This window comes from Kordia sp. (assembly GCF_022447245.1).
In the GTDB taxonomy this organism is placed as follows: domain Bacteria; phylum Bacteroidota; class Bacteroidia; order Flavobacteriales; family Flavobacteriaceae; genus Kordia.
Window position 1 is genome coordinate 57672 of record NZ_JAKVBC010000002.1, and the last position, 57671, is coordinate 115342.

The following is a 57671-nucleotide window of genomic DNA, read 5'->3' on the forward strand; positions in this document are numbered from 1 at the left end:
ATTTAAAAGACCTAAATTTTTCAATAATCAATTATCTTCCACAGGTTTCTCATAGTGAAACTTTATTTTCCAATTCTACTGCCGTAATGAAAATATTCAAAAGCATATCTAACAAAGAACTCCCGAATTTAAGAGGTAAATTTATACAATACAAAATTTCTGAAAACTACCTTGATGTACCTAAACCTATAATACTTGAAGGAAATGTAGAAGGGAATGTTGGTGAAAAATTCAGAAACACAAGTGTTATAATGTATATAGATTGGAATCTAAAAATAGAAAAAAATTAAATCACAAATAATGACAGTCTAGTTTTTATATTTTCTCAGCTCAACCTACGATAACTCTGCTGCAATAGCAGTATATAATTTACTCCGAGTAAACACAATAGTAGACACACAGCGAAAATCGGTGTTTTTGAAATTTGTACTTTCCCAAAGAACTCACTTAAAAAAGGTGCCAGGTATTTGTAAGCAACAAAACTGATACAGAGCAAACCTGCAATAGCTATCAGCATGATTTTTTGGAATGAAATGATGCGGACAGGTTTGACTTCTTCGATGGTTTCTAGTTGCTGCATAAGCATGTCTGTAAAATCATCGGAAGTAGCTACCGTACTTTTCTGTATCAAATATTTGAGTTGTTCTTCTTTCATAATAAATTGTCTATTTCGGTTCCTAATAGTTTTCTGAGTTGAAAGTTTATATTTTTTCTCCCACGACTTAAATCTACTTTTATTTTGGATATAGAAAAGCCTGTACTTTCTGTAATTTCGCTGATTTTTAATTCACACAAATAGAATAAACGCAATACCAACGCTTCATCTGGACGCAATTTTTCTAATGCCAAATTGATGTATTTTTTTTGATCTTTTGCTTTTAACTTATCAATGGGAATGTCTGCTGTATTTTGTAATTTCTCTTCCGCTTCTTGTGAAAACGGATAGCGATTTTTATCTTTTTTGATGGCATTGTAACTCGTATTAATGACGATTCGATACAACCACGTTGTGAATGCTGCATTGAATTGAAAGCTGTCTAGTTTTTTAAATACTTTGATAAATGCTTCCTGTAATACATCTTCTGCTTTGCCAGAATCTTTCACAATAGAACATGCCAATGAGAGCGATACATCTTTGTGTCGTTCTACTAAATATCGAAACACAGACCTATCGCCTTCTTTGATTTTTTTTATGAGCTCGAAATCGGTATCCAAAGCTTATTTTTCGGTTCTTTTTCGCAGAAAATGTGCACCTACAACACCCAAACCTCCAAAGATCAAAATGATGCCCCACACGATGAGTTCCATCGTTCCTTCCTCCAAATCAAGTTCAGTAAAAAATGAGGAAATAATCATTCCGACACCTAAGCCCAAAATGATACAACCAATATCTATATAGCGGGTTTTTGCGGCCGCCAATCCCTCTGTCAAACCTCTTTCTACCATTGCCTTTTTGATTAGGTAATTGTAGCGTGCCAGTATAAAAACGATGCTGACAATCCCCAGTGCAAAGCTGGTCATAACGATAATATCTCCTGTAGTTTCCATATTTTATCTGTTAAAATTGTGCTCCTAAAATGCTTTCTAATTGCTGGATAAAAGGTAGCATTTTGTCTGAATTTGTAAAAATAACCAGCCCGTATTGTTGCTTTGGGACAAACATCGTATACGCTTGAAAATCGTGATTGTTCCCAGTATGGAGATGCATCAGTCCGTTTGGTGTAGGTTTTTGCGCAAAGCCCAATCCCCAACCTGTTTGTCCAGTTTCCTTCCGCAATTCATTGTCAACCGAAAAATGATTGTGCGCCTGTAGCATTTCGTCAAAACTTGCTTCACTTAATCCTTCGCGTTTGAGCATGGCAATGATAAATTTCGCATATTCACTTGCTTCAGAATGAATACTAGAAAACGCGTTGAAGGTTTTTCCACTCCACTGCCCGTGATCATTTTTGGTTGGTTTTCCTTTGAAATGTCCATAGACTTTATTTTCGGCTAAATATGCATTCCATAAAAACGAAGTATGTTGCATTCCGAGTGGCTTTGTAACTTCTTTTTCAAAGATTTCATTGAATTTAGCCTTCCACCCTACATTGTGCAGTTTGCCAATGATCGCCGCAAGATATTGATAGCCTTCTCCCGAATAGACAAATCCTTCTCCGGGTGTAAATGGCAATTCTACTTTTTGTCCTCTGCTAAAGTTTGGAAAACCACTACTATGAGATAAAATCATTCGTGCCGTGATGAGTTTGGATTTTTCTATAGAATTTTCAGCAATTCCGGGATGTTCTAGATACGTGTGTAAAGGTTCGTCTAAATCAATAATGCCTTTGTCAACCATTTTTAATACGAAATATGCAAAGATTGGTTTGGATAAAGAAGCACCTTCAAAAATACTCGTTGTGGTAATTTTTTTTTCAGTTTCAAGGTTGGAAACACCAAAGGTTTGATGATACGCAAGTTTTGAATCATTGATAATAGCAATAGACAAACCTGGCATTTTCAAGCTATCCATGAGTTGTTCAATATGTCTATTCAAAACAGCGACTTCTACCTGTTCGCCGTTTACTTTTTGAATATAAGTTGCTTCATTTTGTCCGCTTGATGTGATACTTATTAGGCTGATACATACTATGAGAAGTATCTTTTGTAAATGTTTCATTTTTTAAAAGTTTTAATTGTTTTTTGATTTGATTTGTGAATTCACATTCATTGGACAATTTGACTTTCAAAAAGGTTACAAATTCATTTTCAACACCACATTTTACTAAGAAAAGTCGCTCTGCAACATGTACACAAGCGACTCTTCACCATTGAAATATAACCTAATAATCTGATATTTTTTTATTTGTATTATGCTCCTACACAAAAATAATAGTTGCTACTTGAGATAAAACCTCCACACTTGTCTTTCATTACAATTTCCACTGCAATAGTTTTTCCTCCCAACTTATTAAACCCATCAAGTTGTGTTAAGTCTACTGGTGCAGTACCCGTAATTTTCCCACTACATCCATTACTATAATCATGTTCGTAAGTAGCTAAAACTGTTGATTCTTCTTTGGCAATCAGAGTTACAGTATCATCTACAAAAACGTCTCCTTTTCCGTCAGGTTGACTACTTAAAATTAATGTAGCTCCTTTTGGCACCTGGATTTCATAACGTGTTGCTTTATAAAATTTTTCTCCTGTTTTTACAACTGGCTGTCCAAATTGCGCTGGTGCAATAAAATAGTTTGTAAAGTCCATAATTTTCAAATTTTAGTTTCCTACTCTCTTTAATAAAGGCTTTTCAGATTCCGCCCTGTCATGAAAAATACAATAGCTACTGGATTCATTTTTGTTGGTTAATAACACTTCAAAGATGGAGTTTTTACGAACCATTTTTTAGAAAAATACCTTAAGTGTCAAAAAATTGAAGCTAAGTGTTTAGAATTTCTGCTTAAAATCAACACTACAATTTTCAATATTAAGTTGTACCTTGGAATCTATGCAGTTTGAAATTTTAAAATCTATAGAAATATTACGGCAAACTCCTTTGACACTCAGTACGATGCTTCATGATTTGTCGAGCGAATGGCTACAACATAATGAAGGAGAAAATACGTGGAGTCCGTATGACATCATCGGACATTTGGTGCATGGTGAGAAAACAGACTGGATCGTTCGAGTCTCTATAATTATGTCTGAAAAAGCAGATAAAACCTTTGAACCTTTTGATCGCTTTGCACAACTACATGACAGTGCTGGAAAAACAATTCATGATTTACTGTAGGAATTTAAAATCCTGATAGCTAAAAACTTAACCGCATTGGAAACACTTAAAATTTCTGAACATGATTTCTCAAGAGAAGGCATTCATCCCGAATTGGGAGTTGTTACTTTAAAACAGCTTTTGGCAACCTGGGTTGTACACGATTTGGGGCATATTGCGCAAATAGCACGTGTGATGGCAAAGCAATACCGCACCGAAGTTGGCCCGTGGAATGCCTATTTGGGAATTTTGAAGAAATAGTTGATACACATGCACAATTCTACAAAAAAAGAAATCAGAAAATTAATCCTCATGGGGATTTTAGTCGTTGCTGCAGGAGAAACTGCCGAATACTTTCTGGACATTTCTCCGTACTTATTGGGAATTACCCGAGGATTTGGATTGGCCGCTCTCGGATTGATGATCATTAAGCTGATAAAGTCAAAAAATGCAGCTTAAAAGTCGTTATTGTATACGAAAATCAAGGTAGGATTGCTTATTTTGCCAGCATCTTAAATTGATCATTATGTCACAAAAAGTACGTTGGGGAATTATTGGTCTCGGAAAAATAGCGCATAATTTTGCGTTTGATCTACGAATTTCTGAAACCGCTGTTTTACAAGGAGTTGCATCGCGAAGTATAGAGAAAGCTACAAAATTTGCTAAAAAATTCAAGGCACAAAAAGCGTACGGTTCTTATGAGGCGCTTGTGAAAGATCCAGATATTGATGTGATTTATATCGCTACACCACATGTACTACATTTTGAAAATACAATGCTGTGTTTACAGTATAAAAAAGCGGTTTTGTGTGAAAAGCCACTCGGGATCAATCTCACGCAAGTGCAAACCATGATACAGGAAGCCAAATCGCAAAATGTATTTTTAATGGAAGCGATCTGGACACGTTTTATGCCGAGTTATCAAAAAGTACTGGAACTGTTGAACGATGGCGCAATTGGAGATGTGATTAGTATTCGCGCTGATTTTGGATTCCAAACGACATTTGATCCTGAAGGACGTTTGTACAATAAAAAACTCGGTGGCGGTTCTCTGCTAGATATTGGAATTTACCCAATTTTCTTAAGTCTGTTAGTATTAGGAATGCCTTCTGACATCAACGCTATGGCACGTATGACAAATACGAATGTCGATAGTTTTATCGCCATGTTATTTGAGTATAAAAATGATGCAAAAGCAGTCTTAGAATCCACTTTTGAAGTTGATACACCAACCGAAGCTTATATTTTTGGGACTAAAGGAAAGATAAAATTACACCGACGTTTTCATCATGCCAATACCATTACTTTGTATAAAAACGGAGAAGAAACTGTTTTTCAACTTCCGCATTCAGGCATTGGCTATATTCACGAAATTGAAGCTGTCAATGAAAACATTCGCAATGGAGATACAGAAAATTCAAAGCTTCCATTAGCTTTCAGTGAACAATTAATCACAATTATTGATCAAGTAAAAGCTAAAATTGGTTTGTGGTATGAGTAAATAAGAATCCTATTTTGATTATTTATACTGTTTTTAGTAGCGTATTTTTGACTACCTTGACAAGATCTAAATTATTTCTTTTGAAACAAATTTGGAGTTTAGTCGTCTACTATGCATACATAATCACCAAAACCGATTCTTACTTTGAATTCAATTTCAATACAAACATACTACAATACGTTTTCACAAAACAATTATTATGGAATTTTAATTGATGGAATTTCTTTGGAAGAACATGCTTTAAATCAAAGTCATATAGATATTACTTCTGGGTTAGTTTCCACTTTTTTAAATTGGCTAAGTGATCCTTTGCAACGAAAAATTGTATGGGAACGTGCATTACCCGAAGGATACACAAAAGTATATTTACCCATTTTAATGTGCGGAACTGATATTGATCTTTGGTCTACCGTAATTATTGCTGAAGTAGAAGCTGACGATCATCATGTATATTGGAATAAACTAGGTTTAGATGATAGTGATTTTGAATACTCACCTGAACCTATAGGAACCACTGTAAATTGGTTTTCTGGAAATACATTGGTATTTAAAAGAACCGAATATGAAACGGTTTTGAATACTTTTAAAAAATACTTGGATGGCAATTTTACAGGAAAAGTATATGACGAAAATCTAAACTAACAACAAAGACGTGCGTAAAAATCTTATTTTAAATAGTATTTTATTGGTATTGCTGATTACCATTAGTTTTGTAGCGTATACAAGTTATACCTTGGAAACTGAAAAACGTGCCTTTAAAGAGGACGCTATTGAACTTTCAGACATTAGATAGGAATGTTTAATGTTGATGCTTGGGAAGAACAGTTTGCAAAAATCATTACCAAAAAACTAGAAGAACTAGAGCTTTCTGGTGGACAACGAGAAGAAGCGCGTGTGAAAGTTGAAAAATTTCTCAATGAATCCATTGATAAGTTTGAACGTGCATATAAAGCAAAAAACGAAAAGGATAAAGACTTTTTAGGACTTTCCCTAAAGAATATTGGTGCCGATTTTTTCGAAATTTTCAGTGAATTAAAAAATCAAGTACCTACGATCACAGAAGATATTCTTAACTTTTTAGAAAGTGAAGAAAATCGTGAAGGCATCAAAGATTATATTCTAGCACAAGTTAATTCGTATACAAAAGATACTTTCCAAAAAATAGATTATACTACTTACAATAACATTCTCGCAAAATACAATGCAGAAACAGGAGAAGATTGTATCGGCTTAATTTCTGAGAAACTGGAAGTTATCAACGATACACAAAACATTTATAATATTATTTTATTAGCAGTATTTGTAACCATGCTTCTACTCTTATTCGTGTTTAAACAAACTTCCAATCTCACCATTGCATTGTATGTACTAGCTGCTGTACATTTATTAGCTTTAGGTGTCTTTCTTCCAATGATTGATATTGATGCACGTATTGCTTCTATGGAATTACAATTGATGGGTGAAGCAATTTCGTTTAAAGATCAAGTGTTGTATTACAAGAGTAAAAGCATCATGGAAGTATCGAGTATCATGCTTTCACAAGGAAAAACCAAAGTTATGTTAGTAGGTATTTTAGTATTGCTTTTTAGTGTAATTTTTCCAGTGACCAAACTCATATCGAGTCTTATTTTAATCTTTAAACGTTCCTTAAAAAAGAATAAGATTATTCGTTTTATGGTGTTTAAAAGTGGAAAATGGTCTATGGCAGATGTAATGGTTGTTGCTATTTTTATGTCATATATCGGTTTTACAGGAATTATTTCAAGTCAATTAGGACAACTGGAAAACAGTATTGAAAGTCTGGAAATTTTATCCACAAACAAGTCTGAACTACAAAACGGTTTCTTTTTCTTTATGGGATTTGTAATTATGAGTATCTTTATTTCACAACGTATTCAAACCATGATGAACGCATCAAACATTGAAGGACTTGAATCGGAAGTAAACACTCATACTGAATCACAAACATAAAATTAAGACAGGTACAGGTTTATATCTTTTTTCTATTCGTTTTTATCGCAACATCAAGCGTTGCGTGATTTGTGGATTATGAATTACTAAGCTATGATGGACTCCCGTTTTTTTACCCAACCAGACATCTTCAAATTTGTAAGCTCCTGATACAACAAAAATCTACTTTCAATAGTTTCCTCATCTGATACCTTTTTTTATTTTAATTCTTCGTGTGGAATTCCCATAACCTCATATGAATACACAAATACAAAATCAGATAATTCATCCAAAAAAACGTTAGAAACTTCCGTTTGATTTTCGTGCTTTAATGCGATATTCAATAGTTCTTGTATTTTACGGTAAGGTTTCTAGTAGAATCATTAAACATAACTTTTACAACAACTAAATCATTTACGGTAGCAACTAAATATTTTAATGGTTCGATCAATCCTAATTTCTCAAAAATCACAAGACCTAAATCCTCTGAGCTATTTCGAATTCCTAGAGTCATGATTTCCAACTTAGAATACATTATTCAACAGAAGTCCTTTCATTTTCCACAACTCCGAATACAAACTAAAAAATACTATAAAAATTTAAGACGACTCGTAAAGCTCTATGTTGACATTCGACAATATTGCTATTTTTTTAATTACTTTTTTAGAAAGAGAAAGCCTTTCTGCTGTTTTGCAGAAAGGCTTTCGGTTACTGTATACCTTCTTAGGTATGTAAGTATAGTGGATTTTTAATATCTATTTTACAAGTTGTACTTCACGCTAAAAATTACGTATCTCGGTTGAATAAAGTATTCGCTAGTGCTTGTTAAGAAGTTATTGGAATTATCTTGATTCAATGATTTTGTGTTTAATAAATTGGTTCCTTGCACAGAATATTCCCATTGACTGTCTTTCTTTTGATACGAAAGCTCTGCTCTTAAGAAGCTGTAATCATTAATTGTACGTTCTTCGTTTTTATAGTTGAAATATGAGTAATCTGCCGTGAAGATGAAACTTTTTAAGAAATACGCATCTATATTTACAAATGGACTGTTGGTAATGAAACGATTTGAATTTTGTCCTTGATCGTAATTGTTGATCGATAGATTATATCCAACTTCAATATTCGGAGCGTTTCTAAAGTTTGTACTAATTCGTGTTTGATACGATTGCGTAAACGATTCATTCACGCTTCGTGCTCCATTTATTTCCTGATTGAATTTTGAAAGTGATAAAGTTCCGCCTAACGAAGTTTTTACTTTTCCAAACATACGCTCAAAACGTCCATTTGCCGTAAATGTTTCATCTGCAAAGTTTGAATTGAAAGGTGTAGAAACACTGTTGGTACTCAAAATATCTGGATTTCCTGAACCATCTGGAATTGTTAAGAATTGTGAACGATTTCGAATTGGATCAATACGCTTGTTGTAATTTAAAAAGGCAAAAATGTTTGTATAATTAAACAGATTGAAACTAAAGTAACTCAAATTCAAATTGTGAGATAAGGCATTTTCTAGTGTTCTGTTTCCTCTAAAGATTGAATTGTAATTGTTGAATACCAAACCTTCTGCCAAATTGTTCACGTCAGTAAAATCGGTTTGCATTTGGTAGGCTAAATTCAAATTCTCAGAATCTTTAAACTGCACTCTAATATTTGCATCTGGAAGAAAACGCGTAAACGTATCTTTAAATTCCGATCCAGATTGTGTATTATTTACATTATAGGCATGTGCTGTAACTCCTGGTGTAAACGTGAATATTCCAGATTTTATTTTATAGTGCATTCCGATATACGTATCTGAAAAATTATATTTCACATCATTTTTTACATCTTGTTGCGCACTGAATAAGGTCAACTTACTTCCACTGTCTAATAACTGGAAAATTTCAGAATCAAATTGTTGCGAACTCAAAGTTGTACCTGCCGTAATGTTGATATTACTTTTTTGATTTAATACATACCAATAATCCAAGCGGGCATCCAATTTGTTGGTTTTTACACGTCTATCTTGTGCAATATCTAAAAATGTTTGCGATGTGTTTAATCCTAATAAATCTGTAAAACGGAATTGTTCGCTTTGTGCCAAGCGTGCATTGTAAAACGGATCTTCATCTTGGTATAAATGCTGTGCCTCTAAAGCAAAAATATGATTATCATTTAAAGTATAATAATAGTTTAAGTTTTGATTAAAACTAAATGGGTTTTGCGATTGACGTTCATCAATATCTCCTAATAAAGATGAAAAGAAATCTTGTGTTTCTATTTGCCGCGACACTTTTCCAAATACATCATAATCGAGCTGATTTTTACTATTTGGCTTATAAATTGAACTCAATTTAAACAATCCTAAATCGCTTTTTTGACGTGTCGTTGTTGAAGTAATTTCATCAGGTGTAGTCGCATCAATATAATCATTGATACTATTTTCCTGCAGTTCTATTCGTGAACCTGAATAAATAGCAAATCCACTAATATCCCAAGTTTTCTTTGGAGCATAACTGAAGTTTGCTGCTCCAAATTTAGAGTCTATAGCTTTTGCTCGATTGTTTCGCAATGTCAAGAAACCAATGTCGCTGGAGGCCACATTAAAATTAGTTCCTGTATTTCTTCCCACATTTTTAAATCCTCCTGTAAAATTAAAATAGTCACGTTGGGTGAACGGAATGGAGCCAATATTATTGAGGTCAGTAATAATATTTACGCTATATTTTGGACTGTAATAAAATAATCTCGGATTCGCAAGATAGCGTTCTTCAGGACCAAGTCCACCAGTTATTTCTCCAAACCAAAAGTTCTTCTTTCCTTCTTTTAGCTTGATATTAATTGCGACATTATCTTCATCATTCCCAAGTCCACGCATTTGCGATACATCATTGTGATTTTTTAAAACCTCAACCTTATCAATTGCGTCTGCTGGAATATTTTTCGTGGCTAATTTACTATCACCATCAAAGAAATCTTTTCCTTCCACCATCACTTTACTTACTGCCTTTCCTTCTACTTCTATTTCACCTTCATCAGTGACTTCAACACCGGGCAGTTTTTTTAGGACATCGCCTAGCTTCTTTTCCGAACCATTTTTAAAAGAATCTGCATTGTAAACAATGGTATCTCCTTTGATAGTTACGGGCATTTCATAGGTTAGTTCTACCGCTTTCAGTTCATTATCGGGCTTCATCACAAAATCCTTTGTAATATCTGTTTCTTTCGTTGTAATAGAATCATTGATTGTTGCCAAACCAATAAAACTTACTTTTATAGCATACGTTGTATTTTTTTTTAATGCCAATCGAAAACGCCCTTCATTATTGGTAATTCCATAAGATTCTAAGGTGTTTGTAGCTTTGTTGAGCGCTATAACATTAGCGAGTTCTAAAGGCTTGCCCACGCTATCTTTTACAATACCTTCTAGTTTAATTTGGGCAATAGTAGCCTGTGCTATGAAACATAGCAGAATAAACAGTATATTTTTCATTGGTGTTTTTTCTTCTGATTAGTAAGTTTGTTCAACAGATGTTATCTTCTGCCTTTACCCCTTCCGCCGCGACCGCGACCACGATACATATCGCGCATTTCTTTCATTTTATTTTTTACAATTTCATTATATTCTTTACGCGTAACTTCTTCGCCTTTTGTGGGTTCTTCTATGATTTCTTTTTCTCCTGGATTCATTACAATCTTAGAACATAAAATTGTTGTTCTGTATGAATTTACTTCTAAAATCAATCCTGGTAATCCCCAAAATTCTCCTGGCCCTTGATTGATTGGAATGTCGAGTGTATACCAAGCTGTTACTAAAATTTCTTTTGGAATATCTACTTGGCTAAATGGATCATCTAATGCTTTTACAGAGTCCTTTTTACGTTCTTCAGCAGTTTTCTCTTTATCATCTTTTCGTTTCTTAGGACGCATAGAATTAAAATCGAGTTCATCAACCTTTTTTAGAGCTGTAGCTTTGAAACAAAGGTATTTTCCAATTTGTTTGGTTTCACCTTCCATTTTCCATTCTAGTTTTTGCAAACTGTCTTTGATTAAGAATTTTTTACCAAAGAATTCTTTGGATTCCATAATTACACCTTTCTTTACATCTTTATATTGTTTTCCTTGTGTAAAACTTCCCATCATCATTCGACCAAATCCGCCACCTTTTCCTGGCGCTTCAATTTTTTCTTCCTCTTTATAGGTTGATGCTGTTTGTGTGAAATCAAGAATGTAAACTTTTTCCAAATAATCCTTCATCATTTCTTGTACACGCTTTTTTTGTCCGGCAGACATCTGTCTTCCTTTTCCGCCCCAACTATCCATATCTACAGTTGTTTTAGATTGATAGTAGGCTTTTCCTTGAAAATTCTGAGCAAATACGGCGGTTGTGCATAAAACTAAGCTCCAAAGTAATAGTCTTTTCATTTGTAAGGTTTTTATGTTTTTCATCTTTATTTCTATTGTTAGTATAGAATAGCGATAAAAGTTACACTTTTAACTTTAATAAGACACAAATTTTTAACTAGAGTTTAATTTTCTTCCGTTAAATTTTTATTAAAAAATCAAATAAGGCGCTTTAACAGAATGGTCACTGTTTTTATTTCTCCTTTTTTAGTTTTTAGTTTCAACTTGACTGTTTTATCTTTTTGGCGTAAAATTTCTCTACACTTTCGTACACTTTTTACATCTACATCATTAATTTCAAGCAATTGGTCTCCTTCACGAATTCCTTTTTCATACGCTTCTGCTGCCGTAATTACATTAGAAACTTTAATCATGTCAGCTTCTCTAGCTAACGAGATACCACTACGTGGAAATCGAAAAGTTTTTTTGAACGAGTCACTCGGTTTTAAATAGATTTTTTTCTGCTTGTAATCAAGAATCGTATTAAATCTACTGATGATTTTTATACCTAAAATCCCTGTGTATTCTGCAGAAGCCATGACGCCTGCTTTACTATTTGACAAATCGATTGGCATTTCTCCAAAGGTAAAATCACCAAATTGCAAACCTGCCACTTTTCCAATCTTAAAGTTAGATGACGTTGTTAATCCTTCTGCTTTATTTTCAATCGTTTTTTCCATCAGACTTTCCATGTTTTTTTCTTTCACAAAAGGTGTATTGAGTAAAAACGTCATATTGGCTCCAGAATCAAACAGAAAGTTTCCTTTAAACTTTTGATTGTTAGTTAGTGTAAATTCAAGATTTACTTGCGGAATTTGACTGTAATCAAACGTTGCTTCTACTGTTTTGTAAGCGTCTTTTCCTTGAATTTCCTCAGCATCATTATAGAGTTTTATCACATTGTTATCATAATCAATTTGCGTCACATATTGTTGCATGATATTGTTTCCGATAATGCCGTCTATTTGTTGATTGCTTCTTTTAGACAAACGTTCCAAATCAACTAAAACAGTGTGTGCATTGTGCACGCTTATACTTCCAATATGATATTTTTGCGATAGGGCAATATTATACATTTCTGTTCCTGCTGCTCCTTCTGTTGGCTGCTGATAATCTGCTTTTATGCCAATTTTCTTTGCCACATTTTCATCCAATACAGCTGTCGAAGCTCCTGTATCAAACACGAAATTTAAAGGTTCGTCATGATCATTTATTTTGACTTTGATGAACATCAATTCATCATTTTCAAACGGAATTGTAGCTACTTGTGCTTGTGTTACAGGTATAAAACTTATCAGGAAAAATGCACAAATTGCAATATATTGTAAACGTATTTTCATGGGGTTATCCTCCTATTTCAATTCTAATTTCATTACCATCACCTCTTCCATTTCCACGGTAACGCTCTGTCATTTCTTTGGTTTTCTTACGCATAATTTCTTCAAACTTTTCTGCATTTACCTTTTTCCCTTTTGTTGGCTCCTTAATGCTTACTCTGTTTTTTGGGTTCAATACAATTTTACTGCATACAATTGTTTGCGTACCATCATTTACTTCTAAAATCAAACCAGGCAATCCCCAATACATTCCTGGTCCAGCATTTACAGGAATTTCCGGCGCATACCAAGCTGTTACGGTTACTTTTTCTTTGGTTACTTCTGATTTTTTTTCATCAGTATTAAACGACATAGAACTTACTCGTTCCATTTCAATAGTACGTGTGGCTTTGTAGCAAGTATATTGCCCGATAAACTTGGTTTCATTTTCAAGTTTCCATTCATTATCTTTTAATTCATCTTGTACCAAGAATTTTTTTCCTAGAATTTCTTGTTCGTTTGCGTATCGTTTTTCTTTTGTGTTTTTATATAAGGTTGAAGATTGTCCATCGCCCACAACCATAATTTGAAAACCATTGCTTTGAGGTGAAGGTGCTGCTAGTTTTTCTTCTTGTTTGTAGACAGACTCATACGGTGTGACTGTTAATTTGTATTCTTTTTGAAACTGCTTTTGCAACATTGCATTCAGTTTTTCTTGCATATCCTTATTGATTCCTTGCCCTTGTGCAACACTGTCAATTTCAAAATTCATTTTCATACTAGTTTTATAGGTAGCGACTCCTTGAAAGTCTTGTGCATATAACAATGCATTGACAAGCATAAAGACAAATGCGATAATTGATTTCGTATAATTTTTCATAATTACTTTATGTTTTTAGTTTTTTGATGGTACAAATATGAAACAGTTTCTTTTTGATTTTGGTTAATGAACGTTAACGAGTGTTAACCAATGCTGTACTATGTCAAATAACTTCTTACTTTTGGATTGTTAATTACATTAAAATGAAGCAACAACGCTCTTCTTCTTGGATTTTATATGCAATCATTGCAACCATTGCTATCACAATTGCTGTACAGATTTATTGGAATTATAAAAACTACACTGTTAATAAACAACAATTTATGAATCAGGTACAGATTAGTTTGGATAATGCTGTTGAAGCATATTATGCAGATTTTGCCAAGCAAGAAAAGATGATGTTTGTTACTATGGATGCTTCTAATCTTGGTAATGTACCAACATTTGAGCAGCTCAAAAATATGGATATTGATTCTATATTACGAATATTTAGTCATGAGTGATATAAACATCTTGACAATATAGTTATTGATGCTAGAGTAGAAGGGCTTGAGTATCCCAAAGAATCCATTGATTCCTTATTAAAATCTACACAATCAACTATGAGAGCTCAATTTGCAAAATTCAAAAATGAAACAAAACAATATAATGATAGTATACGCTTGTTTAATGAAATATCATCTTTATATATTTCTATTTCCGAAGATTCTTTGAACTTTAAGAAGCTAAGAACTTTTTTGGACACAGAATTGGATCGAAAGAAAATTGAAATTCCATATCGTTTGCAACTTTCTGTTAACAAAAAAGTGATTGGAGAAATTGGAGATGATACACTTCCAGAAGAAACTTTGCAAACGTATTCAAAATCTGCCTACCAAAAGCCTGGAGAAAAATTGGGTCTTCGCTTTGCAAACATTTCTAAAGCCGTTTGGAAAAAGAGCATGTTTGGCATTTTGTTATCTACATTGCTTTCGTTAGCAATTATTAGTTCTCTATTGTATTTATTGCGAATTATCCGTCGTCAGAAACAATTGGCTGAGATCAAAAATGATTTGATCAGTAATATTACACACGAATTTAAAACACCGATTACTACCATCTCTACAGCATTGGAAGCCATTCAACATTTTGAAGCTATCAAAGATCCTGAAAAGACACAGAAATATTTATCCATCTCAGATAAACAATTGAAAAAATTGCATGTAATGGTGGAAAAATTATTGGAGACAGCTACCCTTGACAGTGAAAAATTATTGTTGAAGAAAGAAAGTGTTGACGTCATTGATTTTGTTCAAAAAGTAACCGAAAAACAACGTACACTTTCAAACGAGAAAACACTTTCGTTTCGAAGTAATGTAGAAAGTCTATTAACAGATATTGATCCTTTCCATTTTGAAAATGCTATTACAAATTTGATTGATAATGCACTTAAATATGGTGGCGACACTGTGGAAGTGAATGTAACCAAAGTATTGGAAACTATTGAAATTACCGTTTCCGACAATGGGAACGCTATTGACAAATCGCAACGAGAAAAGATTTTTGATAAGTTTTATAGAATTCCGAAAGGAAATACACACGACGTCAAAGGTTTTGGAATTGGATTGTATTACACCAAAAAGATTATTGAAAAACACAACGGAACGATTCAATTGGTTCCAAACGCCAATCATACTATTTTTAAAATTACGCTGTTATCATGACAAGAAATACGATAAAATTACTTTTGGCAGAAGACGAACCTGCTTTAGGACAGATTGTGAAAGAAACCTTAGAATCACGTGATTTTGAAGTGTTTTTGTGTGAAAATGGAGAAGAGGCGTATAAAGTATATCAGGAAGTACAACCAGAAATTTTGGTTTTGGATGTTATGATGCCAAAGAAAGATGGTTTTACATTAGCGCGAGAAATTCGCCAAGAAAATTCAACAATTCCTATTATATTTTTAACAGCTAAATCGCAAGTAAAAGATGTGGTAGAAGGTTTTCAATACGGCGGAAACGACTATTTGAAAAAACCGTTTAGCATGGAAGAATTGATTGTGCGTATACATGCGTTATTAAATCGAATTCATTTAAAACAAGATCATACACAAATTCCGATTGGAAATTACACCTTCAATCATACACAACAGCAACTTATTTGGGAAGATACTTCTCTACAATTGACACATCGGGAATCTGCTTTGCTATTTCATTTATCTGAAAAACGAAATGCAGTTTTAGACAGAACATTTATTCTCAACAAACTTTGGGGCGATGATGACTTTTTTAATGCTCGTAGTATGGATGTTTTTATCACCAAACTTCGTAAAAAACTAAAAAACGATCCTGAAATTCAGATTGTGAATGTACGTGGTTTTGGATATAAGTTGATTTGCTAATTTTTAGATTTTTAAACCTGTTAGACTTGTCTTGTAAGAATAATACAGCAAAATACCAAAAAAACAAAACTTACTATCAGTATCTCGAAAAAATGAGCCCCTTAATCAAGATATATTCTAGTTAATTGAAATACTGAAAGTCCCTAAAAGCACATAAAATAAGGGTTCAATTTTCTTTTCTCAGAGTAAATTGATACTTGATATATTTGTAATTATGAATTAAAAAAAGCATTAACGTAGACATTTTACACATACTACTAATATGATTAAATTCAAAAAAGGGTAATACATAAAATCATAGAGTATTTCTGAAAGACCAAATTGATATAAATGCTGAGACCATCAGTGATACCTAGATAAGCATATACCATGGAAAACGGATGTTAAAAACACAACACAAATATATTCAACAAAGAAAAAGAAAAGCTTTTCCAAATTATATCAAGCCAACATGAACCTTAAGCAGGGTTCAGAGATGTGCATCATCTTGTAAATGATTTACAACATTATTTGGATGAATGTTGTTATCGCTTTAAAAAGAAACTCTGTTAAAGAAAGTATTTTTGACAACTTCTTGAATAAAATGTTCAATACGGCACTATGTCTTGTCAAAAATATTGGTAACCAAACACATAAGTTAAAAAGAGAATTAGCCATTTTATCAATTTTTATAAAACAGCATTTGAAAAAAGTAATCATTGTCGAGGATATACTTTTAATAGAAAAAGTACCCAAAACAAAAAGCTAGAGTATTAAGTTTGTTGCAAATGATGGTTTTCCAACTTATGAAAGTGATTTAGGATTGACTATGCAAATTGATGCATTTTGGAACGGAAGTGTGGAAGATTTCGAAGAAGATAATATTAATATGCCCTACGGGAAATAAAAGAGCCAAAAGATTAGCTAAAAGATAGTGATTTGGGTGGGTAAACTCAAGGACTTCAAGACTACATCAAAAATTTGAGAAAAAATAATCCAAATACTTAAATTTTCATAATTTAAGAAGATAATTAAGACAAAAATAAGAACTAATGAAATATTTAATATTAATACTTTTTTCAACAGTAGTAACAGCTCAAAATATAACTATTGAAACTTATGTAAATAATTTTTTTTACTGGGGTATTTCAAATCCGATAACAGTTAGTGTAGATGGTTATGATCATAATAGTTTTCAGCTTAAAACTGATAATGGATCAGTAGAAAGAATTGAGGGCAACAATTTTTCTATTAGTCCAAAAAAAACAGGAAATTTAAAAATTTCTGTTTATGATGAATCAAATACTAAAATCGCAGAAAAGACAATGCATGTTTTAGATTTGAGATTCAAAGCGATTTTACGTATGTCTTATGATGAAAAAGATAATCCAATTTTAAAGAGATCTAGAGGGATTAAAATAGTAGTTGATCACCCAACAATAACTTTAAGTATAAATCCAACCATAAAATATCAGATTTTGATTTTACGCGGGGAGAGTATTATTTTTGACATATATCATGAAAGTTCTTTATTTAATGATGAAATAAAGAAAAAGTTACTCAACTGTCAATCTGGTGATATTTTAATAATACGTGATATTACTATGTCTTCAAAAAATGACGAGGAAATAAGATTATCTGATCTAAGTTTTAAAATTTAAGTAACTCTAACACTACAAATTAATTCCTAGTAAGATAGGACTACTGTAAAAGTAAATAACAGAGCTGTTTTTTGGTGTAGCTTTTTTGCATAATAAAATTTGCGTTGAAAACACGAATTTCATAATAAGAAAGGATCATATTTAGTAAGTTTTACTGCTATAAAGTAAAAGGTTCCTTGGACTCTCGTTGTACTTTCCAAATCGTTTTTAAGGCTTTACTAATATACATCGAAATGGGTATTTATAAAATGATAGTCAAATCTGAGTGTTTGCTTTTTTTAAGAAAAAGCGAGCTTTTACAGCTCGCTTTTTTTTTGATCCTATCCTGCAGATTCACATTCAGATGGAACACCACCAGTAAAGCTTCTACTTGTGTATGGCTCGTATGGCTCGGCTGGTGGACCAGAAGGACAATCTCTTGAACAATCACAACGACTTCCTGAAATTCCTCCAACTAGGTCATTTCTCAATTGTACTGCATCAAAACTAGAGATAGCTCTCTTATTTAGTTGCAGACTTTTTAAGTTTCTTTTTTTCATAATAAAAAAATTTATGGTTTATGCATGTAAGTTCACATAGTGAATATTTGTTACCCAATCCAACCCTTTTTTTTTAAACACATTATCTAATAGCTAAAAATAACAAAAACTCACCCAAGATTATAAGCTCAACACTCATAAAGAATACTAGATAATAAATAGTACAATACATATGTGTAAAGTACTTACTGGCGCGCGCATCCTTTGTGAAAAAAATTAGAACTATATCATATGAAAACACTAAAAAACAGCTCAAAAGCCAGACAAGCTATCCAAAAGTTATAAATATTCAGATTTTAAGAAACCATCAATAATAGAAGATATTTCTCATCAATTGGCTGAAAGCATTCAAATCTTCTATCAAAAAAAACGACTTCAAAACTTTGAGGCTAATTTTTTGTCATTTTTTAAGTAATAAATTTTTATGTGGAAATAATACTAATCTTGAATTCTTACATAAAAATAGTTCAGAAGCAATCGTAGTAACAGAAGAAATCAATACATTTTCAAATTGACAGATAGTTTCTACAACTATGGCGCATTTTTTTGTAATTTGCCATTTATGAAGCGTTTGATTCTTTTTTCTCTTTTGTTTTGTTCGATGTTTGTTTTCGGTCAAAAATCTATCACAGCAACGTTACAACATCAAGATAGTTTGGTTGTGGATCGTTTTGTAGCCATGGATAATTTTGGTGCTTTATATGTGATTCAGAATAATATTTTAATCAAAAGAAAAGATGGAAAAGAATGGCAATACAATAATTTACAGTTAGGAAAAATTACATCTGTTGACATTCTAAATCCGCTAAAAATCACCTTGTTTTATGAAGATTTTAATACCGTTATTGTGTTAGATAATACGCTGAATGAAATCAAACGTATTGACTTTAATATTACAGGCGAGTTCAAAAATCTTGCGGCAGCAACTACGGCAAACGATCGAAATTTTTGGATTTTTGATACCAATACTCAACAATTGGAAGTGTTTAATTATGTTCAAGAAAAAACACCTGTTCAAAATTTACCAATTCCAGAAAAATTCATCACACTAAAAAGTAATTACAATTTTTGTCGCGTATTGACAGAAACCACCTTGTATCTATATAATATCTACGGAAGTTTACTATCGCAAAAACTATTAGCTGGTGTAACAGATTTTGACATGACGAATGAGGAAGTCATTTTTTTAAAAGACAAACAGCTATATTTTACTAGCAATGACGACATTTATCTTATAAATTTGCCGTCTGAAAGAATTGCTATAAAACAGTTTTCGCTTCACGATGATATCTTGTATATTTACGACGGAGTTATCTTGTATCAATTCCAATTCAAAAAACCAACTAAAGAATAAATAGAACGAATATTTTTTAGAATCGATTATAAAATCCAATAGTCTGATTTTAAAGCAAACACCTAATCACAGAATCACATGCATGTTGCAATTGCAGGAAACATAGGCGCAGGAAAAACAACGCTCACAAAATTATTAGCAAAACATTATAATTGGGAACCACATTTTGAAGATGTAGTTGACAATCCATATTTGGATGATTTTTACACACAAATGGAACGTTGGAGTTTTAACCTTCAAATTTATTTCTTAAATAGTCGTTTTAGGCAGGTTTTACAAATCCGAGAAAGCGGAAAAAAGATCATTCAAGATCGTACTATTTATGAAGATGCTCATATTTTCGCTCCAAATTTACACGCGATGGGATTAATGACGAATCGCGATTATGAAAACTATCAATCTCTTTTTGAATTGATGCAAAAGTTGGTTGATGCGCCTGATTTATTGATTTATTTGCGCGCAGATATTTCAACATTAGTAGCACAAATTCACAAACGCGGACGCGATTATGAAAATTCAATTAGTATTGACTACTTAAGCCGATTGAATGAACGCTATGAGGCTTGGATTTCACAGTATACGCAAGGAAAATTATTGATAATTGACGTGGACGACTTGGATTTTGTAGACAATCCAGAAGATTTAGGGAGTGTTATTAATAAGATTGACGCAGAAATTCACGGGTTGTTCTAAACACAAAATTTCTAAAAATACAAAAGCCATTCTCAACAGAATGGCTTTCTTTTTTACTGCGCTTTTAGCAACCTGTATGACACGTTCTACAGTGTAATGGATCAGAAAGCGGATGTGCATTGGTAATGCAATTTCCACAGGTTTGTCCACTACAATTGTTGGTATACGTTCCGCCGCTTCCGCTTCCGCCACCAGTATCACAGTTTACATCTTCCGTTTCGAATGGAGGAAATTTTCCTCCGCGGATGTTTGACAAATTAGATACATTCATTTTTCCTAATGACAATTTGCTTTCAAACTTCTTTTTTTTCATGGTGTAATATTTTGTGGTTAATAAATACACATAAGGTATATATTTTAAAAGCTGCTTATTTTGGGTTTCACCATAAGATTTATACGTATATACTTGAAAAAAGAGGTGTTTTGCCCAAAATTGTTTAATTTTCTAAAAAATCACTTGTCATCTCTATGTTCAACTTTCTTAAAGGATTTACGGATCATCATAAAAAAGCGATTGCCAAGCTATATGTAGCATCTAATTTTTCAGTGTATGATTTGGAAACTGAATTGCAGTCTTTTTATAAAAAAACTTCCCAAAATGAATTGACATTTAAAAGAATTACGAATGGTTTTACTGTAGATGTTGACATTCAAAATATTACTAAAAAGGAAATTATTACAACGACACGTTTACAGTTGTTGCAAAATGAAACCATTATTTATGTAGTTGCAGAACACATTGAAATTGATCTTTCTTCGTATCAAGAGACCAAAAAAGAGGCTAATTTTGACATGCGCAAACAAACTTTTTTTAAACATCTTCAACACTATTTGCTAAGACTACAAGACGATCATTTGTACGCACTAAAAAATCTGGAACAACTTCCTTTTGTTACTTCCATAGATTTGGAGATACAAAATTTCATTTTTCACGTACTACAAGAAGAAGAATATATTCTCAGTATTTTGGGCGTAAGTGAAGTGAATATTGATACCGAAAAGTATCCCAAACTGGCAACATGGCATTTCGTATTGACTTCTGATCGTGTTTTTTTACTAGTAAAAGATGCAGAACGTAATTTCTTTGTCGTGAATGTTTCTAGCAAAAACTTTTCTATTCAAGAAAGAACAGGGAAAGATTTGATTAGCTCAGAAAAGATATCGTTCTATACCGAATTTATGAACGATACTGTATATACACAATTGCTCCCTGTAGTAACCGCCAAAGGAAATCGTTTAGGTGTTTTTGGTGATGTTTTGGCTAACAAATACCATAAAAAAGAACAGCATTTACAATTAGCTTCTCACCTATTTCAATTGCAAAGTATAACTTCAGATTTGCTCATAAATGAACTCAAAGCAGATTTGATTCCGTACTTAAAACGCTTGAAAGTTGTACATGAACAAAAAGAAGCTATTTTAAAAGTATTTGCTAAACATATTCCTATTCATAAAAGTTTTGGTTTCAATCTCGTTCAAGTTGTAACGGATTGGCAACTTCCACTCTCTGAACAACGAAAGTTATTGGCTATTTTACAACCGTTTCAAGCAAAAGGATTTACCACACATACGATTTCTTTTCATGAACATGTACATACATTGTTTATTGAAACGGAGAAGAACGCAGAACGTATATTTGAGTTCAATTTGAACTTTGCAAAACATTTGAAAAATGCGAAACGATTTTCGGATGCAATTTCTATATACAGAATGATTTATGCATCGCTTCCAGATGATAGTATTACCGATTTGTTACCAACAAAAACCACAAATATTTTTAATGGTGAAGGCGGTCGCCAATTGAAAGTTACCATTTTAGAAGCGATTTTGGAGATGCAACAAGAATTAAACGAAGATATTTCTGAAGCTATTCATGCATTGGCAGAATTGCAGCCGTTGGTTATGACAAGAATAGAAGCATTAATTATACATGAAAGTCAGCAGCACAAAGCAGTCATCATTAAAGAAATATTGCAAGCACAAACATTGACTATTGAAAATAATATTCCTGAAAATTCGTATCAACCCATAGAAAAAAAGGAAATTCTACAAGAAGTCGTACCAAGTTGTTTTAAAGAAGCAAAAGGTTTTTTTGACGCTATGAACAATTTTATTGCCGCTTTAAATCCTCCAGATTATGAAGCTGTTATTTCTTTTTCTGATCGTTTAAACACAGAAAATCATCCTGAAATTTTGCAACGTATTACTGCAATTTGCAATGCCTTACAAATGGAGATTCCAGAATGCTATATTGGACGAGGGACGTATGCCAATGCTGTAATTGGTGTAGAAGGGAAACCTTCCTTTTTGATTATTGGCAACGATTTTTTAAATCCAAAAAGTATTCGGTATTTAGAACCAAATGCTTTGGTATTTTTGATTACGATAGAGTTGGCGCACATGTATTTTGAACACTCAAAAATTACCGCCACCGATGTTTGGCGTGGCGCAGCTGATAAAGGATTTAGTTTGGTAAATATGTTGTTAACCGTACTGCCTTTTGCAGGAAATATTGGAACTATTTTTGGAAATGTTTCGGATATTGAAAAGTATGGAAATATCCTGCAACGTGTAGAGCAAGTAGCCAATGTTGCTGAAAAAGGAAAAGAAGTAAAGGAGTTAAGCGAAAAATACAATTTGAATCCTTTTAGCAAAAAAGCAGCAACTGCAGATAGTTCTCAAAACCTTTTGATTACTTCCCGTTTGATGGAGATTGTTGCCGATAAAGTTGCCTTACTTTTTTGTAATGATTTAAAAGCTGCCGCGAAAGGCTTATTAGTTGGCACCAAATTTTATGAAGACTACCATCCGTTAATCCATCAACATGGAATACAAACTTTTCTATCACAAACGAATGCCAAAGATGAGTTCATGCATCAGGAGTTAATCATTCGTTTGAAGAGTCTGTGTAGTTTCTATTTGTCAGATACCTTTGAAGCTTTAAAACAACAATTACATTCCTCTTAAAACTGTATACATTTGAAAGATTCCTCAACACAATTAGACGAACCGTATTTGCTAACTATTGAAGAAGTAGTTCATGAAAAATTAAAACTTTTAGGTCTTAAAGATGGAGACACATTAATTGATTTAGGTTGTGGTGATGCCAGAACATTAATTGCTGCAACTAGGCTTGCAGACATTCGTTGTATTGGCTATGAAATTTTACCAAAAGCCTTAGCAACTGCCAAAAGCAACATAGAAGCCTCTGGACTTACAGAGCGTATTGAAATTATTGAAAAAGATTTTTTGGAAGCGGATGTTTCTAAAGCCACAGCATTGATTTTATACCTAACACGAAACTCTTTAGGACAACTATCCCTAAAACTCGAAAATGAGCTTCCAAAAGGCACTAGAGTCATTACTCATGATTTTGATATTCCTGCATGGAAAGCTGAAAAAGTCATTAAATTTAAGTCTAAAGAAGCATTTTGGTTTACCTTTTATGTGTATTGCGTTAAATAATATTAACGCGCATTTTTCTTTAAACCATTTTTGTTCAGAAGAATTAAAAACATTCCGATACCAAATCCGCTGAAAAGTCCTCCAAAATGCCCAGCATTGTCAGTTCCTGCTGAAAATATTCCTAGCAAGAGACTTATTCCTCCAAACAAACCAAGCAACATCCAAAAATGAGAGCGATCGTATTTTGGAATTATTTTAAAAATTAAAAACGCTAACAACAAACCATACAATCCAAAAATAGCTCCTGAAGCTCCTACACTTACTGTATTTTCATGCCAATAAATGCTCGCTAAACTTGCCAAAATCCCACAAACAATATAGATAAATACTAGTTTTACAGGACCAAGTATCTTTTCTAAAGAAACACCTCCTAAACCTATCCCAAATATATTTAAAAGCAAATGCATTAATCCTGCATGAATAAGCGTTGATGTAAACAATCGCCAATACTCACCATGTAAGACTTCGGGCCTTCTGTTTCCTCCTATTTCTAACAATTCTTGAGGTGTTGGAGAGATAATATTTAATCCTGCAAAAATCATCCCTAGAAAAACAATCATATTTGCTAAAATTAATATTGCGGTTCCTTTGTATTCTCCTCTAGGATTTAAAAACACTAACAAATCTTTTAGATCATCTTCTTTTAAAGGCTTCTTCTGTCTATATCTTACCAATTCTTTTTTATCAATTTTCGGAATTACAATCATGATAAATATGATAAAAGAACCAATAGCTAATGATCCAAAAACCCAAGGAAGAGACGTTTTAAATCGTTCTTCGAAAGCTTTTTTATGTGGAATTAGGATGATTTGTTCATTAAGTATTTTTACTGGATAATTTTCTTTGATTGCATTTAAAAAACCATCTTTATCATCAGAATATCCTAATTTTTCAAAATAGTTGACATCATGAAAATCGTATGAATTGAATTGCTTTCTAGAAACTTTTATAAAACTTCTGTACGCTTTATTTTTCCTACTTTCATTGCTTCTATTACTAATGTTTATGGAATATTTTATACCATACCAAATATTCTCTGCAGATTGAAAAGGAGTTGCAAAGTATAAGTAAAAGTCTAAATGTTCATTATGGCGACCTGAAACCCTTGCTGTTACATAAGAAGAACTTTCATATTCATCAACTTAAAAGTTTTCTATTTTAAAGTATTTTTCATTTTTTAAATTTTTGATTTCTGAAATGTCAGCTACTTTTTTTAAGTCATAGGCGCTTCTAATAAGGTAATCTTGACTTGTGCATAATGGAATAACTATAGCGATAGCCATTGCGAATTGATATGCAAAATATCCACTACCTCTTTCACCTCGAATATTTAGAATTCTAACTCTTTTACGAAGGAAAACAATGATTACAATAATAGTAAGTGCAATTGGTACCCAAAAGGTAAGAAGTTTTTCTTTTAAGGGAAGTATTCCGAGTTCTACATCAAACAACCAACGAAAAATTCCATAAAATAAAATGGTTCCTATAGCTACTAGCAAAAAAGGAAGAAATACTTCTCTAATTTTTATGTTGAGATCTTTCATCTATATAAATAATGGGGAATTAAATGTGGGATGTTTTTCTTATGATCAACATAAGTTTAGTGGTTTTTACACATCTAATGTTACAGCAAACTATGATTAACTAGGAGTTTTATACTATTTTGAATTGTTAAAATTTATTTTCACTAAAAAAAGCCGCAATCTTTCGATTACGGCTTCTAGTAAAAAAATATGTCGGTTTTTTATAGATTTTCTTCTTTCATTGTAACTACATTCAATGCAACCTCAGCTTCATTGGCTTCTTGTACATTTACTTGAATTACATTTTTATCAACTTCTTCAGACATTGCATGATCTTCTCCTGTATGTCCTCCTAAGATTGGAGCAATTACCAATCCAATTAAACATGTTAATTTGATTAAGATGTTCATTGATGGACCAGAAGTATCTTTGAATGGATCTCCAACAGTATCACCTGTTACAGCTGCTTTGTGTGCGTCAGAACCTTTATATGTCATTTCTCCGTTGATTTCAACTCCAGCTTCAAATGATTTTTTAGCGTTATCCCAAGCTCCACCAGCGTTGTTTTGGAAGATTGCCCAAAGTACACCACTTACTGTAACTCCTGCCATATATCCACCTAGCATTTCTGCGATAGCTTTGTTTTCCATTCCGAATGCTAATGGTACAAACGCAATTGCTAATGGGAATCCGATAGTTAACAATCCAGGTAACATCATTTCTTTTAAAGATGCTTTTGTAGAAATTGCTACACATTTGTCATATTCTGGTTTCCCAGTACCTTCCATAATTCCAGCTATTTCTTTGAACTGACGACGTACTTCGTATACCATTTCCATTGCTGCTTTACCTACTGCATTCATTGCTAACGCTGAAAATACTACAGGAACCATTCCTCCGACAAATAACATTGCTAATACTGGCGCTTTAAAGATGTTAATTCCGTCAATTTCAGTAAAGGTTACATAAGCTGCAAATAATGCTAACGATGTTAAGGCTGCAGACGCAATAGCGAATCCTTTTCCTGTTGCTGCTGTTGTATTACCAACTGAGTCTAAGATATCTGTACGCTCACGTACAATTGGATCTTGCTCACTCATTTCAGCAATTCCTCCTGCGTTATCTGCAATTGGACCAAATGCATCAATTGCCAACTGCATAGCAGTCGTTGCCATCATAGCCGAAGCTGCCATAGCAACTCCATAGAATCCTGCAAATGCATACGATGCCCAAATTGCTCCAGCAAATAATAATACAGAAGCAAATGTAGAAATCATTCCTGTTGCTAAACCAGCAATAATGTTGGTTCCTGCTCCAGTACTTGATTTTTGTACAATTTCTAAGATTGGTTTTTTACCTAATCCTGTATAATATTCAGTTACAGCAGAAATAACTCCACCTACAAATAGTCCAACTAAGGTAGCATAGAATACACGCATTGCAGAAATATCAACTTTTCCTTCTCCAAAGAACTCCATTTTCATAGTTTCTGGAAGCATATATGTACATAATGCAAAACAAGCAACTGCTACCAATACAATTGACGTCCAGTTCCCGACATTCAACGCACCCATAACTTGTGCTTCTTTAGCATCGTTATTTTTAATTTTCACTAACATCGTTCCGATCACAGAAATGATGATTCCTGCACCAGCGATTGCTACTGGCAATAATACAGGTCCAATTCCACCAAATCCTTCGTTTGCGATATTTCCTCCCATATCCTTAATGATATAGTTTCCTAATACCATTGCTGCTAATACCGTAGCAACGTAGGAACCAAATAAATCGGCTCCCATTCCGGCAACGTCTCCTACATTATCTCCTACGTTATCTGCAATTGTAGCTGGATTACGTGGATCATCTTCTGGAATCCCTGCTTCTACTTTTCCTACTAAATCGGCACCAACATCAGCTGCTTTTGTGTAGATTCCTCCACCAACACGTGCAAATAATGCGATAGATTCAGCTCCGAGTGAGAATCCTGCTAATGTTTCTAGTACAACAGTCATGTCACCTGTATTCGTCCAAGTTCCTCCCATAAAGTAGTGGAAGAATATTAGGAAGAAGGCTGTTAAACCTAAAACAGCTAAACCAGCTACTCCAAGTCCCATTACGGTTCCTCCTCCAAATGATATTTTTAAAGCATTCGGTAAACTTGTACGTGCTGCTTGTGTTGTTCTAACGTTCGTTTTAGTAGCGATTTTCATTCCTATATTTCCTGCATACGCTGAAAATACGGCTCCGAAAATAAATGCGATTACGATCATCCAATGCGTTGTTGGGACAATAAATGAAACTCCTGCTAGTGCTGCACTTACTACAAGTACAAATATTCCTAACAGACGATATTCAGCATTTAAGAAAGCCAATGCTCCTTCGTAGATATGATCCGAGATCTCTTTCATTGTTCCATCGCCTGCATCTTGTTTCATTACCCAAGATTTCTTGACAAGCATGTAGATTAAGCCTAGTGCTGCTGCAGCTAGTGGCATGTAAATCATCATTGATTCCATATTGTATTTTGTTTGGTTTGTTAATTTGAGGCATAAATGTAACAAAATCAAGCAGAAAAAAAAACCTTCTAAATCGCTTTAGAAGGTTTTTTATGAATTATTTATTTTGCACGAAACTTTTAAATAGTAAAGTCGCCATTTGTTTTGTGTTCACTAGCTTCATAACGCGCAATACATTTATCTACAATTTCATACGCTTCTTCGGCATTTCCCCAACCACCAACATCAACTTTTTTCTTTTCTAAATCTTTATATACTTGGAAAAAGTGTGTAATTTCTTTGATTCTGTGCGGATTTAAGTCTTCAATATCTTTATAGTTATTCCAAATTGGATCACTTACAGGAACACAAACGATTTTTTCATCTGGTCCTTTTTCATCTGCCATGTGGAATACACCAATTGGTTTTACTTCCATTACACACATTGGAAACGTAGGTTCTGTTCCTAAAACTAATACATCTAATGGATCGCCATCTAATGCTAATGTTTCTGGAATAAACCCATAATCACCTGGATACATCATAGAAGAGAACAACATTCTATCGAATCGAATCTTCTTTAAATCAAAGTCATATTCATATTTATTTCTACTTCCTTTTGGAATTTCTATCAGTGCATCAAAAGTTACTCTTTCTTTCGCTGTCATATCGTCAATTATTATGCATTTTTCTTAAAACGGCTGCAAATTTATGCAAAACACTTTGACTGACCAATGAAGTAGCTTTAATATTTTATTAGATTTTCATCATTATTATGTAACAATACATTATTTCTCCGTACAATTAAGATATACGTGTTTAAATTCGATCTAAATCAGATATCAAAAAAAGTATAAATTACAGTAACTAACTCTGAATAAACTATTAAACAAGGCTATTACTTGCATAAATTTTCCACTTTTTTTAATAGAATTTTTGTAGTATTTTTAGACTATCATTTAAGTTTTCATAAATGAATCTACTCCTTTTTATATTTTAGCAAAAAAAGCTTTAGAGTATTTTAGTATTAAAACGCGTTTTTGTTTGATCATTTACTAAATGAATGTGTTCGTTCGTTTCGATTTTTTTTAATTTTACACTAAACCTAAAAACCATTATTCATAAAATTTATGTTGATTTCCCCTATGATGAGAATGTACTGTTTGGTCGTTTTCTTGCTGACAGGATTTTGTTTGTCTGCGCAAGAGAACACTTTTAAAATTCCAGATTCTTTGAAAACAAAATCCTTTGAAGAACTCAAGAAACAGTTTTATAATTATGAGTATAAAGATTTGGTCATTACACAAACATATGCGCAGGCAATGCTTGAGTTAGCATTACGAAACAATAATGCATCTCAAATTCATCAAGCAGAACATTATACCGCAAGAATTTCTACTTCATTAGGGAAAAAAGAGAAAGCGTTAAAATTTATAGAGAAAGCTCTTTTACATAGCCAAGAGGACAATGACAGCGTATATATCATAAAAAACTTATACTTAAACGGTAAGATTTATGCTGATTATGGTGAGTATGAAAAAGCGATTGATTATTATGTAACCGTTTGTGATTTACTAAAAAATGATCCAGATCAGACAAAGTATCACATGATTTCACATAATATCGCATTGATAAAAAATCAAATTGGTGATGTTAGAAATGCTGTAGAACGTTCTAAAAAAAACTTACACTATTTTCAGTCACAAGGAGCAACTGCTTCCCATAAAAATATAATCAACAGTTATTTACTTTTAGTGAGTGCTTACAGTAAACTTGCGATAAAAAATCAAATCAAGCCATTACGTAAAAAAGTATATTTAGATTCTTCCATGATTTATATTAATGAAAGTATCGATAAAACGATTCAATATAATGACAAGGAAGCTTATATAATTTTGCTAGTAAGTAAAGGCATTAATTATTATGAACTTGAGCAATACGATCGTTCGTTAAAAAATTTAAACGAGGCAGAACAGCTAAGTAATAGGTACAATATTTTTGTAAAACTTCCTATGATTCATTTGTTTCAAGGAAAAGTCTACTATAATTTAGGTCAATTCGACAATGCTATTTTATATTCAGAAAAAGCAACCGCAGCCTCTAAAACTTATAAAATAGATTTGCCATATTTTCAAGAAATTTTAATACTGTTGGCAAAATCATACGAGCAAGTTGGTGATACAGCAAATGCTATTAAATACTATAAACTCTTTTCAAAAAAGCATGAGCAAAATGATTTATTAAAAAATCAAAATAACAAATCACTTTATGAAAAATATGATATTCCTTCACTAGAAAATAAAATTAAGAGCCTTGAAAATAAAACAGATGAAATAGGCACCAAATACAAGTATGTTAAGTATATAGCTTGGTCATTGATATGTTTATTATTAGCCTTTGTTTTCTTTTACACCAAAAGACAATATCAATATAAAAGACGATTTGAAAAATTATTAGTTCAAATTGACACTTTAGAAAAGAAGCAGCAAGAAAGCTTACAAAAAGAAGATTCAAAATCAGAAGTTGACACAAAAGTAACCACTAAAAAACAACCAAAAATTGCAGATGAAAAAGTGGTTGAAATTTTGAATCGTTTGAAAAGATTTGAAGAAAAAGAGCAATTTCTCAGCAACAAATGCACTCTTAACTATGTTGCCAAAAAAGTAAAAACCAATAGCACTTATTTTTCTATTGTTTTACAAAAACACAAAAAGAAAAAATTTGTACAATACATATCAGATTTACGGATAGAATACGCTTTACAACGATTAAAAAATGACTCTATATTTCGTTCATTTGACGTAAAATCAATAGCGAAAGAAGTAGGTTTTAATACTTCCGAATCATTTTCAAAAGCTTTTAAAAAACGAACTGGCATCTACCCTTCCTTCTTCATAAAAAACCTTGAAAAACTGAAAGTTAACTCATAAAAACACACGTCTATTTTTTAAAAAACAGACTTATTATCTTTGGGTAAAACCATACTTTTAATGTATTTTGGAGACATAACTTAAGAAATTTATTAATTTGTATTAGTATGAAAAAACAAAGAAAATTGTCATTAAAAAAAGTAAACATAGCCCATATTAATTATGCCCAACTTTTAAAAGGAGGAGGTGGACACACAAATAATTCGTTCAATTGTGCTTCTGAACCAACAGATCCTCTAATTACTTGTGTTGCTTCTGGAGATATGGCAGAAACTTGTAAGGTTTGTAAAACAGATAATACCAGAGGAAACGGTTCTATATAATTTCATAATTATTATTAATCATAGATTATGAAGAAAAGAAAGAAACTATCATTAAAAAAAGTAAATATCGCTCCTATTAATTACTCAAAGATCATTAGAGGAGGCATAGATCAAGTAGCTCTGGACCCCAATGATTTATATATTGTGTCTCAGTCTACTGACCCACGTACTGATTGCGAAGCAACTGTTACAAATACAAGTTGTCCTTTAACGCTACCAGAAACATGCACTCCTACTACTGTTAAAAGAGGAAATGGTTCTATCTGAGTTAGAAATTTCAAAAAAACCCAATTAGTTACAGTATACGCGAGTCTGAAATTTTATGATCTTATTCGTTGTATACTGTAATTCTTTTTTAGACTCTTTCCTAAGCCTCTCAGCGATTTCTCATTCGTCATCATAACTGTAATTCAAACAGTTTACTCACATTCCACATAGTTTTAATTTTAGGAACCATATTCACTGTTATTTTATTAAATTGGCACTATTATTGATAAATCTTTATTATATTCCCTACCACTAAATACAAAGATTTATTTATATTACAATCGATATTATATATTTCATATTCTAAGCTTTATGCAGTTTTCTTTATCCCCTAAATTCATTCACCAGTTTATCTTATTATGTATATTTACTTTTTCTAGTATTGTTTTTTCCCAGGCACAGGAGAAGGATTCGTTGGATCAATATTCTTTTGGCGAACTTAGATTAAAATTCAATACAACGCAATTTAAAAATCATAAACTTGCTAGGCTTTATGCAAATAAACTTTTAGCTATTTCTACTAGCAACAACGATTCTTTAGGTACTATCACAGCATACAATAAACTTTCATCACTTGAAAGTCAGTTAGGAAATACCACAAAAGCGCTAAGGTATGTTGATAAAGCTATTTCTATCGCTAAGCAAAACCCAAAGTATATAGTTTCAGAGATCTATTCATATTACACAAAAGCCATACTACTTCATTACTTGGGGCAATATAAAAAATCATTTAAATATTATATAACTGTATATGATTATTATAAAAAAATAGGTGAAGATATAACAATGAATAGTATTTCCTTAAGCATTGCTTTAATTAAGAGTAACCTAGGTGATTACGAAACTTCTGTAGAGCTACTATCTAAGTGTTTAGATTCTTATGAAAACACTCCTGAAATTGATAGAAACAAAAAATTTTCAGAGGACTATAAAGTTTCTGTCTTGTTAGGTTTAAGTAGCGCTTATGTGAAATATGCCATAAAAAATACGAATAAAAAAGATTCATTGATAAACATCGCTTCTGAATACAATGTAAAAGGTCTTAAAAGCTCAATACAGCAAAAGAACAAATACTACGAAATTGATTTTATTATAAATACGGGAATCATAGAGGAAGAACGTGGTAATTATCAAAAAGCAGTTGATGAACTAAACAAAGCCTCCAATCAAATGTTTGACTATAAAGAGCTAAGCTCACTAACTGCTCTTTATTACCACAAAGGAAAATGCTATAAAGGATTAAATCAAATTGATGATGCTATCGTGTATTTCAAAAAAGCAGATTCTATTTCTGCAAAAAACAGTAGTAATTTCCGAATGCTGCAAGGTGCTTATTATTCTCTAATAGAAATATATAAAGAACGAAAAGACACAAAAAACGAAATAAAATACTTAAACCTTTATATTGAGAATGAACGAATTAATAAGCAAATTTCCCAAGAAGTACGTGATGACATTCATACACTTTACGATATAGATCGCTTTAAAGAAAAAATAGCATCTATAAACAATTCACGCACAAGAGCGATCGTTATAATTGGTATACTATTAACTATATTAATTCTATTATTTATCTTTTACAACAGACAGCAAAAGAAAAATAAACTTGCCTTTAAAAAATTACTACAAGATTTAGAGGACAAGCAAAAAGAACCCATACTCAATGATCAAAAAAGTGCAAAGAAAATCGCTATCGATGATGAAAAAGTAGTACAAGTTATAAAAGCTTTGGATAAGTTTGAAGAAAAAGAATGGTTTCGAAATAAAAATTGTGATTTGGCTTTTGTTGCTAAAAAAGCAAAAACGAACAAGACCTATTTATCCAAAATAATTCATGAACACAAACAACTAAAATTTATTGACTATATCCGGAACTTACGTATTAATTATGCCTTAGAAAGACTAAAGGACGATTCTGTATTTCGCTCTTATGATATCAAATCTATTGCGGAAGAATCAGGATTTAAGTCTTCCGACATGTTCTCAAGAGCCTTTGTAAAAAACACCGGCATTTATCCGTCCTATTATATCAAAAACATCAATAAAATCAATACTTAAGAAGATATTGAAACACTCTACAATTGTCGTATTCTAGCCATATTTTCTTTGTAATATATACTTCAATATGTATTTTTACAGTCTAAATTTTAAAACTATATCGCAATGAAAAAACAAAAAAAATTAAATCTTAAAAAGATAAAAATCGCAAGTATCAATACTACGAACAGAATCAAAGGTGGGCTTACAATGGGTTGTAATACCAATAATACATGTCCAAAATCTGATTCATGTATTGATGAGTTAACAGAGGAATGTACTTCTAATGTAGATACAGATTGTGTTACTTTAACCACAAAACCTCCTACACATCATTGTAATGGAATTCCATCAGATGACTGTAATGGGATAACAGCAGCATGTGGTGACTAATTTTTTGATTTTAAAATAAAATTTACAGCCTGTATCGCCCAATGCAGGCTTTATTTTGTATGTTTATTTTTGAAAAAAACAATCATTGATAGAACATTCACATGTTGTAATTTAGTAAGAAATAATTCTTTTGAAGAAAGTTATGACTACACTCAAGTTCTAACTAAGTGTTATACAGAATCAATACCTGTGACTATCTCCGAGACAACTCAGCACGCATAAGCTGAATGCAATCACTGTAATGCCAATCCAAGGTAAAACGGTGAATTCTGTTATAAAGGAATCTCTTAAATTTTAAAAAAAAGCAGCAATCAAAAATTGTGGCTTTCATCTATATCCTACATACCTTTAGAAATGGAATCCAAATGCACCTGTGACTCCAAATTGACGTGCATCAATATTATTCTTGTAGTTTCCTCTAAAGTTAAAATCGATTCTAAAGACTTTAAAGATGTTTCCAATTCCTAATGAATATTCCCAATATATTTCTTTGTTTGGCGCAATTCCATTAGGCGTAATGCTTCTGAATGGTAAACTTTGAAAAGCTGGAACATTAATTGCTACATTGTCATCTGATATTTGTCCCCAAACTCCGCGAATTCCAACAATCTCACGCAAGTTTAGTTTACGCAACAACGGGATTCTAGAAAAAATACGTCCGTTAAAATTGTGTTCTATATGCAAAGAAGCGTAAGTATCTGTCACAAACTCATAAAAGTTCAACTGAGAAAAGGTGTTATGAATGGAGAAATACGCTTGGTTTCCTGGCACTACATTTAATAAACTTAATGGAACAGTCCCAAAGGTTTTCCCAGCTTCAAACGTGGTGAATGTACGTCCAAAACCTCCAACTTGGAAAGGTTGTCTATAAAACAACTGTACTCTTGAATAGTTGAAATCACTATTCAATAAACCTTCTACTCCACGACTATAGTTCAAATAAATTCTTGGAAAATCATCATTTACCACTTTACGCTCTACACCATGACGAATGGTTTTTCTCCCAGGTGTCATATCAATGGAGAAATTCACCTCCGATTGTACTAAACGATCATTAATTCCTGTTGATGATTGCGGGTCAATATATGAAAGACTAAAGGTTTCTGGAGAAGCAGATCGCATGGTTTTATAGGAACTTCCCAAGCGCATGGTGATATTTTTCCATGGTTCCATTTCTACCGCTAACGTAGATAAATTGATATTGGTGAGTCGATCACTATTTCCAGAAGCAAATAATGCAGATGATGCAAAACTTCTTCCCAATACATTATCATTTACGGTTAAACTCACTCCTGTTTGTTCTACATCTCGCCGATTTCCTGCGGAAACAATCAATCTATTTTTAGGATCAAGAAGCCACTTTCCAGAAATTCCGTATTTGAAACGATTGTCTTTAAAACCATAGGCTCCATAACCTTCTATACGCCATTTATCATTTGGCCCAAAGTAGGTTCGTCCTCCAGCACGTACCCTAATTCCTTCAACATCATTGAATCCAAATGTAGAAAAGATAGGTCCGTAATCAATATTATATTTATCAAATTCTACATATCCAGAAGCTAAAATCGAAGCTAAATTGTATAAACGTTTGAATTTTGGAACAGTTTTAAGCGTATCTAGCATTTTATACACGCCTTTTTCGTCCTTGTTCAGCTTTTCCATTCGATTTTCTGCCCAAAACTCATCACTGCGTTCGTAAATTTCTTCATTAAACGGATTAATTTCTTCCGCATAAAATTTGGCAGGTTTCTCTTCATCAAAAACATAATTATCATACAATGTAGTACGCTTTCCGTAAACTCCTTTTGATTTTTCTTTTTTGTTTAAAGCAAAATCAGAAAGCATATAATCACGCTTCAACAAGAACACAGAATCATTTAGCACTTCAAATTCTTGTTCAATATAAATTTCTTTTACCCAGTTGATATTAGCACTTTTACTTGCTCTTAGGTTGATTTTTTTAATAGCAAACGTGGAATCATTTACCCAAAAATCGCCTTTAAATGTCAGCTCGTTTTTTCGTCTTGGATAATAAATAATATTGTAGCAAAGTTTGTCATCAATATAAGCTGTATCTGCCAAAACGTAGTTATAGGTATTAATTCCTGTACGCGATAATGGACTTGTAAAACTCTTATCAAAAAACTTTAAATAATTATCATAAATATCATAGTCCGCATACAAATCTTTGATAAAAGACGTAATCGTTTCATTACTACTAAATCCAGAATTTTTATTTCCAATTAAATCTTCTTTTTGCTTATTTCTATCATTATCTCCATATACTTTGGAAACTGCTTCATTAATAAAAATTGGTAAATATGTTTTTCCTGTAATACTTGAAGTATCTATTTCTTTGAAGATAAATTCCATTCCACGAAATAGTCTACTTTTCATCATTGCACTGTCGATGGTATTCAAGTCAAACTCTACTTTTTCGTACTTATCATATGCATACTGTTTGAATTGACGGACTCCATTAAAGCGTTTTCGCTTCCAAATTTTACGAAGAATATCGATTGCAGGATTGTTCTTTTTGGGTTGTTTTCCAGAAACAAGTACCACTGCTTTCAACTTTTCACCTTCTTCCAAGGTGATTTCCATTTTATAAGTGACTTTTTTTGTCAATGTTACTTCTTTAGTAGCATATCCTACAAAAGAAAAGACGACTGTTTTATATGTTTTATCGGATTCGAGATAAAAGCGACCATCTTCATTACTAATAGTTCCTTCTATTGAATTCTTAAATACCACATTGGCAAAAGGTACGGGTTCTCCTGATGAATCTTTAATTACTCCGCTCACTTTTGTTTGTGCAAAACCTGTGTAACAGAATAAGATAGCTAAAAAACAATATACTGTAGTCTTCAAATCTTAATCTTTTTTAAAAACAAAAACTTCATCAACAAACATGCCGATGAAGTTTTTATAATGTTAAAAGTACATATTTACTTGTACATAACTTTTTTTACTGCATTGATAACGTCATTTTTATTAGGCAGCCATTCCTCTAATAATACTGGAGAATATGGTGCTGGTGTATCGGCTGTATTTATTTTTTGAATTGGTGCATCTAAGTAATCAAATGCCTGCGCTTGTACTTGATATACAATTTCTGTAGAAACATTTCCAAATGGCCAAGCTTCTTCTAAAATTACCAATCTATTTGTTTTCTTTACTGAGTTTAAAATGGCATCATGATCCATTGGACGCACTGTACGTAAATCAATAACTTCACTAGAAATTCCTTCTTTAGCTAACTCATCTGCAGCTTTGTACGCTTCTTTGATAATTTTCCCAAAAGAAACAATTGTTACGTCTGTACCTTCACGTTTAATGTCTGCAACACCTAATGGAATTGTGTATTCTCCTTCTGGAACTTCACCTTTATCACCATACATTTGCTCAGATTCCATAAAAATTACTGGATCGTCATCTCTGATCGCTGATTTTAATAATCCTTTAGCATCATAAGGATTTGAAGGAACAACTACTTTCAATCCAGGACAGTTAGCATACCAACTCTCAAATGCTTGTGAATGCGTTGCTGCTAATTGTCCAGCAGAAGCTGTAGGTCCACGGAAAACAATTGGAATGTTTAATTGTCCTCCAGACATTTGACGCATTTTTGCAGCATTATTTATAATTTGATCAATTCCAACTAATGAAAAGTTGAAAGTCATGAATTCGACAATTGGGCGGTTTCCGTTCATCGCTGAACCTACACCTATTCCTGCAAAACCAAGTTCTGCAATAGGAGTGTCAATCACTCTATCAGCTCCAAACTCGTCAAGCATTCCTTTAGAAGCTTTGTATGCTCCATTGTATTCGGCAACTTCTTCTCCCATTAGGTAAATGCTTTCATCTGCGCGCATTTCTTCGCTCATAGCTTCAGCTACCGCTTCTCTAAACTGTATTGTTCTCATACAATTATTATTGTTTTAAAAAAGTGAAAAACAAAAATAACAATTAATTCTAAAAATGATAATTAGAGTTGTAAACATTTCACAAAGAAGAACCTTTTTATGATTTATTTAGTAAAACCATAAAACCATTGAAAATCTTCTTGATTTTTGGCTTCCAAAAACGTTAAAATTTACGGGCTTCTATCTTTAGATGCTTTTATTGTAAAAGATACACAATCAAACTTCTATCGATTTTAAGAAAATTCTCTTAAATGCAAACACAATCAAAATTTATTAGCATAAAATTATGATGAATTCCACCTAAAAACGTCTAAAAATTATTGATAATTGAAAAAAAACGAACAAATGTAAAAAATAATTGAATTTTACTATGCGCGCATAGTATTTTTAGAGAAATATTCTGTATATTCGTAGAAAATTTAAATTTCAATTCAAAACATATAAATTTCATGAAAATATTAGTATGTATTAGTCATGTACCAGATACCACTTCAAAGATCAATTTTACGGATGGAGATACTAAATTTGATACCAATGGTGTGCAGTTTGTAATTAACCCAAATGATGAGTTTGGTTTAACACGTGCAATGTGGTTTAAAGAAAAACAAAGTGCATCTGTAGATGTAGTAAATGTAGGAGGTGCTGAAACAGAACCAACGCTACGTAAAGCCTTAGCAATTGGAGCAGATAAAGCAATTCGTGTAAATGCGGAAGCAACAGACGGATTTTTTGTTGCAAAACAATTAGCTGCCGTTGTTAAAGATGGCGGATACGATTTAGTAATCGCAGGAAGAGAATCTATTGATTATAATGGAGGAATGGTTCCAGGAATGTTAGCAGAATTAACTGGAGCTAATTTTGTAAATACTTGTATTGGTTTAGAAATTGATGGTACTGCTGCCAAAGCTGTTCGTGAAATTGATGGAGGAAAAGAAACTTCTAGCACTTCACTACCATTAGTAATTGCAGGACAAAAAGGATTGGTTGAAGAAAGTGATCTTCGTATTCCAAACATGAGAGGAATTATGATGGCTCGTAAAAAACCATTAACTGTAATTGATGCTGTTGATACTAGCAAAGAAACAACAGCTATGAAATTTGAGAAGCCTGCACCAAAAGGAGCTGTAAAGTTAGTAGATGCAGGAAACATTGTTGAATTAGTAAACTTATTGCACAACGAAGCAAAAGTGATTTAATCATCTTTTTAATGTTTCATTATTTAATCTCTTAAATTAAAAAATTATGTCAGTTTTAGTATATACAGAATCAGATCAAGGAAAATTTAAAAAAGCAGCTTTTGAAGTTGCTTCATATGCAAAAGAAGTTGCAAATCAATTAGGAACTTCAGTGACAGCTGTTGCTATTAATGCAGATGACACTAACGAGTTAGGAAAGTATGGTGTTGATAAAGTTTTGAATGTATCTACAGATACACTTAAAGACTTTAATGCAAAAGCGTATGCATCTACATTACGACAAGCTGCTGCTAGCGAAGATGCTAAAGTAGTTATCGTTAGTTCTAGTGCAGACAGCAAATCATTAGCACCAATTTTAGCGGTAAACTTAAATGCAGGATATGCTCCAAATGTAGTCGCTGCTCCAGAAAGCACAAGTCCTTTTACCGTAAAAAGAACTGCTTTTACAAACAAAGCCTTCAATATGACAGAGATCAGCTCCGATGTTAAAATTGTTGGTGTTTCTAACAATTCTTTCGGATTAGTAGAAAATTCAGGTGCTGCTGCTTCTGAAGCTTTTGCTCCAAACTTAGATGATTCTTTATTTGGTGTTAAAATAGATTCAGTAGATAAAGTAACAGGAAAAGTAACCATTGCCGATGCAGATGTAGTAGTTTCTGCTGGTAGAGGATTAAAAGGTCCTGAAAATTGGGGAATGGTTGAAGAATTAGCTGATGTTTTAGGGGCTGCTACCGCATGTTCAAAACCAGTTTCTGACTTAGGATGGAGACCTCACGGTGAGCACGTAGGTCAAACAGGAAAGCCAGTTGCATCAAACTTATACATCGCTATTGGAATCTCTGGAGCGATTCAGCATTTAGCAGGAATCAACGCTTCCAAAGTAAAAGTTGTGATCAATACAGACCCAGAAGCTCCTTTCTTCAAAGCTGCTGATTATGGAGTTGTAGGAGACGCTTTTGAAGTAGTTCCACAGCTTATTGAAAAATTGAAAGAATTTAAAGCGAATAACGCATAATTTTTGTTAAATTGTGCCCAACTAAGGGCTGTCTAAAATTGGAAATCCCTTTTTAGACAGCCTTTTTTTATGTGAATGCATTTTCAGAGACAAATGAGTTTAGTAAAACTAAATATTAAGGGAATTTCATACAGCCAAACGCAAAACGGAGCCTACGCGTTAATATTGAATGAAGTTGATGGAGACCGAAAACTACCAATCGTAATTGGTGCTTTTGAAGCACAATCAATTGCCATAGCCCTTGAAAAAGAGATCAAACCTCCAAGACCACTTACCCATGATCTTTTCAAAAATTTTGCAGATCGGTTTGATGTGGTTGTCAAGCAAGTAATTATTCATAAACTTGTAGATGGGGTATTTTATTCAAGTATTATTTGCGAACGCGACAAGATTGAAGAAATTATTGATGCACGTACCTCAGACGCTATTGCGTTGGCACTTCGCTTTGATGCTCCAATTTTTACATATAAAACTATCTTAGATAAAGCTGGCATTTTCTTAAAACTCACTTCAAAAGAGGAGGATGAAGAAAACGAGAAAGAAAGCATTGTTGTAGAGGAATTGTTTACAGATGAGGATGAAGATATGGATACTGTAGAAAGTGTTGCCGATAATACTTTAAAAACATTATCGCTTCAAGAATTATACAATATGCTAGACGGCGCTGTGGCAGATGAAGACTACGAGAAAGCAGCCAGACTTCGAGATGAAATCTCTCATAGAGAGCAAGACAAAAAATAAAACACCTAATCAAATGCAGAAATTTGTAGCAAGTATTATTACAGTATTCTGTGTGCTTTTTAATTTAAGCGCTCAAGAAACTGGAATTGATGGAACGTGGAATTTTAGTAGTATCCTAAACGCTCAAAGTGAAAGTGTTGTTCCTATCATTGATGCAGACAAACTTACTTTTCAAACAGGTTAATTTGAATATCAACTCGCAGCAAAAGACAATTTAAAGGCCAGCGGAAATTATATTCATCAAAACAACTTATTGGTTTTTTATTATAATCAACCCAAAGACACAATTCGTAAATATAAGATCAGTGAGTTGACAGATTCTACCTTAGTATTTAAGGAAAAAGGTATTTCATATCATTTTACCAAAGAAAAAGCAGAAAAAAGCACTGGTACTAACTGGCAACTTTCTAGCAATATCATATACGAAGATCCTGCTAAATATCCTGATAGCATAAAACAAATAGTTGAATTTACAAAAGGAGTAGATTTTCTATCACTCAATGATAATGGATCGTATGAAAACATTTTTGATAAAAACTACAACAAAGGATATTGGTTACGCAACAACAACTTAATTGTATTTAAGCAGAAAGCACCTCAAAACATTGATGTGTATTTTGAAATTGTTAAAGAAACAAAACAAGAACTCGACTTAAAAAAAGGAGGAAATCAAATCTATAAGTTTATCTCTTCAAACCATCCAGATTATGTTTCTATAAAAAAAGAAAAAACTGAGATTAAAGCCAGTGAAGGAATGTCATTTTCAAGCATTTGGCGTGGCGCACTCGGAATGCTTTCACTTATCTTAATAGCATTTTTATTTAGCAAAAACAGAAAAGCTATCAATTGGAAAACCGTTGGTATTGGGCTTACTGTACAGTTATTGATCGCTGTAGCTGTGTTGAAAGTTGATTTCGTAAAAACAATTTTTGAAAGTGTAGGACAAGTATTTATTAATATACTAGATTACACCAAAGCTGGAAGTGAATTTTTGTTCAGTGGCGTATTGGATGTAAGCTCTTATGGGTTCATATTTGCCTTTCAAGTGTTGCCAACTATCATCTTTTTCTCTGCACTAACTTCTGTATTATTTTACTTAGGAATTATTCAAAAAATAGTACGTGGTATGGCTATGGTATTGACTAAAATTCTTGGAATTTCTGGTGCGGAAAGTTTATCTGTTGCTGGAAATATCTTTTTAGGACAAACTGAAGCGCCTTTACTTATAAAAGCATACTTAGAAAAAATGACTCGTTCGGAAATCTTACTTGTCATGGTTGGAGGAATGGCCACAGTAGCTGGAGCTGTATTGGCAGCTTATATCGGATTTTTAGGTGGTGATGACCCTGTAGAACGCCTTTTTTATGCAAAACATTTATTGGCAGCTTCTGTAATGGCAGCACCTGGAGCAATTGTCATTTCTAAAATTCTATATCCTCAAACCGAAAAAATTAATAATGATGTAGAAGTTTCACAAGAAAAAATTGGTTCAAATATCTTAGATGCTATTTCTAACGGAACCACCGAAGGTTTAAAACTAGCCGTAAATGTGGGTGCAATGTTACTCGTATTTGTTGCATTTATTGCGATGATTAATGGAATCTTTGGATGGATTGGTGATGTAACATCCTTAAATGCTTGGATGGCTGAAAACACGGCTTACTCGCGCTTTTCACTAGAAGCAATTTTAGGAACGATATTTTCACCATTAATGTGGTTGATTGGTGTAGCAAGTGATGATATGATGCAAATGGGACAGCTATTAGGTGTAAAATTAGCCGCTAGTGAATTTATTGGATACATTCAATTATCTGGAATGATCAATCCTGAAAATGCTGGTCATTTAATCTATAATAAATCTATAATCATGGCAACCTATATGCTATGTGGTTTTGCTAACTTTGCTTCTATTGGAATCCAAATTGGAGGAATTGGATCGCTTGCTCCTGGGCAACGAAAAACACTCTCTGAATTTGGAATGAAAGCCTTAATTGGAGGTACTATAGCTTCTTTAATATCAGCAACAATAGCAGGAATGATTATTGGCTAAACATAGTTAATAACATATTGATAAAATACAAACGCTTCGGTTTAAAATCGGAGCGTTTTTTTTTATTTTTACACACTACAAAATTGTATCGCATCACTATAAAAAAGAAATCATCATGAGACAGTATTTAGATCTTGTAAAACATGTATTAGAATACGGAAATGAAAAAGGAGATCGTACAGGAACTGGAACGAAAAGTGTTTTTGGCTATCAAATGCGTTTTGACCTCAGCGAAGGTTTCCCAATTGTAACAACTAAAAAACTACATTTAAAGTCAATTATTCATGAATTGTTGTGGTTTATTAAAGGCGATACAAATGTAAAATATTTACAGGATAATGGTGTGCGTATTTGGAATGAATGGGCAGATGAAAATGGTGATTTAGGTCCCGTATATGGACATCAATGGCGCAATTGGAATAGTGAAAGTATTGATCAGTTAGCAGAAGTTATTGAGACTTTGAAAAACAATCCAAATAGCAGACGTATGTTGGTTTCAGCATGGAATCCTAGTGTGTTGCCAAATACGAAAGTTTCTTTTAGTGAAAATGTAGCCAATGGAAAAGCGGCATTACCGCCATGTCATGCTTTTTTTCAGTTTTACGTAGCTGATGGAAAATTATCTTGTCAATTATATCAACGAAGTGCCGATGTATTCTTAGGCGTTCCGTTTAATATTGCTTCGTATGCCTTATTGACCATGATGATGGCACAAGTATGTGGTTATGAAGCTGGAGATTTTGTACATACATTTGGTGATGCACATATTTACAGGAATCATTTTGAACAAGTGGAACTACAATTAACTCGTGAACCGTATCCGCTTCCAACTATGAAAATCAATCCAGAAGTAAAAAGTATTTTCGATTTTACTTTTGAAGATTTTGAATTGGTAAATTATCAGCATCATCCGCATATAAAAGGAGCTGTAGCTATTTAACTTTAGTGTTTTGTAATATTTTCATTTTTATCTATGTCTTTTTCCTTAAAAAATATGCTTAGCATATCAATATGCTTTTTTACATTATTGATAAGTGCACAAACAAAAAAGTCCAAAAAAGTTATACCAGAATCTACCGTAATAGAAGGCTGCCAATATGAAGAAGATGTATATGAATGCTCTAAAGAAAAACTACGTCGTTCTATTTTTCAATATCTAAAACCTTCAGATGCTATTTTAATTGCGAATAGTACTAAAAAAGACACCATTTTTGTAAATGTAGAGTTTGCTACTGATTCTGTTGGAAAAGTTGATAAAGAACGTTCCTCGCTAACATTTCATGAAACTGAGATGAAACCTTTCAAAGTTGAAACATCTTCATCTGCTGTAAACTTTCAAATTGAATTAGCTCCTATATCGCAAAAACAAACTTGCTATCTCAGCAATCACTTATTCCTTAAGATTGATCGAAAAAATAATGTCTTTATCCCTTTGTATGACTACAAACCCAAACGAGTTCCTTTTTCGGGACCAGAAGTTGGCGTAATTTACCCTGGATGTAAAAAAGCAAAAAACAATGAAGAGCGAAAGCGTTGTATGGCGACTAAAATCTCTGAATTTGTTGCAAAAAACTACAATACAAGATTGGGCGAAAAATTAGATTTGAAAGGTATTCAAAAAATTTATGTTGTTTTTAAAATCAACACACAAGGTAAAGTTGTTGAAATCCGATCTAGAGCACCACATCCTGATTTAGAAAAAGAAGCCATTAGAGTTGTTAGAAGACTGCCTAGAATGAAACCTGCACTTATTGAAAATACTCCAATCAGTGTACATTACACACTGCCAATCGTTTTTAATGTGGATAGTAAAAAATCAAGAAAGGAAAAAAGAAAAAAATGGTAACTCTCCTTTTATAAAGTCAATTGCTCACAAGAAAAATACCAAAAATTACGGTATTTTACCATTATGATTTGTAACTTATGTATTCACACAATTGATGTTGTATGATATTATTAGATTTCAAAAAAAAATATATTCTAGATAATGGTTTTGTGCAATTGCGTCCGTTGCATGCAGACGATTTTGGACATTTACTCCCCTACTCTTTACAGGAGCCCGAATTGTGGAAGTATTCGTTAACACCTGCTCACGGTGAAGATAATTTACGTAATTATATTGCTAAAGCTATGGAAGGGCGCGTTGAAGAAACCGCTTATCCATTTATTGTGTATGATAAACGTTTTAACACCTATGCTGGTTCAACACGATTTTACGATTTTCAGCAAAAACACCAAACAGTTTCACTTGGATATACTTGGTATGGGCAAGATTTTCAGGGAACTGGCCTCAATAAGAACTGTAAATTTTTATTGCTACAATTTGCTTTTGAACATATGAAAGTGCAACGTGTAGAGTTTAGAGCAGACAACAAGAATAAACGAAGTATAGCCGCTATGAAAAGTATAGGCTGTTCAGAAGAAGGTATTTTGCGAAGTAATTGCGCAGCTCCGAATGGGAGACGTGACAGCATTATACTTAGCATTCTTCGATACGAATGGTTTAGTCGCGTAAAGCGAGAATTATTGAAAAAATTATAAAAATAAAAAAGACCTTCTAAATACATATAGAAGGCCTTTTTAAAAGTGTCAAAATCTGATTATAAACTCAAAACTCCGTTTTCTGCAGCTGCAAAATCATTCCATTTGTATGCATCTGCTTCTTCATCGTTTTTGTAAATTCCATCTACTACATAACGGAACTCATATTCAGTATCTTTTTCCAAATCAACTGTTCCTTTAAAAGTTCCATTTTTTAACTTCTTTAAGCTCGTTGCTTCCGTATTCCACTCATTAAAATTTCCTACTACAGAAACTGTTTCTGCTTCTTTGGCAGCAACACTAAAGGTTACTTTACAAAGAGGTTTACTTTTTAAATATTGTTTTTTAATTGCCATAATTTCAAGTATTTGATAAGGTCAAATGTAAATAAGAATTTTTGGGAAACAAATGAAAGAATTCACAAAAATGTAAGAATTATCATTTTATTAAAAAAAGCCTTCTAAAATCATAAAGAATGAAAAAAACAAAGCCATAAAATAAAATATTTATAACAGTTTTTTAACAGCAATTTTGACTCATTCTCAACGATATCGATTGCGTAATTTTCTGACTGTATGTCCAGTAGTATACATTTCATTCATCTAAAAAAAATGCAATTCATGGTAAAACTTCATCTTTTCATACGAACAGAATGTAGTATTCAAAAAAGAAAAGTATATTTATATCATCAAAAAAAAGTAAACATGAAAAAACTTATTATTCTTGGGTTAATGTGTTTAACCGTTCAATTTGGTTTTGCACAAAAATCCACTGATATGTCTTCTCCAAAAGTTTCTCCAAATGGAACAATGAACTATTCAGTAATGGATAATGCTCCACAATTATCAGGTTGTGAAAATGCAGGTACAGCTCAACAAAAAAATAAATGCACCTCAGACAAGATAGAAACCTTTATTCAAAATGCGATTAATAAAGATATTGCTCGTAATGTACTTGATACTACTAAGAATAACCTAGTGTATATTCGTTTTATAGTGACAAAACAAGGATCTGTAAAAAATGTAGGTGTCCGCACAAATAACCCTTCTCTCAAGAGAGAAATAATACGAATTGTTAAAACATTGCCTTCTTTTTCTAGTGGAACACATCAGGGAGTTAATGTCGATGTTTCATACGTAGTAAATCTTCAAGCAAATAAGTTACTCAAAAACGCTATTAAAAATTAGTAAACCCGTAATACATGTTCGGTAATAAAAAACAACAACCTACCACACAAATAGATCAAGAGCAATTAGCCCTTATAGAAACTGCCCAAAAGCGTATCAGACAAAAAAAACGTCTGTATTACCATTTTGTGGTGTTCGTAATTGGCTCCGCATTGCTTGTACTTATGAATGTTGTTTTAGGTTTAGGTGAAGATGTAATACTATTTGGAACTAATTGGTTTGTTTGGGCCGTATTTTTATGGCTATTTGCCTTCCTCTTTCACGCCTTTGACGTGTATATCACGAATAAGTTTATGAACAAAGAATGGGAAGCCAAGCAATTGGAGACTTTGGTTGCAAAACAAGAAGAGCGTATTGCAGAATTAAAACAAAAATTTATAGATCAAGAAACAAAGGTTGCTGAAGTACAAGCCAAAGCCGAATTAGCCAATGAGCCTGTTTCTGAAGTAATTGACCGTAGTAGTTTAACAATTATTGTGGCTGCTGCAGAAAATAATGTGATTGGAAAAGACAATCAATTGATTTGGCATTTGAGTGACGATTTGAAACGTTTTAAAAAACTTACTTCAGGACACCATATTATCATGGGGCGCAAAACTTTTGAAAGTTTCCCTAAGCCACTTCCTAATAGAACACATATTGTAATTACTCGACAAAAGAATTACAAAGCACCTAGAGGCGTTATTGTCGTTCATACCATGAAAGAAGCGGTAAGTGTTGCTACTATCGCTGACGCACATCCGTATGTGATTGGTGGTGGAGAAATCTATAAGCAAGCCATTCCGTTTGCAACAAAAATTGAGTTGACTCGTGTTCATCATGAATTTGAAGGTGATACATATTTTCCAGAAATTGATATGAAAGATTGGAAAGAGGTTTCAAACAAATTCAACAAGCAAGACGAAAAACACGACTACGAGTTCTCTTTTATTACCTATGAAAGAGTTTAAACGCTCATTCTCCGAAAATTCTTTACTTTTGCCAAACAATTAGAAATAAACACTTCTTCTTAAATACATAAGAAGGTTTTTAAAGACTTAGATAATGAAAGCATACATATTTCCAGGGCAAGGTGCTCAATTTACAGGAATGGGATTAGACCTTTATGAGAACTCTGATGTGGCGCAACATCTTTTTGAAGATGCTAATCGCATTTTAGGATTTCACATTACCGATATAATGTTTGAAGGTTCTGTGGAAGATTTAAAGCAAACGAAAGTAACGCAACCTGCTATCTTTTTACATTCTGTCATTTTAAGTAAAGTTCTTGGAGACAAATTTCAACCAGAAATGGTTGCAGGACATTCATTAGGAGAACTATCTGCCCTAGTTGCTAACGGAGTATTAACGTTTGAAGATGGCTTGAAATTAGTTTCACAACGTGCTTTAGCTATGCAAAAAGCTTGTGAAATTCAACCAAGTACTATGGCAGCCGTTTTAGGTTTAGACAATGAAGTTGTTGAAAAAGTATGCGAAGAAACTGCAGGAATTGTGGTTGCTGCTAACTATAATTGCCTAGGACAAATTGTAATTTCGGGAGAAGTTGACGCAATCAATACAGCTTGTGAAACACTAAAAGAAGCTGGCGCAAGACGTGCATTGGTATTGCCTGTTGGTGGTGCTTTCCACTCTCCATTGATGGAACCTGCTCGCGAAGAATTGGCGGCAGCTATTGAAAATACAACCTTCAATACTCCAATTTGTCCAATATATCAAAATGTAACTACGACAGCAGTAACAGACGCTAACGAAATTAAAAAGAATTTAATTTCTCAACTTACAGCACCTGTAAAATGGACACAATCTGTACAACAAATGATTGCCGATGGCGCTACTCACTTTACAGAAGTTGGTCCAGGAAAAGTATTGCAAGGATTGTTACGTAAAATTGATCGTTCTGTAACTACAGAAAGTGCGCTTTTGGAAACGGCCAAACAATAAGGATATGTCTAGGTCACTGCGAATGCTTTTTATTTTTGGATTGATTCTACTAAATGTGGGCTGCGATCAGTTTTCAAAATCTGTAGCAAGAGCACATATTGATGCAACCGAACGCATTTCAGTGATTGGAGAATACGTAGTCCTTATGAAAACTGAAAATAAAGGTGCTTTTTTAGGTTTTCTATCTTCTATGGAAAGTCCTATTTTAAAAAGTATCTTTTTAATCATTCTTCCGATTTCCGTATTAATTTTTATTCTGCGAATGATTATTGTCAATACAGATTTAGATCGCTTTATGATCGTTGGTTTGTGTTGTATTATAGGCGGCGGAATTGGAAACCTGTACGATCGTATTTTATATAGTTCAGTAACCGATTTTATGCATATTGATTTGGGAGGAATCTTTAAAACTGGTATTTTCAATATGGCAGATGTCTCTGTTATGCTCGGCACAGGATTATTGATTATCTCCTTTATTAAACGAAAAGAAATATCTTTATCATAAATTATAAAAACCTAGTGAGTGCTAGGTTTTTTTGTTATACATCAGTTCGTGATGTATAAACCATCCACATTACTTGCAATTGCGAGTTCATAGGAGGATTCCGTACAAACTTCAGCCTTTTCAAAATGGTCAGAAGCTTGTATATGTAAATAGCTCGCATTAAAATAAGTTTTGCCATTAACAATCATCTTACCGGTTCTTTTCGTAATTTGTTTCACCTTGAATGTATATTTATTTCCAACTTCTAAAGTAGTCGTAATATAATCTGCTGGCGGAATGATATCTGATACAATTTTGAGATATTTTTGATTTCCTTCAATGAAAATAAAGTGAAAATGCTCTGTACTATCTATTCTCACAACTTCCGCTTCTACAGTAAAATAACCATCTAATATGGCAAACTTATCTTCTAAGGAAATGGTTGCTTTTTGTGTTTTACAGGAGCTTAAAAATAGGAATGTGCACATTAACACAAATACTGTTCTCATGGTTTATTGCTTTTATGTGATAGCAATAAACTTGATTTTCACACAGTAGAAAAGTACTAATGAGTAAACCACGTCAATGAATTAGGTTACAGAAATACCAAAAAACATGTCAAAACACTCACATTGAACATGTTGCAATTTTAACTACGGTATTCCCATACTAAAATACAAGCTGATTTTTACAACTTAAAAGTATTCTTAACCAAAAAACTTCTGAGACATGAAAAAAAGAGATGTAAAATCATTAAAACTGCACAGGAGTTCCGTTTCAAATTTGAATACAGAAACTGTAAAAGGTGAAGTAAATTCCTTTATCAAATGTCCAACATTACAGAATCCGTCATGTACGTCATTTATTGATGCTTGTCCATCTGCTTGGGTATGCCCAACAGATATTCCTGAACTCTGTGTATTTACATAAACAATTTTATAAACCAAAAAAACCTGAAATCATGAAAAAAAATAATGTAAAATCATTGAAGCTGCATAAGAGCTAAATTTCAAATTTAAGCAATACTACAAGAAGAGGAATTGAAGTTCCTATTCGTATTACAAAAATTAATCAGTGTGGCTCACAAATTGATGCCTGTCCATCCGCACTTGCTTGTCCATTTCAAGCAAACTACCAAATAACATTTGAAGTCAATTGTCAAACATTAAACAACATGTGTCCGTCATTGAATTATCCTTGTCAATCATTGCCCGGATGTGCATAATTAATAATTAAAAAAGCGGGATTTTATTCCCGCTTTTTTAACTTGTTCTATATGCTTATTATCGTATTTTTTGCTCCCATTTCCAAGCAGAAAGCATTGCTTCATCCAATGTTGATGTTGCCTTCCAACCTAAAATTGTATTTGCTTTAGTCGTATCAGCATAGGCAGAAATTACATCACCTTCTCGCTTTCCTACAATTTTATAGTTGAGCTGTTGCTTACTTACACGTTCAAAACTCTCGATGACTTCTAATACCGAACTTCCTTTTCCCGTTCCAATATTAAAGACTTCAAACGAAGTTTTATACGCATTATCAACTAGTCTTTTTAAAGCTGTTACATGCGCTTTCGCAAGATCCACTACATGAATATAATCGCGAATGCAGGTACCATCTTCCGTTGGATAATCATTGCCAAAAACAGACAATTCGTTTCGAAGTCCAATCGCAGTTTGAGTTATAAAAGGCACTAAATTTTGTGGAACACCATCTGGCAATTCACCTATTTCAGTACTTGGATGCGCTCCTATCGGATTAAAATAACGCAAAGAAATCACTTGCAGACCTTTTGCAATTTTAGCCGTATCTTTCAATATTTCCTCTCCAATTTGTTTAGTGTTTCCATACGGAGAAAACGCTTGCTGAATAGGCGCATTTTCAGAAATCGGCATCATTTCTGCTTGACCGTAAACCGTACATGAAGAACTGAAAATAAAGGAAATATCTTTTTTATGTTGAATTTGTTGTAAGACGGTGATTAATGTTGACAAATTATTTTCATAGTACAACAACGGATTCGTCACACTTTCTCCTACAGCTTTGCTTGCTGCAAAGTGAATAATTCCACTTATATCATCATATTTTTGAAAGAATGTAATCGTAGCTTGTTTATCACGTAAATCTAATTCTTCAAATACTGGCATTATTCCAGTAATTCGCTCAATGCCTTGTAAAACATCTTTAGAAGAATTGGAAAGGTTGTCAATAATCACAACTTCGAATCCTGCCAATTGCAACTCTACCACAGTGTGTGAGCCAATATAGCCTAATCCTCCAGTTACTAGTATTTTTTTCAAATTTGAGTTTTGGTTTATGGTCGCTTTGGTTTTTGTTTATTTGTTTTGGCTCTTGGCTCTTGGCTCTTGGCTCTTAAACGATACTCTCTTTCATTATTTTAAACAAATACTCATCTATCCATTCACAAAATCTAATACCGTTTTTGTAATAAACGCTATTTGTTCATCATCTAATTCTGTGTGCATTGGTAATGAGATTACTTCCTTTACTAATTGATTCGTCACAGGAAAATCTGCTTCATTGTAACGTTCGTCTTTGTAAGCTTTTTGAGCGTGCAATGGAATTGGATAATAAACTCCGCAAGGAATTCCGTTCTCGTTCAAATGTTTTACCAGTGCATCTCTATCTACATCAATGACGCGTAGTGTATATTGATGATACACATGGCAATTGCAATCGCCTTCTGCGGGATTACCACATAATTTCGTAGTCTTTGGAGTGATAATTTTGTCATTCCCTTTGAAAGCTTCTGTATATTTATGTGCTGCCATTTGACGTGCAGCATTGTATGCATCTAAATTTGGCAGTTTTGCTCGTAATACTGCTGCTTGAATAGAATCTAATCGAGAATTTACACCAACTACATCATGATGGTAACGTTTGTACATACCGTGATTTACAATTCCTCTGATCGTATGTGCCAAATCATCATCATTGGTAAAGATTGCTCCACCATCTCCATAACAACCTAAATTTTTGGAAGGAAAGAAAGAAGTTGAAGCTACATGACCAATTCCTCCAGCTTTTTTCACACTTCCGTCAGCAAATGTATAACTAGCTCCGATGGCTTGCGCATTATCTTCAATAACATATAAATCATGCTCTTTGGCTATTTCTAAAATAGCATCCATATTGGCACATTGTCCAAATAAATGCACAGGAACGATGGCTTTTGTTTTTGGTGTAATGGCTTTACGAACTGCTTCTGGATCAATATTGAATGAATCTTTTTCAACATCAACCAACACTGGAGTTAATTGCAATAAGGCGATTACCTCAACAGTTGCTGCAAATGTAAAATCTGCTGTAATTACTTCATCACCTGGTTTCAACCCAAGTCCCATCATTGCTATTTGCAAAGCGTCTGTACCATTGGCACAAGGAATTACATGTTTTACATCTAAATATTCTTCCAATTCTTTTTGAAATGCGTGTACTTCGGGTCCGTTTATGAATGCTGAAGAAGCAATAACATCTAATACGGATTGATCAACTCGGTCTTTAATTTGTGCGTATTGACCTTTAAGATCGACCATTTGGATTTTCTTCATTCGTATCTTTCTTTTGTTCTAACAATATTACAAAATTGTACAACGATACCCAATGAATTTAAGGGAAAGAATGTATTTTAGCAGCAAACTCATTGCTTTTGTATTTTATCTACAACATATTGGTCCATGTTGCAAGTTTCTTCCTTAGAATTATTGCAAAATTTAATACCAAACTTGGACTTTTTGTACATGGCAGAAAAACTGTTTTTCAAACTTTAGCAGCTCAAATTTCTGCAACAGATAAAGTTATTTGGTTTCACACTGCTTCTTTAGGTGAGTACGAACAAGGTTTGCCTGTGCTGGAAGCGTTGAAGACAAAATATCCAAAGCATAAATTTGTATTGACGTTCTTTTCTCCTTCAGGATATGAGGTAAAAAAAAATAGCGATGTTGCTGATGTCATTACCTATTTACCCTTAGACACCAAAACAAATGCTCGTAAATTTATCAAGCTTGTTCATCCCGAACTTGTTGTGTTTGTAAAATATGAGTTTTGGCCAAATTATCTTGCTGAACTAAAAAAGCAACATATTCATACCATTTCTATTTCTACTATCTTTAGAAAATCACAAGTCTTTTTTAAGTTTTATGGTGGATGGATGCGAAAATCACTGCATGCATTTCAACATATTTTTGTACAGGATAAAACTTCTCAACAGCTTTTAAACAGTATTCATTATACTGATGTAACTATAAGTGGTGATACACGTTTTGACAGAGTTTTAGAAATTTTGGAACGTGATAATTCACTTTCTTTTATCAAAGAATTTAAAGATAATAAAACCACTATAGTTATAGGTAGTAGTTGGGCAGAGGACGAAGCTATTTTTGTCTCTTTTATCAATGTGTCTACTGAAAATTGCAAGTATATCATTGCTCCACACAACATCAAACAACCAGAAATTCAAAAACTCAAAAGTAGCATCACAAAACCAAGCATTTTATTTTCCGAAAAGGAAAAATATACTGACTTGAGTCAATTTGATGTTTTTATTGTAGATACTATTGGAATCTTAACCAAAGTGTATAGTTACGCCGATATTGCCTACGTTGGCGGCGGCATGGGCAGCACAGGTCTACATAATACTTTAGAACCTGCTGTTTTTGGAATTCCTGTCGTTATTGGAAAAAATTATACTGGATTTAAAGAAGCGGAAGATTTAGTACAACTTGGCGGTGTACTTTCGATAAATTCTAAAGCTACTTTTCAACAAATTGTGCATCAATTACTTACTGATGCTGCTTACAAAACTTCTGTTGGTAATATCAACCACAAATATGTACATTCCAATGGCAATGCAAGCGAAAAAATTCTATCTTATCTTTCAAAGATTATAGCTCAATAGATACTTTGAGCATTCATTACCAAAAGGCTATTTCTAAAAAAATGTTAAAAATATGTTAACTGATTCTTTGTGAATGAGTAAAAGAAATCTTAACATTGTTGTATAATTAACAATAAATAGAAAAAAGAGATGAAAAAATTAGTTTTAAGAGCTTCATTAGTAGTAGCTTTAATGATCGGAATGACTTCTTGTGAAGAAGTAAAAAAAGAAGGTGACAAAGCCAAAGAAACTGGAAAAGAAATCGTAAAAGATGTAAAAGAAACTACGAAAGAAATAGCTAATGATGTAAAAGAAACTGCTACAGACATGGCTAATGATGTAAAAGATGGTACTGAAAACGCTGTTGAAAATGCAAAAGAAGGTGCTGAAGAAATGGTAAACGATCTAAAAGAAGGCGCTGAAAAAGCTGTGAACGACGTAAAAGATGCTGCTAAAAATAAAGTAGAAGATGCTAAAGACGCTGCTAAAAGCAAAATGGATGAAGCAAAAGATGCTGCCAATAAAAAAATGGATGATACTAAAAAAGCAGCAACAGACAAGATTAACAAAGTATCAGGAAACTAAGAAATTTAATTTTTTAGTAAGAAATTGAAAAGCTTCTCTAATTAGAGAAGCTTTTGTTTTTACAATAACTATTTTGCGTGTTATTTATTTTTAACTCTTAGCAAATTGGATAAGTATTTGTATCAACTTCATTTGTATTTACACAACCTTGCTGCCACGTACGATCGCAATTAAAAACAGTTCTTAAGCATAAATTATTCCCATTTTGATCTACAATAGTACGAATACAAATTTTAATAGAATTCTGAGTACCTCCAACAATTCCTTGACTAGCATGCAAGTTAGAAATTGATTTTTTGTTTAATGATAAATTTTTTAAACTCTTTTTTTTCATGATAAAGTGTTTTTTTATTAAGATTTGAAAGTAAGAAATAAAACCTTTCAAATAAAGACTTTTAACATAAATGACTTTACTAAAATACATTTATTAAACAAAGAAAAAGGAATCAACACATAAAGCATTGATCCCTTTTACATGTGAGTAATATAAAGGTTGTTTACTTCACAATCATCTTTTTAGTAACCATAATTTCTCCATCAGAAACTAAGCTATAGATAAACATTCCTTTACCTATTTCATTAGAGCTAATCACTACTTGCCCTTTTTGACTTGATAAGTTATAATCCCTCACAAATTTTCCAGACATATCAAAAACAGAAATTACGGCTCTTTTATTATCCGGAATTGTATAATTGATAGTTGTTTGGCTTGTAAAAGGGTTTGGTCTATTTTGATCCATAGAGAAACCTATTTCTTTATCTTCTTGGCTTCCGATACTATTCTTGCTATTCGCAACTGCTCTTTTAAGGTCTTCTAGTTCACCTTCTAAAGCGGTCATTTTAGCATTCATTTCATTAACACCAGAAGTTAGGACTGAAATTAAACCAACATAGTTTACTGCTTTATATTCAAATGTTCCGACTTCTTCATTTTCCTTACCAAAAATAGGTTTTATTACAGTCGTTACTAATTCAGGAAATACTTCCTCTATATTTTGCGCAATGAATCCGTGTTGCAATTCTGTCGGTAAATTGAGCTCATCTATTTGTTTAAATTTATATTTTACGGCATCTAATTGTGCTAACTTTTCTAATAGATTTTCTTCTGATTCAATGTTTTCTTTTAACTTTTTATCTGAAGCAGAAAACGAACCTGTTACCACTACATTTCCATTGAAATATCCAGCATATCTATTTGCTGTGGTTGGAGAACTACCATAAATAGCAGCTCCAAAACCTGTTGGATTACTAACCGAACTATTGATAAATCCTTGCACACCATAAGTACTTCCATTAGAACTTCCTGTCACAGACGCTCTAACTCCTGAACTTTGAAATGCATCACTCAAACGAACTGTTATACCAGAATCAGAATATGCGCCTCCACTACTTTCAACTTGCACTCCAGTTTTCACATAACATGAAGCTGAATTTGTTGATTTAATTCCAGTAACAAAACCACTTGAACCTGTAGTGTTTTGAGAAGTAAAGCCTGTGCGCGTGGAATTAAAACTACTGTAATCAACACCAACAACTGCATCTGCAGCAGTTAATGGAATTCCAAAAAAAGTTTTTCCATCATTTGTCATCGTGGCTACCAATCTAGAAGTGGTAGACGTAAAACTATTGGCTACTCTAAACTCTAAATCAGTGCTCGAAGCAAAAGAATCTCCTATCCATTGGATTCTAGGGTTAATATCATTTGTATCTTGATATCCCATAGTTAGCGCTCTGTTTTTTAATTGAAAGCGCAAACCATATACATTTTGACTTCCTGTATTTAATCTTCCTATAGAAAACCACTGACTCGCATTAAAATCAAAAGCTGTTCCAGCATCTAATTGAGTTACCAAACCAGGACCAAACCTAAATGTTTCTCCTGATAAAGGACTTGGGGTTGAAATTGTAGTTGCAATACTACCTGAGGATTCATTCTGTGCAAAGCCTATTCCAATAAGAAATAAAGCCAATACTAATGTAATTTTTTTCATGATTAATTGTTTTGAATTTACTTTGTTTAAAGATATTGTCAAAACATTAAACAAAATTACGGAATAACCGTAATTTTAAAACACTAAAAAGCAGCTAACTATAAAATATTTTGCTTTTATAGTTATCAAATTTTCACAAATCAAATGTTAAAAAAACCATAAAATAAAAAAGCCGAAGTCATTTAACTTCAGCTTTTGTTTGTTGTGCGGGTGAAAGGACTCGAACCTTCACGCTGTTAGGCACTAGATCCTAAGTCTAGCGTGTCTACCAATTTCACCACACCCGCAAATGTGGCTGCAAATATAAAGAAGATTTTTAATAATCAAAGGAAGTCAAACGTATTTTTTTCCTTCTTTTTTAGTACATTTGAGTATAAAGAAAATTCAATATACTTCATGAATACTATAAAAACGTATGTTGAAACGCATAAAAACCGTTTCATAGACGAACTCATCGAACTTTTAAAAATTCCCTCAATAAGTGCAGATCCTGCTTATACTCAAGATGTTATTGACACTGCAACAGCGATTAAAGCTAGTTTAATAAAAGCAGGTTGTGATCATGTTGAAATTTGCGAAACACCTGGATATCCTATTGTATTTGGGCACAAACATATTTCTGACGATTTGCCAACGGTACTTGTCTATGGACATTACGATGTACAGCCGCCAGATCCATTAGAACTTTGGGAAAGTGGTCCGTTTGAACCTATCATTAAAAAAACAGACATTCACCCTGAAGGCGCTATTTTTGCTCGCGGTTCTTGTGATGATAAAGGACAAATGTACATGCATGTAAAAGCATTGGAACTCATGAACGAAACTGACCAATTGCCATGTAATGTCAAGTTTATGATTGAAGGTGAAGAAGAAGTTGGTTCAGAAAGTTTGGCTTGGTTTGTAGAACGCAACCAGGAAAAACTAGCCAATGATGTCATTTTAATCTCTGACACAGGAATGATTAGCAACACACAACCTTCTATCACAACAGGTTTACGTGGTTTGAGTTATGTAGAAGTAGAAGTTACAGGACCTAATCGTGATTTACATTCAGGATTGTACGGAGGTGCTGTCGCAAATCCGATCAATATTTTATCAAAGATGATTGCTTCGTTACATGATGAAAACAATTACATTACCATTCCTGGATTTTATGATAAAGTAGAAGAATTATCTAATGAGGAACGTGCTGAAATGGCAAAAGCGCCTTTTTCTTTAGAAGAATATAAAAATGCTCTAGATATCGATGCTGTTTATGGAGAAGCTGGTTACACAACCAATGAACGCAACTCGATTCGTCCAACTTTAGATGTAAACGGAATTTGGGGAGGTTATACAGGCGAAGGTGCTA

61 protein-coding genes and 1 tRNA gene (2 of these 62 cut by a window edge) are annotated in these 57671 nt (G+C 33.0%); 36 read left to right on the forward strand and 26 right to left on the reverse strand.

Features of this window, described 5'->3' with window-relative positions:
- A protein-coding gene (locus tag MK119_RS01590; RefSeq protein WP_290670018.1) for a hypothetical protein crosses the window boundary here: on the forward strand, positions 1-290 show its 3' portion. Its footprint begins 358 nt before the window's first position; only the last 290 of its 648 coding nucleotides appear in the window; its start codon lies beyond the left edge, outside the window; it ends in the stop codon at positions 288-290.
- Positions 291-325: 35 nt separating this feature from the next.
- On the opposite strand, the gene MK119_RS01595 is transcribed toward MK119_RS01590, so the two are convergent.
- The 5 genes from MK119_RS01595 to MK119_RS01615 all read right to left on the reverse strand — a co-directional run bounded on the left by MK119_RS01595 (position 326) and on the right by MK119_RS01615 (position 3246).
- Positions 326-655, reverse strand: coding sequence for a hypothetical protein (locus MK119_RS01595; RefSeq protein WP_290670020.1), 330 nt, complete (start codon positions 653-655; stop codon positions 326-328).
- Positions 652-1215 carry an RNA polymerase sigma factor gene (locus MK119_RS01600; RefSeq protein WP_290670022.1) on the reverse strand — a complete coding sequence of 188 codons (564 nt, stop codon included), beginning with the start codon at positions 1213-1215 and terminating at the stop codon, positions 652-654. The genes MK119_RS01595 and MK119_RS01600 overlap by 4 nt, the downstream gene beginning before the upstream one ends.
- 3 nt (positions 1216-1218) lie before the next feature.
- The gene (locus MK119_RS01605; protein ID WP_290670024.1) at positions 1219-1548 is read right to left on the reverse strand and encodes a hypothetical protein; all 330 of its coding nucleotides are present in this window, start codon (positions 1546-1548) and stop codon (positions 1219-1221) included.
- Between the two features lie 10 nt (positions 1549-1558).
- On the reverse strand, positions 1559-2659 hold the full coding sequence (locus MK119_RS01610; RefSeq protein WP_290670026.1) for a serine hydrolase domain-containing protein: 1101 nt from the start codon (positions 2657-2659) through the stop codon (positions 1559-1561).
- A gap of 191 nt (positions 2660-2850) precedes the next feature.
- Positions 2851-3246, reverse strand: a complete 396-nt coding sequence (locus MK119_RS01615) for a hypothetical protein (RefSeq protein WP_290670028.1) — start codon at positions 3244-3246, stop codon at positions 2851-2853.
- 241 nt (positions 3247-3487) lie between these two features.
- Here MK119_RS01615 and MK119_RS01620 point away from each other — a divergent pair, with 241 nt between their 5' ends.
- The 7 genes from MK119_RS01620 (at position 3488) to MK119_RS01650 (ending at position 7223) form a co-directional block, all read left to right on the forward strand.
- Positions 3488-3772: a hypothetical protein gene (locus MK119_RS01620; RefSeq protein ID WP_290670030.1), complete on the forward strand. Its 285-nt coding sequence runs from the start codon at positions 3488-3490 to the stop codon at positions 3770-3772.
- A gap of 36 nt (positions 3773-3808) precedes the next feature.
- A complete protein-coding gene (locus tag MK119_RS01625; protein WP_290670032.1) occupies positions 3809-4012 on the forward strand; it encodes a hypothetical protein in 204 nt (67 codons plus the stop codon).
- Between the two features lie 51 nt (positions 4013-4063).
- Positions 4064-4210 carry a hypothetical protein gene (locus MK119_RS01630; RefSeq protein WP_290670034.1) on the forward strand — a complete coding sequence of 49 codons (147 nt, stop codon included), beginning with the start codon at positions 4064-4066 and terminating at the stop codon, positions 4208-4210.
- Between the two features lie 67 nt (positions 4211-4277).
- The gene (locus tag MK119_RS01635; protein WP_290670036.1) at positions 4278-5252 is read left to right on the forward strand and encodes a Gfo/Idh/MocA family oxidoreductase; all 975 of its coding nucleotides are present in this window, start codon (positions 4278-4280) and stop codon (positions 5250-5252) included.
- 144 nt (positions 5253-5396) lie between these two features.
- Positions 5397-5894 (forward strand): hypothetical protein, encoded by a 498-nt coding sequence (locus tag MK119_RS01640; protein ID WP_290670038.1) that lies wholly within the window; start codon positions 5397-5399, stop codon positions 5892-5894.
- Between the two features lie 10 nt (positions 5895-5904).
- Complete coding sequence (locus MK119_RS01645) at positions 5905-6045, forward strand: hypothetical protein (protein WP_290670040.1); 141 nt, start codon at positions 5905-5907, stop codon at positions 6043-6045.
- 2 nt (positions 6046-6047) lie between these two features.
- Entirely contained in the window at positions 6048-7223 is a 1176-nt protein-coding gene (locus MK119_RS01650; RefSeq protein WP_290670042.1) for a paraquat-inducible protein A, read from the forward strand.
- Between the two features lie 197 nt (positions 7224-7420).
- On the opposite strand, the gene MK119_RS01655 is transcribed toward MK119_RS01650, so the two are convergent.
- The 6 genes from MK119_RS01655 to MK119_RS01680 form a co-directional block, all read right to left on the reverse strand.
- On the reverse strand, positions 7421-7546 hold the full coding sequence (locus MK119_RS01655; RefSeq protein WP_290670045.1) for a hypothetical protein: 126 nt from the start codon (positions 7544-7546) through the stop codon (positions 7421-7423).
- Positions 7543-7716: a hypothetical protein gene (locus MK119_RS01660; protein WP_290670048.1), complete on the reverse strand. Its 174-nt coding sequence runs from the start codon at positions 7714-7716 to the stop codon at positions 7543-7545. The genes MK119_RS01655 and MK119_RS01660 overlap by 4 nt, the downstream gene beginning before the upstream one ends.
- Before the next feature lie 246 nt (positions 7717-7962).
- Complete coding sequence (locus MK119_RS01665) at positions 7963-10677, reverse strand: carboxypeptidase regulatory-like domain-containing protein (protein WP_290670051.1); 2715 nt, start codon at positions 10675-10677, stop codon at positions 7963-7965.
- A gap of 41 nt (positions 10678-10718) precedes the next feature.
- A complete protein-coding gene (locus MK119_RS01670; RefSeq protein ID WP_290670054.1) occupies positions 10719-11609 on the reverse strand; it encodes a GLPGLI family protein in 891 nt (296 codons plus the stop codon).
- 137 nt (positions 11610-11746) lie between these two features.
- Positions 11747-12928, reverse strand: coding sequence for an aspartyl protease family protein (locus tag MK119_RS01675; RefSeq protein WP_290670057.1), 1182 nt, complete (start codon positions 12926-12928; stop codon positions 11747-11749).
- A 4-nt stretch (positions 12929-12932) separates the two neighbouring features.
- Entirely contained in the window at positions 12933-13784 is an 852-nt protein-coding gene (locus MK119_RS01680) for a GLPGLI family protein (protein ID WP_290670059.1), read from the reverse strand.
- Positions 13785-13927: 143 nt separating this feature from the next.
- On the opposite strand from MK119_RS01680, the gene MK119_RS01685 reads away from it, so the two are divergent.
- From MK119_RS01685 to MK119_RS01700, 4 genes are all read left to right on the forward strand, one after another.
- Entirely contained in the window at positions 13928-14227 is a 300-nt protein-coding gene (locus MK119_RS01685; protein WP_290670061.1) for a hypothetical protein, read from the forward strand.
- 99 nt (positions 14228-14326) lie between these two features.
- The gene (locus MK119_RS01690; RefSeq protein ID WP_290670063.1) at positions 14327-15427 is read left to right on the forward strand and encodes a HAMP domain-containing sensor histidine kinase; all 1101 of its coding nucleotides are present in this window, start codon (positions 14327-14329) and stop codon (positions 15425-15427) included.
- Complete coding sequence (locus tag MK119_RS01695) at positions 15424-16107, forward strand: response regulator transcription factor (protein WP_290670066.1); 684 nt, start codon at positions 15424-15426, stop codon at positions 16105-16107. Before MK119_RS01690 ends, MK119_RS01695 begins: the two co-directional genes overlap by 4 nt.
- 1031 nt (positions 16108-17138) lie before the next feature.
- Complete coding sequence (locus tag MK119_RS01700) at positions 17139-17747, forward strand: GldM family protein (RefSeq protein WP_290670069.1); 609 nt, start codon at positions 17139-17141, stop codon at positions 17745-17747.
- A 320-nt stretch (positions 17748-18067) separates the two neighbouring features.
- Here the strand turns inward: MK119_RS01700 and MK119_RS01705 are convergent, their stop codons facing one another.
- Positions 18068-18286: a hypothetical protein gene (locus MK119_RS01705; RefSeq protein WP_290670071.1), complete on the reverse strand. Its 219-nt coding sequence runs from the start codon at positions 18284-18286 to the stop codon at positions 18068-18070.
- A gap of 601 nt (positions 18287-18887) precedes the next feature.
- On the opposite strand from MK119_RS01705, the gene MK119_RS01710 reads away from it, so the two are divergent.
- Positions 18888-19640: a hypothetical protein gene (locus tag MK119_RS01710; protein ID WP_290670074.1), complete on the forward strand. Its 753-nt coding sequence runs from the start codon at positions 18888-18890 to the stop codon at positions 19638-19640.
- A gap of 78 nt (positions 19641-19718) precedes the next feature.
- Entirely contained in the window at positions 19719-20333 is a 615-nt protein-coding gene (locus tag MK119_RS01715; RefSeq protein WP_290670077.1) for a deoxynucleoside kinase, read from the forward strand.
- A gap of 64 nt (positions 20334-20397) precedes the next feature.
- Here the strand turns inward: MK119_RS01715 and MK119_RS01720 are convergent, their stop codons facing one another.
- Positions 20398-20646 (reverse strand): hypothetical protein, encoded by a 249-nt coding sequence (locus tag MK119_RS01720; RefSeq protein ID WP_290670080.1) that lies wholly within the window; start codon positions 20644-20646, stop codon positions 20398-20400.
- Positions 20647-20801: 155 nt separating this feature from the next.
- Between MK119_RS01720 and MK119_RS01725 the strand changes: the two genes are divergently transcribed.
- Positions 20802-23300: a hypothetical protein gene (locus MK119_RS01725; RefSeq protein ID WP_290670083.1), complete on the forward strand. Its 2499-nt coding sequence runs from the start codon at positions 20802-20804 to the stop codon at positions 23298-23300.
- 12 nt (positions 23301-23312) lie between these two features.
- Positions 23313-23798, forward strand: coding sequence for a methyltransferase domain-containing protein (locus MK119_RS01730; protein ID WP_290670086.1), 486 nt, complete (start codon positions 23313-23315; stop codon positions 23796-23798).
- Positions 23799-23800: 2 nt separating this feature from the next.
- Here the strand turns inward: MK119_RS01730 and MK119_RS01735 are convergent, their stop codons facing one another.
- The 4 genes from MK119_RS01735 to MK119_RS01750 form a co-directional block, all read right to left on the reverse strand.
- Positions 23801-24505: a rhomboid family intramembrane serine protease gene (locus MK119_RS01735; protein WP_290670089.1), complete on the reverse strand. Its 705-nt coding sequence runs from the start codon at positions 24503-24505 to the stop codon at positions 23801-23803.
- 435 nt (positions 24506-24940) lie between these two features.
- Positions 24941-25342 (reverse strand): hypothetical protein, encoded by a 402-nt coding sequence (locus tag MK119_RS01740; RefSeq protein ID WP_290670092.1) that lies wholly within the window; start codon positions 25340-25342, stop codon positions 24941-24943.
- Between the two features lie 200 nt (positions 25343-25542).
- A complete protein-coding gene (locus tag MK119_RS01745) occupies positions 25543-27837 on the reverse strand; it encodes a sodium-translocating pyrophosphatase (protein WP_290670095.1) in 2295 nt (764 codons plus the stop codon).
- A 119-nt stretch (positions 27838-27956) separates the two neighbouring features.
- Complete coding sequence (locus MK119_RS01750) at positions 27957-28484, reverse strand: inorganic diphosphatase (RefSeq protein WP_290670099.1); 528 nt, start codon at positions 28482-28484, stop codon at positions 27957-27959.
- A gap of 564 nt (positions 28485-29048) precedes the next feature.
- Between MK119_RS01750 and MK119_RS01755 the strand changes: the two genes are divergently transcribed.
- From MK119_RS01755 to MK119_RS01770, 4 genes are all read left to right on the forward strand, one after another.
- Entirely contained in the window at positions 29049-30746 is a 1698-nt protein-coding gene (locus tag MK119_RS01755; protein ID WP_290670102.1) for a helix-turn-helix domain-containing protein, read from the forward strand.
- Positions 30747-30853: 107 nt separating this feature from the next.
- Entirely contained in the window at positions 30854-31069 is a 216-nt protein-coding gene (locus tag MK119_RS01760; RefSeq protein WP_290670105.1) for a hypothetical protein, read from the forward strand.
- A 681-nt stretch (positions 31070-31750) separates the two neighbouring features.
- On the forward strand, positions 31751-33394 hold the full coding sequence (locus MK119_RS01765; protein ID WP_290670108.1) for an AraC family transcriptional regulator: 1644 nt from the start codon (positions 31751-31753) through the stop codon (positions 33392-33394).
- A 105-nt stretch (positions 33395-33499) separates the two neighbouring features.
- A complete protein-coding gene (locus tag MK119_RS01770; protein WP_290670111.1) occupies positions 33500-33766 on the forward strand; it encodes a hypothetical protein in 267 nt (88 codons plus the stop codon).
- Between the two features lie 348 nt (positions 33767-34114).
- Here MK119_RS01770 and MK119_RS01775 read toward each other — a convergent pair whose 3' ends face one another.
- Complete coding sequence (locus MK119_RS01775) at positions 34115-36637, reverse strand: DUF5686 and carboxypeptidase-like regulatory domain-containing protein (RefSeq protein WP_290670114.1); 2523 nt, start codon at positions 36635-36637, stop codon at positions 34115-34117.
- Between the two features lie 77 nt (positions 36638-36714).
- Complete coding sequence (locus MK119_RS01780) at positions 36715-37692, reverse strand: pyruvate dehydrogenase complex E1 component subunit beta (RefSeq protein WP_290670117.1); 978 nt, start codon at positions 37690-37692, stop codon at positions 36715-36717.
- A gap of 449 nt (positions 37693-38141) precedes the next feature.
- Here MK119_RS01780 and MK119_RS01785 point away from each other — a divergent pair, with 449 nt between their 5' ends.
- From MK119_RS01785 to MK119_RS01820, 8 genes are all read left to right on the forward strand, one after another.
- A complete protein-coding gene (locus tag MK119_RS01785) occupies positions 38142-38888 on the forward strand; it encodes an electron transfer flavoprotein subunit beta/FixA family protein (protein ID WP_290670120.1) in 747 nt (248 codons plus the stop codon).
- Positions 38889-38934: 46 nt separating this feature from the next.
- Positions 38935-39903, forward strand: a complete 969-nt coding sequence (locus MK119_RS01790; RefSeq protein WP_290670123.1) for an electron transfer flavoprotein subunit alpha/FixB family protein — start codon at positions 38935-38937, stop codon at positions 39901-39903.
- 93 nt (positions 39904-39996) lie between these two features.
- Positions 39997-40644, forward strand: coding sequence for a bifunctional nuclease family protein (locus MK119_RS01795; RefSeq protein ID WP_290670126.1), 648 nt, complete (start codon positions 39997-39999; stop codon positions 40642-40644).
- Positions 40645-40657: 13 nt separating this feature from the next.
- Entirely contained in the window at positions 40658-40828 is a 171-nt protein-coding gene (locus MK119_RS01800; RefSeq protein ID WP_290670129.1) for a hypothetical protein, read from the forward strand.
- 501 nt (positions 40829-41329) lie between these two features.
- Complete coding sequence (locus MK119_RS01805; protein ID WP_290670584.1) at positions 41330-42694, forward strand: nucleoside transporter C-terminal domain-containing protein; 1365 nt, start codon at positions 41330-41332, stop codon at positions 42692-42694.
- A 115-nt stretch (positions 42695-42809) separates the two neighbouring features.
- Positions 42810-43634 (forward strand): thymidylate synthase, encoded by an 825-nt coding sequence (locus MK119_RS01810; RefSeq protein ID WP_290670131.1) that lies wholly within the window; start codon positions 42810-42812, stop codon positions 43632-43634.
- Positions 43635-43688: 54 nt separating this feature from the next.
- On the forward strand, positions 43689-44540 hold the full coding sequence (locus tag MK119_RS01815; RefSeq protein ID WP_290670134.1) for an energy transducer TonB: 852 nt from the start codon (positions 43689-43691) through the stop codon (positions 44538-44540).
- A gap of 101 nt (positions 44541-44641) precedes the next feature.
- A complete protein-coding gene (locus tag MK119_RS01820) occupies positions 44642-45235 on the forward strand; it encodes a GNAT family protein (protein ID WP_290670137.1) in 594 nt (197 codons plus the stop codon).
- A 59-nt stretch (positions 45236-45294) separates the two neighbouring features.
- Here MK119_RS01820 and MK119_RS01825 read toward each other — a convergent pair whose 3' ends face one another.
- Complete coding sequence (locus MK119_RS01825) at positions 45295-45591, reverse strand: isoamylase early set domain-containing protein (RefSeq protein WP_290670140.1); 297 nt, start codon at positions 45589-45591, stop codon at positions 45295-45297.
- Positions 45592-45939: 348 nt separating this feature from the next.
- On the opposite strand from MK119_RS01825, the gene MK119_RS01830 reads away from it, so the two are divergent.
- The 4 genes from MK119_RS01830 to lspA all read left to right on the forward strand — a co-directional run bounded on the left by MK119_RS01830 (position 45940) and on the right by lspA (position 48868).
- Positions 45940-46422, forward strand: a complete 483-nt coding sequence (locus MK119_RS01830) for a hypothetical protein (RefSeq protein WP_290670143.1) — start codon at positions 45940-45942, stop codon at positions 46420-46422.
- Between the two features lie 14 nt (positions 46423-46436).
- Positions 46437-47372 (forward strand): dihydrofolate reductase, encoded by a 936-nt coding sequence (locus tag MK119_RS01835; RefSeq protein ID WP_290670146.1) that lies wholly within the window; start codon positions 46437-46439, stop codon positions 47370-47372.
- A 94-nt stretch (positions 47373-47466) separates the two neighbouring features.
- The gene (gene fabD / locus MK119_RS01840; protein ID WP_290670149.1) at positions 47467-48363 is read left to right on the forward strand and encodes an ACP S-malonyltransferase; all 897 of its coding nucleotides are present in this window, start codon (positions 47467-47469) and stop codon (positions 48361-48363) included.
- Positions 48364-48367: 4 nt separating this feature from the next.
- Positions 48368-48868 (forward strand): signal peptidase II, encoded by a 501-nt coding sequence (gene lspA / locus MK119_RS01845; protein WP_290670152.1) that lies wholly within the window; start codon positions 48368-48370, stop codon positions 48866-48868.
- Positions 48869-48909: 41 nt separating this feature from the next.
- On the opposite strand, the gene MK119_RS01850 is transcribed toward lspA, so the two are convergent.
- Complete coding sequence (locus tag MK119_RS01850) at positions 48910-49356, reverse strand: hypothetical protein (RefSeq protein WP_290670154.1); 447 nt, start codon at positions 49354-49356, stop codon at positions 48910-48912.
- Positions 49357-49576: 220 nt separating this feature from the next.
- Between MK119_RS01850 and MK119_RS01855 the strand changes: the two genes are divergently transcribed.
- Positions 49577-49777: a hypothetical protein gene (locus tag MK119_RS01855; RefSeq protein WP_290670159.1), complete on the forward strand. Its 201-nt coding sequence runs from the start codon at positions 49577-49579 to the stop codon at positions 49775-49777.
- 353 nt (positions 49778-50130) lie between these two features.
- Here MK119_RS01855 and galE read toward each other — a convergent pair whose 3' ends face one another.
- Together galE and MK119_RS01865 are read right to left on the reverse strand one after the other, a co-directional pair.
- Positions 50131-51147: a UDP-glucose 4-epimerase GalE gene (gene galE / locus MK119_RS01860; RefSeq protein WP_290670162.1), complete on the reverse strand. Its 1017-nt coding sequence runs from the start codon at positions 51145-51147 to the stop codon at positions 50131-50133.
- Positions 51148-51261: 114 nt separating this feature from the next.
- Entirely contained in the window at positions 51262-52419 is a 1158-nt protein-coding gene (locus MK119_RS01865; RefSeq protein ID WP_290670166.1) for a DegT/DnrJ/EryC1/StrS family aminotransferase, read from the reverse strand.
- 98 nt (positions 52420-52517) lie between these two features.
- On the opposite strand from MK119_RS01865, the gene MK119_RS01870 reads away from it, so the two are divergent.
- Together MK119_RS01870 and MK119_RS01875 are read left to right on the forward strand one after the other, a co-directional pair.
- The gene (locus tag MK119_RS01870) at positions 52518-53765 is read left to right on the forward strand and encodes a glycosyltransferase N-terminal domain-containing protein (RefSeq protein WP_290670169.1); all 1248 of its coding nucleotides are present in this window, start codon (positions 52518-52520) and stop codon (positions 53763-53765) included.
- A gap of 129 nt (positions 53766-53894) precedes the next feature.
- Positions 53895-54329, forward strand: a complete 435-nt coding sequence (locus MK119_RS01875; protein ID WP_290670172.1) for a hypothetical protein — start codon at positions 53895-53897, stop codon at positions 54327-54329.
- A 97-nt stretch (positions 54330-54426) separates the two neighbouring features.
- Here MK119_RS01875 and MK119_RS01880 read toward each other — a convergent pair whose 3' ends face one another.
- The 3 genes from MK119_RS01880 to MK119_RS01890 form a co-directional block, all read right to left on the reverse strand.
- Positions 54427-54663 (reverse strand): class I lanthipeptide, encoded by a 237-nt coding sequence (locus MK119_RS01880; protein WP_290670175.1) that lies wholly within the window; start codon positions 54661-54663, stop codon positions 54427-54429.
- Between the two features lie 163 nt (positions 54664-54826).
- Positions 54827-56320, reverse strand: a complete 1494-nt coding sequence (locus MK119_RS01885) for a tail fiber domain-containing protein (RefSeq protein ID WP_290670178.1) — start codon at positions 56318-56320, stop codon at positions 54827-54829.
- A 205-nt stretch (positions 56321-56525) separates the two neighbouring features.
- Positions 56526-56607 (reverse strand) — tRNA-Leu (locus MK119_RS01890).
- 109 nt (positions 56608-56716) lie between these two features.
- On the opposite strand from MK119_RS01890, the gene MK119_RS01895 reads away from it, so the two are divergent.
- Positions 56717-57671 carry the 5' portion of a dipeptidase gene (locus MK119_RS01895; protein WP_290670181.1) on the forward strand. It continues 434 nt past the right edge of the window, so the window shows 955 of its 1389 coding nt (coding positions 1-955); it begins with the start codon at positions 56717-56719; its stop codon lies off the right edge, out of view.

Excerpts from the sequence above, each read along its gene's own strand:
- MK119_RS01595 (WP_290670020.1), bottom strand. The coding sequence starts at position 655 with ATGAAAGAAGAACAACTCAAATATTTGATACAGAAAAGTACGGTAGCT.
- MK119_RS01605 (WP_290670024.1), bottom strand. The coding sequence starts at position 1,548 with ATGGAAACTACAGGAGATATTATCGTTATGACCAGCTTTGCACTGGGG.
- MK119_RS01610 (WP_290670026.1), bottom strand. The coding sequence starts at position 2,659 with ATGAAACATTTACAAAAGATACTTCTCATAGTATGTATCAGCCTAATA.
- MK119_RS01615 (WP_290670028.1), bottom strand. The coding sequence starts at position 3,246 with ATGGACTTTACAAACTATTTTATTGCACCAGCGCAATTTGGACAGCCA.
- MK119_RS01620 (WP_290670030.1), top strand. The coding sequence starts at position 3,488 with ATGCAGTTTGAAATTTTAAAATCTATAGAAATATTACGGCAAACTCCT.
- MK119_RS01630 (WP_290670034.1), top strand. The coding sequence starts at position 4,064 with ATGGGGATTTTAGTCGTTGCTGCAGGAGAAACTGCCGAATACTTTCTG.
- MK119_RS01635 (WP_290670036.1), top strand. The coding sequence starts at position 4,278 with ATGTCACAAAAAGTACGTTGGGGAATTATTGGTCTCGGAAAAATAGCG.
- MK119_RS01650 (WP_290670042.1), top strand. The coding sequence starts at position 6,048 with ATGTTTAATGTTGATGCTTGGGAAGAACAGTTTGCAAAAATCATTACC.
- MK119_RS01660 (WP_290670048.1), bottom strand. The coding sequence starts at position 7,716 with ATGACTCTAGGAATTCGAAATAGCTCAGAGGATTTAGGTCTTGTGATT.
- MK119_RS01665 (WP_290670051.1), bottom strand. The coding sequence starts at position 10,677 with ATGAAAAATATACTGTTTATTCTGCTATGTTTCATAGCACAGGCTACT.
- MK119_RS01670 (WP_290670054.1), bottom strand. The coding sequence starts at position 11,609 with ATGAAAAGACTATTACTTTGGAGCTTAGTTTTATGCACAACCGCCGTA.
- MK119_RS01675 (WP_290670057.1), bottom strand. The coding sequence starts at position 12,928 with ATGAAAATACGTTTACAATATATTGCAATTTGTGCATTTTTCCTGATA.
- MK119_RS01680 (WP_290670059.1), bottom strand. The coding sequence starts at position 13,784 with ATGAAAAATTATACGAAATCAATTATCGCATTTGTCTTTATGCTTGTC.
- MK119_RS01685 (WP_290670061.1), top strand. The coding sequence starts at position 13,928 with ATGAAGCAACAACGCTCTTCTTCTTGGATTTTATATGCAATCATTGCA.
- MK119_RS01690 (WP_290670063.1), top strand. The coding sequence starts at position 14,327 with ATGAGAGCTCAATTTGCAAAATTCAAAAATGAAACAAAACAATATAAT.
- MK119_RS01695 (WP_290670066.1), top strand. The coding sequence starts at position 15,424 with ATGACAAGAAATACGATAAAATTACTTTTGGCAGAAGACGAACCTGCT.
- MK119_RS01700 (WP_290670069.1), top strand. The coding sequence starts at position 17,139 with ATGAAATATTTAATATTAATACTTTTTTCAACAGTAGTAACAGCTCAA.
- MK119_RS01705 (WP_290670071.1), bottom strand. The coding sequence starts at position 18,286 with ATGAAAAAAAGAAACTTAAAAAGTCTGCAACTAAATAAGAGAGCTATC.
- MK119_RS01710 (WP_290670074.1), top strand. The coding sequence starts at position 18,888 with ATGTTTGTTTTCGGTCAAAAATCTATCACAGCAACGTTACAACATCAA.
- MK119_RS01715 (WP_290670077.1), top strand. The coding sequence starts at position 19,719 with ATGCATGTTGCAATTGCAGGAAACATAGGCGCAGGAAAAACAACGCTC.
- MK119_RS01720 (WP_290670080.1), bottom strand. The coding sequence starts at position 20,646 with ATGAAAAAAAAGAAGTTTGAAAGCAAATTGTCATTAGGAAAAATGAAT.
- MK119_RS01725 (WP_290670083.1), top strand. The coding sequence starts at position 20,802 with ATGTTCAACTTTCTTAAAGGATTTACGGATCATCATAAAAAAGCGATT.
- MK119_RS01735 (WP_290670089.1), bottom strand. The coding sequence starts at position 24,505 with ATGATTGTAATTCCGAAAATTGATAAAAAAGAATTGGTAAGATATAGA.
- MK119_RS01740 (WP_290670092.1), bottom strand. The coding sequence starts at position 25,342 with ATGAAAGATCTCAACATAAAAATTAGAGAAGTATTTCTTCCTTTTTTG.
- MK119_RS01745 (WP_290670095.1), bottom strand. The coding sequence starts at position 27,837 with ATGGAATCAATGATGATTTACATGCCACTAGCTGCAGCAGCACTAGGC.
- MK119_RS01750 (WP_290670099.1), bottom strand. The coding sequence starts at position 28,484 with ATGACAGCGAAAGAAAGAGTAACTTTTGATGCACTGATAGAAATTCCA.
- MK119_RS01760 (WP_290670105.1), top strand. The coding sequence starts at position 30,854 with ATGAAAAAACAAAGAAAATTGTCATTAAAAAAAGTAAACATAGCCCAT.
- MK119_RS01770 (WP_290670111.1), top strand. The coding sequence starts at position 33,500 with ATGAAAAAACAAAAAAAATTAAATCTTAAAAAGATAAAAATCGCAAGT.
- MK119_RS01780 (WP_290670117.1), bottom strand. The coding sequence starts at position 37,692 with ATGAGAACAATACAGTTTAGAGAAGCGGTAGCTGAAGCTATGAGCGAA.
- MK119_RS01785 (WP_290670120.1), top strand. The coding sequence starts at position 38,142 with ATGAAAATATTAGTATGTATTAGTCATGTACCAGATACCACTTCAAAG.
- MK119_RS01790 (WP_290670123.1), top strand. The coding sequence starts at position 38,935 with ATGTCAGTTTTAGTATATACAGAATCAGATCAAGGAAAATTTAAAAAA.
- MK119_RS01795 (WP_290670126.1), top strand. The coding sequence starts at position 39,997 with ATGAGTTTAGTAAAACTAAATATTAAGGGAATTTCATACAGCCAAACG.
- MK119_RS01800 (WP_290670129.1), top strand. The coding sequence starts at position 40,658 with ATGCAGAAATTTGTAGCAAGTATTATTACAGTATTCTGTGTGCTTTTT.
- MK119_RS01810 (WP_290670131.1), top strand. The coding sequence starts at position 42,810 with ATGAGACAGTATTTAGATCTTGTAAAACATGTATTAGAATACGGAAAT.
- MK119_RS01815 (WP_290670134.1), top strand. The coding sequence starts at position 43,689 with ATGCTTAGCATATCAATATGCTTTTTTACATTATTGATAAGTGCACAA.
- MK119_RS01820 (WP_290670137.1), top strand. The coding sequence starts at position 44,642 with ATGATATTATTAGATTTCAAAAAAAAATATATTCTAGATAATGGTTTT.
- MK119_RS01825 (WP_290670140.1), bottom strand. The coding sequence starts at position 45,591 with ATGGCAATTAAAAAACAATATTTAAAAAGTAAACCTCTTTGTAAAGTA.
- MK119_RS01830 (WP_290670143.1), top strand. The coding sequence starts at position 45,940 with ATGAAAAAACTTATTATTCTTGGGTTAATGTGTTTAACCGTTCAATTT.
- MK119_RS01835 (WP_290670146.1), top strand. The coding sequence starts at position 46,437 with ATGTTCGGTAATAAAAAACAACAACCTACCACACAAATAGATCAAGAG.
- fabD (WP_290670149.1), top strand. The coding sequence starts at position 47,467 with ATGAAAGCATACATATTTCCAGGGCAAGGTGCTCAATTTACAGGAATG.
- lspA (WP_290670152.1), top strand. The coding sequence starts at position 48,368 with ATGTCTAGGTCACTGCGAATGCTTTTTATTTTTGGATTGATTCTACTA.
- MK119_RS01850 (WP_290670154.1), bottom strand. The coding sequence starts at position 49,356 with ATGAGAACAGTATTTGTGTTAATGTGCACATTCCTATTTTTAAGCTCC.
- MK119_RS01855 (WP_290670159.1), top strand. The coding sequence starts at position 49,577 with ATGAAAAAAAGAGATGTAAAATCATTAAAACTGCACAGGAGTTCCGTT.
- MK119_RS01865 (WP_290670166.1), bottom strand. The coding sequence starts at position 52,419 with ATGAAGAAAATCCAAATGGTCGATCTTAAAGGTCAATACGCACAAATT.
- MK119_RS01875 (WP_290670172.1), top strand. The coding sequence starts at position 53,895 with ATGAAAAAATTAGTTTTAAGAGCTTCATTAGTAGTAGCTTTAATGATC.
- MK119_RS01880 (WP_290670175.1), bottom strand. The coding sequence starts at position 54,663 with ATGAAAAAAAAGAGTTTAAAAAATTTATCATTAAACAAAAAATCAATT.
- MK119_RS01885 (WP_290670178.1), bottom strand. The coding sequence starts at position 56,320 with ATGAAAAAAATTACATTAGTATTGGCTTTATTTCTTATTGGAATAGGC.